The 57,671-nt window shown below is 70.9% G+C and carries 42 protein-coding genes and 4 pseudogenes (2 of these 46 running past the window's edge); 30 read left to right on the top strand and 16 right to left on the bottom strand.

Annotation, left to right across the window (positions count from 1 at the left end):
- Positions 1-261: the 3' portion of a cysteate racemase gene (cuyB, locus tag AC067M_RS26925; RefSeq protein WP_478699600.1), read on the top strand. The gene continues 453 nt to the left of window position 1, outside the view; 261 of the gene's 714 nt are visible here — the last part of the coding sequence; the start codon falls outside the window, past its left edge; it ends in the stop codon at positions 259-261.
- A 48-nt stretch (positions 262-309) separates the two neighbouring features.
- A complete protein-coding gene (locus AC067M_RS26920) occupies positions 310-996 on the top strand; it encodes a GntR family transcriptional regulator (protein ID WP_478699599.1) in 687 nt (228 codons plus the stop codon).
- Between the two features lie 293 nt (positions 997-1,289).
- On the opposite strand, the gene AC067M_RS26915 is transcribed toward AC067M_RS26920, so the two are convergent.
- Complete coding sequence (locus AC067M_RS26915) at positions 1,290-2,756, bottom strand: aldehyde dehydrogenase family protein (RefSeq protein ID WP_478699598.1); 1,467 nt, start codon at positions 2,754-2,756, stop codon at positions 1,290-1,292.
- 170 nt (positions 2,757-2,926) lie between these two features.
- Here AC067M_RS26915 and AC067M_RS26910 point away from each other — a divergent pair, with 170 nt between their 5' ends.
- Positions 2,927-5,353 carry a SpoIIE family protein phosphatase gene (locus AC067M_RS26910; RefSeq protein WP_478699597.1) on the top strand — a complete coding sequence of 809 codons (2,427 nt, stop codon included), beginning with the start codon at positions 2,927-2,929 and terminating at the stop codon, positions 5,351-5,353.
- A gap of 304 nt (positions 5,354-5,657) precedes the next feature.
- A complete protein-coding gene (locus tag AC067M_RS26905; RefSeq protein ID WP_478699596.1) occupies positions 5,658-8,090 on the top strand; it encodes a SpoIIE family protein phosphatase in 2,433 nt (810 codons plus the stop codon).
- 151 nt (positions 8,091-8,241) lie between these two features.
- On the opposite strand, the pseudogene AC067M_RS26900 reads toward AC067M_RS26905, so the two are convergent.
- The 4 genes and pseudogenes from AC067M_RS26900 to AC067M_RS26885 all read right to left on the bottom strand — a co-directional run.
- Positions 8,242-8,384, bottom strand: a pseudogene (locus AC067M_RS26900) (NAD-dependent dehydratase); the annotation flags it as partial.
- A gap of 43 nt (positions 8,385-8,427) precedes the next feature.
- Entirely contained in the window at positions 8,428-8,658 is a 231-nt protein-coding gene (locus AC067M_RS26895) for a hypothetical protein (protein WP_478699595.1), read from the bottom strand.
- A gap of 88 nt (positions 8,659-8,746) precedes the next feature.
- A pseudogene (locus tag AC067M_RS26890) lies at positions 8,747-9,195 on the bottom strand (NAD(P)-dependent oxidoreductase); the annotation flags it as partial.
- A complete protein-coding gene (locus tag AC067M_RS26885; protein ID WP_478699594.1) occupies positions 9,123-9,788 on the bottom strand; it encodes a hypothetical protein in 666 nt (221 codons plus the stop codon). The pseudogene AC067M_RS26890 and the gene AC067M_RS26885, both read right to left, overlap by 73 nt.
- Before the next feature lie 343 nt (positions 9,789-10,131).
- Between AC067M_RS26885 and hisC the strand changes: the two genes are divergently transcribed.
- Positions 10,132-11,178, top strand: a complete 1,047-nt coding sequence (gene hisC / locus AC067M_RS26880; RefSeq protein ID WP_478699593.1) for a histidinol-phosphate transaminase — start codon at positions 10,132-10,134, stop codon at positions 11,176-11,178.
- A 5-nt stretch (positions 11,179-11,183) separates the two neighbouring features.
- Positions 11,184-13,040 carry an aldehyde dehydrogenase family protein gene (locus tag AC067M_RS26875; RefSeq protein WP_478699592.1) on the top strand — a complete coding sequence of 619 codons (1,857 nt, stop codon included), beginning with the start codon at positions 11,184-11,186 and terminating at the stop codon, positions 13,038-13,040.
- 99 nt (positions 13,041-13,139) lie between these two features.
- Here the strand turns inward: AC067M_RS26875 and AC067M_RS26870 are convergent, their stop codons facing one another.
- The gene (locus AC067M_RS26870) at positions 13,140-13,640 is read right to left on the bottom strand and encodes an Lrp/AsnC family transcriptional regulator (RefSeq protein WP_478699591.1); all 501 of its coding nucleotides are present in this window, start codon (positions 13,638-13,640) and stop codon (positions 13,140-13,142) included.
- Between the two features lie 120 nt (positions 13,641-13,760).
- Here AC067M_RS26870 and pdhA point away from each other — a divergent pair, with 120 nt between their 5' ends.
- From pdhA to paaE, 13 genes are all read left to right on the top strand, one after another.
- Positions 13,761-14,897 carry a pyruvate dehydrogenase (acetyl-transferring) E1 component subunit alpha gene (gene pdhA, locus AC067M_RS26865; RefSeq protein ID WP_478699590.1) on the top strand — a complete coding sequence of 379 codons (1,137 nt, stop codon included), beginning with the start codon at positions 13,761-13,763 and terminating at the stop codon, positions 14,895-14,897.
- Between the two features lie 5 nt (positions 14,898-14,902).
- Entirely contained in the window at positions 14,903-15,922 is a 1,020-nt protein-coding gene (locus AC067M_RS26860) for an alpha-ketoacid dehydrogenase subunit beta (protein WP_478699589.1), read from the top strand.
- Positions 15,919-17,511, top strand: a complete 1,593-nt coding sequence (locus tag AC067M_RS26855; protein ID WP_478699588.1) for a dihydrolipoamide acetyltransferase family protein — start codon at positions 15,919-15,921, stop codon at positions 17,509-17,511. Before AC067M_RS26860 ends, AC067M_RS26855 begins: the two co-directional genes overlap by 4 nt.
- 78 nt (positions 17,512-17,589) lie before the next feature.
- Entirely contained in the window at positions 17,590-19,302 is a 1,713-nt protein-coding gene (paaN, locus tag AC067M_RS26850) for a phenylacetic acid degradation protein PaaN (protein WP_478699587.1), read from the top strand.
- Positions 19,295-20,476 (top strand): thiolase family protein, encoded by a 1,182-nt coding sequence (locus AC067M_RS26845; RefSeq protein WP_478699586.1) that lies wholly within the window; start codon positions 19,295-19,297, stop codon positions 20,474-20,476. Before paaN ends, AC067M_RS26845 begins: the two co-directional genes overlap by 8 nt.
- Positions 20,473-21,252 (top strand): enoyl-CoA hydratase/isomerase family protein, encoded by a 780-nt coding sequence (locus AC067M_RS26840; RefSeq protein WP_478699585.1) that lies wholly within the window; start codon positions 20,473-20,475, stop codon positions 21,250-21,252. Before AC067M_RS26845 ends, AC067M_RS26840 begins: the two co-directional genes overlap by 4 nt.
- A complete protein-coding gene (locus AC067M_RS26835; protein ID WP_478699584.1) occupies positions 21,249-22,118 on the top strand; it encodes a 3-hydroxyacyl-CoA dehydrogenase family protein in 870 nt (289 codons plus the stop codon). The genes AC067M_RS26840 and AC067M_RS26835 overlap by 4 nt, the downstream gene beginning before the upstream one ends.
- Positions 22,109-22,954 carry an enoyl-CoA hydratase/isomerase family protein gene (locus AC067M_RS26830; RefSeq protein ID WP_478699583.1) on the top strand — a complete coding sequence of 282 codons (846 nt, stop codon included), beginning with the start codon at positions 22,109-22,111 and terminating at the stop codon, positions 22,952-22,954. Before AC067M_RS26835 ends, AC067M_RS26830 begins: the two co-directional genes overlap by 10 nt.
- Positions 22,955-22,994: 40 nt before the next feature.
- Positions 22,995-23,969 (top strand): 1,2-phenylacetyl-CoA epoxidase subunit PaaA, encoded by a 975-nt coding sequence (paaA, locus tag AC067M_RS26825; RefSeq protein WP_478699582.1) that lies wholly within the window; start codon positions 22,995-22,997, stop codon positions 23,967-23,969.
- Positions 23,966-24,292 carry a 1,2-phenylacetyl-CoA epoxidase subunit PaaB gene (gene paaB, locus AC067M_RS26820; protein WP_478699581.1) on the top strand — a complete coding sequence of 109 codons (327 nt, stop codon included), beginning with the start codon at positions 23,966-23,968 and terminating at the stop codon, positions 24,290-24,292. The genes paaA and paaB overlap by 4 nt, the downstream gene beginning before the upstream one ends.
- 9 nt (positions 24,293-24,301) lie before the next feature.
- A complete protein-coding gene (gene paaC / locus AC067M_RS26815; RefSeq protein ID WP_478699580.1) occupies positions 24,302-25,168 on the top strand; it encodes a 1,2-phenylacetyl-CoA epoxidase subunit PaaC in 867 nt (288 codons plus the stop codon).
- Complete coding sequence (gene paaD, locus AC067M_RS26810; RefSeq protein WP_478699579.1) at positions 25,162-25,704, top strand: 1,2-phenylacetyl-CoA epoxidase subunit PaaD; 543 nt, start codon at positions 25,162-25,164, stop codon at positions 25,702-25,704. Before paaC ends, paaD begins: the two co-directional genes overlap by 7 nt.
- Positions 25,704-26,819 (top strand): 1,2-phenylacetyl-CoA epoxidase subunit PaaE, encoded by a 1,116-nt coding sequence (gene paaE, locus AC067M_RS26805; RefSeq protein WP_478699578.1) that lies wholly within the window; start codon positions 25,704-25,706, stop codon positions 26,817-26,819. Before paaD ends, paaE begins: the two co-directional genes overlap by 1 nt.
- A 119-nt stretch (positions 26,820-26,938) precedes the next feature.
- Here paaE and AC067M_RS26800 read toward each other — a convergent pair whose 3' ends face one another.
- The 5 genes from AC067M_RS26800 to AC067M_RS26780 are packed head-to-tail and all read right to left on the bottom strand — an operon-like array spanning position 26,939 to position 31,493.
- Positions 26,939-28,792, bottom strand: coding sequence for an ABC transporter ATP-binding protein (locus tag AC067M_RS26800; RefSeq protein ID WP_478699577.1), 1,854 nt, complete (start codon positions 28,790-28,792; stop codon positions 26,939-26,941).
- The gene (locus AC067M_RS26795) at positions 28,789-29,226 is read right to left on the bottom strand and encodes a lasso peptide biosynthesis B2 protein (RefSeq protein WP_478699576.1); all 438 of its coding nucleotides are present in this window, start codon (positions 29,224-29,226) and stop codon (positions 28,789-28,791) included. Before AC067M_RS26795 ends, AC067M_RS26800 begins: the two co-directional genes overlap by 4 nt.
- On the bottom strand, positions 29,223-29,477 hold the full coding sequence (locus tag AC067M_RS26790; RefSeq protein ID WP_478699575.1) for a lasso peptide biosynthesis PqqD family chaperone: 255 nt from the start codon (positions 29,475-29,477) through the stop codon (positions 29,223-29,225). The genes AC067M_RS26795 and AC067M_RS26790 overlap by 4 nt, the downstream gene beginning before the upstream one ends.
- 28 nt (positions 29,478-29,505) lie before the next feature.
- Positions 29,506-31,356, bottom strand: a complete 1,851-nt coding sequence (locus tag AC067M_RS26785; protein ID WP_478699574.1) for a lasso peptide isopeptide bond-forming cyclase — start codon at positions 31,354-31,356, stop codon at positions 29,506-29,508.
- A gap of 26 nt (positions 31,357-31,382) precedes the next feature.
- The gene (locus AC067M_RS26780) at positions 31,383-31,493 is read right to left on the bottom strand and encodes a keywimysin-related RiPP (RefSeq protein WP_107047813.1); all 111 of its coding nucleotides are present in this window, start codon (positions 31,491-31,493) and stop codon (positions 31,383-31,385) included.
- A gap of 853 nt (positions 31,494-32,346) precedes the next feature.
- Between AC067M_RS26780 and AC067M_RS26775 the strand changes: the two genes are divergently transcribed.
- Positions 32,347-34,410, top strand: a complete 2,064-nt coding sequence (locus AC067M_RS26775; RefSeq protein ID WP_478699573.1) for a SpoIIE family protein phosphatase — start codon at positions 32,347-32,349, stop codon at positions 34,408-34,410.
- Between the two features lie 41 nt (positions 34,411-34,451).
- Here AC067M_RS26775 and AC067M_RS26770 read toward each other — a convergent pair whose 3' ends face one another.
- Positions 34,452-35,417, bottom strand: coding sequence for a glycoside hydrolase family 6 protein (locus AC067M_RS26770; RefSeq protein WP_478699572.1), 966 nt, complete (start codon positions 35,415-35,417; stop codon positions 34,452-34,454).
- Between the two features lie 376 nt (positions 35,418-35,793).
- On the opposite strand from AC067M_RS26770, the gene AC067M_RS26765 reads away from it, so the two are divergent.
- Positions 35,794-38,295, top strand: coding sequence for a SpoIIE family protein phosphatase (locus AC067M_RS26765; protein WP_478699571.1), 2,502 nt, complete (start codon positions 35,794-35,796; stop codon positions 38,293-38,295).
- A 189-nt stretch (positions 38,296-38,484) separates the two neighbouring features.
- Here the strand turns inward: AC067M_RS26765 and AC067M_RS26760 are convergent, their stop codons facing one another.
- The 3 genes from AC067M_RS26760 to AC067M_RS26750 all read right to left on the bottom strand — a co-directional run bounded on the left by AC067M_RS26760 (position 38,485) and on the right by AC067M_RS26750 (position 42,935).
- Positions 38,485-39,756: a poly(ethylene terephthalate) hydrolase family protein gene (locus AC067M_RS26760; protein ID WP_478699570.1), complete on the bottom strand. Its 1,272-nt coding sequence runs from the start codon at positions 39,754-39,756 to the stop codon at positions 38,485-38,487.
- Positions 39,757-39,882: 126 nt separating this feature from the next.
- Positions 39,883-41,277: a prolyl oligopeptidase family serine peptidase gene (locus tag AC067M_RS26755; protein ID WP_478699569.1), complete on the bottom strand. Its 1,395-nt coding sequence runs from the start codon at positions 41,275-41,277 to the stop codon at positions 39,883-39,885.
- Positions 41,278-41,501: 224 nt separating this feature from the next.
- Positions 41,502-42,935 carry a CitMHS family transporter gene (locus tag AC067M_RS26750; RefSeq protein WP_478699568.1) on the bottom strand — a complete coding sequence of 478 codons (1,434 nt, stop codon included), beginning with the start codon at positions 42,933-42,935 and terminating at the stop codon, positions 41,502-41,504.
- 180 nt (positions 42,936-43,115) lie between these two features.
- Between AC067M_RS26750 and AC067M_RS26745 the strand changes: the two genes are divergently transcribed.
- The 4 genes from AC067M_RS26745 to AC067M_RS26730 all read left to right on the top strand — a co-directional run bounded on the left by AC067M_RS26745 (position 43,116) and on the right by AC067M_RS26730 (position 49,028).
- Entirely contained in the window at positions 43,116-44,042 is a 927-nt protein-coding gene (locus AC067M_RS26745) for a LysR family transcriptional regulator (RefSeq protein WP_478699567.1), read from the top strand.
- A gap of 239 nt (positions 44,043-44,281) precedes the next feature.
- A complete protein-coding gene (locus tag AC067M_RS26740; RefSeq protein ID WP_478699566.1) occupies positions 44,282-45,499 on the top strand; it encodes a CaiB/BaiF CoA transferase family protein in 1,218 nt (405 codons plus the stop codon).
- Positions 45,489-46,478, top strand: a complete 990-nt coding sequence (locus AC067M_RS26735; protein ID WP_478699565.1) for an HpcH/HpaI aldolase/citrate lyase family protein — start codon at positions 45,489-45,491, stop codon at positions 46,476-46,478. The genes AC067M_RS26740 and AC067M_RS26735 overlap by 11 nt, the downstream gene beginning before the upstream one ends.
- A 240-nt stretch (positions 46,479-46,718) precedes the next feature.
- Positions 46,719-49,028, top strand: a complete 2,310-nt coding sequence (locus tag AC067M_RS26730) for a glycosyl hydrolase (protein WP_478699564.1) — start codon at positions 46,719-46,721, stop codon at positions 49,026-49,028.
- A 215-nt stretch (positions 49,029-49,243) separates the two neighbouring features.
- On the opposite strand, the gene AC067M_RS26725 is transcribed toward AC067M_RS26730, so the two are convergent.
- Positions 49,244-50,266, bottom strand: coding sequence for a LacI family DNA-binding transcriptional regulator (locus AC067M_RS26725; RefSeq protein ID WP_478699563.1), 1,023 nt, complete (start codon positions 50,264-50,266; stop codon positions 49,244-49,246).
- Positions 50,267-51,464: 1,198 nt separating this feature from the next.
- Here AC067M_RS26725 and AC067M_RS26720 point away from each other — a divergent pair.
- The 5 genes and pseudogenes from AC067M_RS26720 to AC067M_RS26700 all read left to right on the top strand — a co-directional run.
- Positions 51,465-51,689: pseudogene (locus tag AC067M_RS26720) on the top strand (RICIN domain-containing protein); the annotation flags it as partial.
- A gap of 248 nt (positions 51,690-51,937) precedes the next feature.
- Positions 51,938-54,388 carry an RICIN domain-containing protein gene (locus AC067M_RS26715; RefSeq protein ID WP_478699562.1) on the top strand — a complete coding sequence of 817 codons (2,451 nt, stop codon included), beginning with the start codon at positions 51,938-51,940 and terminating at the stop codon, positions 54,386-54,388.
- A gap of 55 nt (positions 54,389-54,443) precedes the next feature.
- Complete coding sequence (locus tag AC067M_RS26710) at positions 54,444-55,580, top strand: ricin-type beta-trefoil lectin domain protein (protein WP_478699561.1); 1,137 nt, start codon at positions 54,444-54,446, stop codon at positions 55,578-55,580.
- A gap of 67 nt (positions 55,581-55,647) precedes the next feature.
- A pseudogene (locus AC067M_RS26705) lies at positions 55,648-57,114 on the top strand (glycoside hydrolase family 10 protein); the annotation flags it as partial.
- 394 nt (positions 57,115-57,508) lie between these two features.
- A protein-coding gene (locus AC067M_RS26700; protein ID WP_478699560.1) for an arabinofuranosidase catalytic domain-containing protein crosses the window boundary here: on the top strand, positions 57,509-57,671 show its 5' end (the start). 1,265 nt of this gene lie beyond the right edge of the window; 163 of the gene's 1,428 nt are visible here — the first part of the coding sequence; the start codon lies at positions 57,509-57,511; its stop codon lies off the right edge, out of view.

Here is a 57,671-nt window from a genome sequence, read left to right as displayed (position 1 = left end):
CTCGCGCTGCCCGACCCCGACAGCCAGGAACATGAGGTCATGGCCGCCATCCGCGCGGTGAAGGCCGGCGCGCGGGACGCCACGGCCGCCGAGCCGCTCGCGCGTGCCGCGCGCAGGCTCATCGCCCAGGGTGCGCAGGTGATCATCGCCGGCTGCACGGAGATCCCTCTCGGGCTGTCCGCCGAACCGGTCGATGTGCCCCTCGTCGATCCGGCCGTCCTCCTGGCCCAGGCCCTGGTGCGCCGGACGCTCACCGCATGAGGATGAGGCCGGCCCACGCGGGCGACCGACCGATGTACTGTACGCAATATGTCACTCGACAGCCCTGTCTCCCGCCGTCTCCTCAGCGACGAGGTCTTCCACCGCCTGCGCGACTCCATCGTGCGCGGAGAACTCGCCCCCGGGGAAAAGGTGAAGGACGGCGAACTCGCCGAGCGCCTGGGGCTCAGCCGCACCCCGGTTCGCGAAGCGCTCGCCAGGCTCGCCGACATCGGCCTGGTGGAGGCCAAGCCCGGCGTCTACACCCGCATCACCACCCTCAACCGCCGCGACGTCGAAAAGACCCTCGCCGTCCTGCGCTCCCTCGACCAGCTCGCCATCGAGACAGCCGTGCCGGTCATGAACGAGCAGGACCTGCGGCAGATGCGCGAAGCCAACCAGGACTTCGAACGGGCCGTCGCCGCCAACGACACCGACGCCGCGCTTGCCGCGGACGACCGCTTCCACGCCGTCCCCATCGCGGCAGCGGACAACCCCGTCCTCAGCCGGATCGTCGAGCAGCTCCACCCGCAGATCCACCGCATCCTCTACCGCAAGTTCTCCACCCTCCTCGGCGGCCGCAACACCATCGAGCACCACGACCAACTCATCGACGTCTGCGCCGGCGGGGACGCCCGCGCCGCCGCCGAACTCTCCGGACGGCACTGGTCCGAACTCGGCGGCCACATCAACCAGCTCTTCGACACCAACCAGTTCACGGAATCCGCGATCGCCTGACCGGGGCCGCTCCCCTCCCACGGTGTCAACGGCATGCAGCCATGGCCGACTGCTTGCCGGGGGGCCGCGGTCAGCCGAGCGAGACGCCTGTGCGGCTCTCCAGGTCGTGGATGAGATGAACCTGGAACTCTTCGTCCTGCGCTCATCTCCTGTCCGTGTGGTGACGGGTGATGCGCAGGGTGATCCGGCCGGCCACACAGCCGTACTCCAGCCCGGCCGCGTCCGTCTCCTCGGCCGAGGGGGAGAGGTCCTATGCATTGCGCCGCTGTTGAGGAGGTCCGACACCGGGCACGTCACACGCCTGTCGGTGTCGTCATCCAACGCCACTGGGTGAACTGCTCCAGGCTCGCCGTGCCGCCGATGCGGGAGCCGTTGCCGGAGACTCCCATGCCCCCGAAGGGAGCGTCAGGGGCGTCCTTGGCGCAGACGTCGTTGATGTGGACCATGCCGGTGCGCAGCCGCCCGGTGAGTGCGGTCGCCCTCGGCACGGAGCTGGAGTGCACGGCGGCGGTGAGGCCGTATGCGGTGTCGTTGGCGATCTCGACGGCCTGTGTCTCGCTGTGAAAGGGGATGACCGGGGCGACGGGGCCAAAAATCTCCTCGGTGAACACGGGCATGTCTCGTTCGACGTGGTCCATGACAGTGGGCGGGTAGAAGAGCCCGTGGCGTCGTCCGCCGGTGAGCACCCGTGCCCCGTCGACGACGCTCTCGTCGACGATGCGCTCGATCCTGGCGGCCTGCCGCTCGCTGATGACCGGGCCGATGGTGACGCCTTCCGTACAGGGGTCGCCGATGCGCATGGCCTTCGCGTGTCTGACCAGTGCCTCGGTGTACGACTCCACGAGATCCGCGTGCACCAGGTGGCGGCCGGCGGCGACGCAGGCCTGTCCCTGGTAACCGAAGGCGCTCACCGCTCCGGCCAGGGCGGCAGCCTCGACGTCCGCGTCGTCGAGCACGATGATCGAGTTCTTGCCGCCGAGCTCCAGGCAGACCTTCTTCAGTCCCTCGCCCGCCAGGCGGGCCACCGCACGTCCGGCGTCGGTGGAGCCGGTGAACGAGATCATGGCGACATGGGGATCGGCTACCACCGCCTGTCCTGTCTCCGCGTCCCCGGGCAGGATGTGCAGGAGCCCCTCGGGCAGCCCGGCCTCCTCGAAGAGCCGTGCGACGAGGACGCCCCCGGAGACCGGGGTGAGCGGGTCGGGCTTGAGCAGTACGGCGTTGCCCAGGGCGAGCGCGGGCGCCAGCGCGCGCATCGCGAACAGCAGGGGAGCGTTCCACGGATTGATGACGCCGACGACACCGAGCGGCACTCGCCAGGCCAGACCCCCTCCGCCTCCGCCGGAGGCCGGCGGTGCCAGGACCTCGCCCCGGGGGAGGGACGCGAGCCCGACCGCGTGCGCCAGCTGGCCGAGCGCCGCGGCGATCTCATAGTCCCCTTTGGCGGGGACGCCGGCAGACTCGCGGACGATCCAGTCGCGGACCGTATCGCCGTGCTCACGCAAGGCCGAGGAGGCGCGGAGCAGCACCTCGACGCGTTCGGAAGGCGCTGCTGCCGCCCAGTCGCCGACGGCCAGGGCAGCCCGTACACCCGCCTGTGAGACGTCCGTGGGGGCCGCTACGCCGACTTCGGCCAGCGGGCGACCCGTGGCCGGTTCGATCACCTTGTGCGTGCCGCCGTCGGACTCGCGCCAGCCCGCGCTGTAGAGCTTCCCGGTCCACTCGGCCTGGTCCGGCCACGTCTTGCCGATGTCAGCCATCGGTACCGCCCTCCCTCGGGATCGCTTGCGCCGTGCTGCATGAGGGCCGATTTGCTAAGGTCTGTCACTCTTGTGGTCTAGTGTCGTATTGAAGAGAGGTGCGCTGCACCTCGGGTCCAGGCCGCCCCCAGGCGCAGGATCCAAGGGTGGGAGTGAGGCGAAACGACTCCATGACCGGATCTGTGTCCGCCCCGGGTGACGGCCGGAGCGCTTGGCCCTACGAGTTCGTCGACGAGGGGGCCACGGCCAAAGTCGACGTGGACGGTCACGGCGTCGTGACCGCGTGGAACGAAGGGGCGTGGCGCCTTCTCGGCTATCGCGCAGCTGAGGTCGTCGGCCGCGACGCAGCCGGGCTGCTCCCGGACGGGGCCTCCCCGGGGCTGCCGAGTTCCTTGCCGGGTGCGCACAGATGGAGCGGGACGGTGACCGTGCTGCACCGTGACGGCCACCGCCTCACGGTCGACCTGCTGGCTCACCGCCTCAGCAACGACGGCGACGGATGGTCGCTGGTGTCGCCGGTGACCCGTCCGCCCCCGACACCCGAGGGCGACGCGTTCGTGCTGCGGGGCTTCACGCAGTCCCCCTGCACGATGGCTCTCTACGACACCGGACTGCGGCTGCGCTGGGCGAACGCGGACATGGAACGTGTGATGGGCCTGTCCCAGGAGGCCATGCGCGGGCTGCGGGTGACGGAGCTCGTCCTCGATCCGGAGAGCGAACGGACCGAGGAGGGCATGCGGGCCGTGCTGGAGACCGGCCGACAGCAGGAGCTCAGGGCCGCGCTGCACCTCGCCGGCCACGAACGCGAGAGCGTCTGGTCGGTGTCGCTCGCCCCCGTGTGGGAATCCGGCGGGCGGCTGGAGGGTGTCTTGTTGTCGGCGCACGACATGACGGAACAGCATGTGGCACGGCAGCGGCTGGTGCTGCTCAACGACGCCAGCGTGCGCATCGGCAGCACCCTGGACCTGGCGCGTACCGCTCAGGAACTCGCCGACGTGGCCGTCCCGCGGTTCGCGGACTTCGTCACAGTCGATCTGCTGCCGGCGATCGAAGGCGGTGACGATCCGCCGCAGGGCTCTCCGCACGGCCCCGTGAGGCTGCGCCGCGTCGCCTGCCAGTCGGTTCTGGAGGGCTCCCCCGAAGCCGTGGTGCCGCCCGGAACGGTGGCCGCCTACCCGGACGGTTCGACCGCGGCGAGGTGCCTGGCCGCGGGCCGACCACTCATCGAGCACGTCACACCCGCCGCCCTCGCCGAGGTGGAGCGGCAGACGCCCCAACGGGCGGAACGCATGCGAGAGTTCGGCTTTCACTCGGTGCTGGCGGTGCCGATGCGGGCCCGTGGTCTCACCCTGGGCGTGGCCACGTTCTCCCGCCACCGGCAGCCCAAGCTCTTCGAGCAGGACGACCTGCTGCTGGGGCAGGAGATCACCGCCCGCGCCGCCGTGTGCATCGACAACGCCCGCCGGTACACACGTGAGCGGTCCACGTCCCTCACATTGCAGAGCAGCCTGCTGCCGCAGCGACTCCCCGAGCAGTCGGCCCTGGACGTCGCCTCCCGCTACCTTCCTGCCGGCACCCGGGTCGGCGTCGGCGGCGACTGGTTCGACGTCATTCCGCTGTCCGGTGCCCGGGTGGCCCTCGTCGTCGGTGACGTCGTCGGCCACGGCATTCAGGCCTCGGCCACCATGGGCCGGCTGCGCACCGCGGTGCGTACGCTCGCCGATGTCGACCTTCCCCCCGACGAGCTGCTGACCCACCTGGACGACCTGGTCAACCGGCTGGACGGCGGAGCCGAACCGACGGTCGTGACCGCCGGTGACATCGGCGCCACCTGTTTGTACGCCGTCTACGACCCTGTCTCGCGGCACTGCACCGTCGCCCGCGCGGGCCACCACGTACCCGCACTCGTGACACCGGACGGCAACGTCGAGTTCCTCGACGTTCCGGCGGGCCCTCCCCTCGGCCTCGGCGGCCTGCCGTTCGAGACGACCGACCTGGAGCTGCCTGAGGGCAGCCTGCTTGTCCTCTACACCGACGGGCTCGTCGAGGGCCGAGGGCGTGACATCGACGAGGGGATCACCGCCCTGCGCGAGGCACTGCGCAGACCGGCCCACGACCTGGAGGACACCTGTGACGCCCTGCTGCGGACCCTGCTCACGGACGACCACCCCCCTGACGACGTGGCGCTGCTGGTGGCCCGTACCCGCGCTCTGGACGACTCGCACGTGGCGACCTGGCAGGTGCAGCCCGACCCCGCCACAGTCGCCGTGGCCCGCCGGAACGCCTGCCGACAGCTGTCGGAGTGGGGCCTGGAGGACGCGGAGTTCGTCACCGAGCTGGTCGTCAGCGAACTGGTCACCAACGCGATCCGGTACGCCCGGCCTCCCATCCAGCTCCGGCTGATCCACGACCGCAGCACCCTCATCTGCGAAGTCTCCGACGGCAGTACCACAGCCCCCCACCTGCGTCGGGCCCGCACCTTCGACGAAGGCGGCCGCGGGCTGCTCCTGGTCGCCCAGCTCACTCAGGGGTGGGGCACCCGCCAGACCACCACCGGCAAGACCATCTGGGCCGAGCAGTCACTGCCCGCGATCTGAGGCCGACGTCAGCGGGCTGCCTGAGAGCCGCCCGGAGCCCGGAGGCCGCTGTCGATCAGGCTGATTCCGGTCACTCACAGGATCGGGGCGGGCCCATTCCGCAGTGGCGAGGCGGCGTTCGCGACCGGGCACGTCTCCTTCGCGGTACCTAAGCTGATGGGTGCAGATGGACGAATCCATTCGACAAGTCGAGAACTCTGTGGCACGGACAGCACAGCAGGCGCCCGCTCTGCCCGGCGCACCTGGAGCGGAACGGGCCGAGGGCCTGCCCTTCCACGAACCTGCCCTGGCCGCTGCTCGCGCCATGGCTCAGGGCTCGGCCTCGGTGGCCGCGACGCTCGGCCTGGTGGGCCTGTCCGGCTGGATCCTCGGCAATGACGTCCTGAAGAGCGTGCTGCCAGGCGTTGCCGCGTCCATGAAACCGAACACCGCTGTGGCACTGCTGGCGCTGGGACTCTCCCTGTTCGTGGTGGCCCGCAGGCACGTACGCCCGTGGACGATGGCCGCGGCCCGTGCGGCAGCTGTTCTGGCTGCCCTGATCAGTGGACTCACCACGGTGGAGTACGTGACCGGGGCAAGCCTGGGCATCGATGAACTGCTGTTCAAGGACACCACGCTGCTGGCGACAGGGACGCCCGGACGGATGGCCCCCAACACTGCTGCGGCACTGGTGCTCGGGAGCGTGGCCTCACTGTGTGCGAGCGTGCGCCGGGTGCCCGCCTGGACGAGCCAGGTCGCGGGCCTCGCCATGCTCGGCCTCGGCATGCTCCGGCTCTACGGGTTCGCCTACGACGTGCCCGAGCTGGAGCGGTTCGGGGGCTACACGGGCATGGCACTGCACACCGCGCTGGCTCTGGTGCTGCTGGGCATCGCGACCTTCCTGGCCCGGCCGGACGAAGGACCCGCCGGCCTGCTGATGAACGCGGGCACCACCGGCGCGCTGGGGCGCCGGCTCTTCGCCACCATCCTGGTAGCGCCGCCGGTGCTGGGCTGGGCCGTCCTGGCCGGCCAGGACGCGGGGCTGTACGGCTCGCGTCTGGGCGCGGCGCTGCTGGTATGCGGCCACGTGGCCGTGTTCACCGCGGTCGTCTTCGCCGCCCTGTTCGTCGGCCGCCGTATCGAGGTGGCGCACGCCCGTGCCGAATGGCAGGTACGGCAGAACGAACTGCTGCAGGCGTTCATGGACCACACGCCCGCGGTGGTGTTCATCAAGGACCTGGACGGTCGCTTCCTGGCGGTCAACACGAGGTTCGAGAAGAGCGTGCGCCTGCCCCGCGCACGGATACTGGGCCGCCGCGACCGGGACATCATGCCGCGGCATCTCGCGCGTCAGGCGCGGGCCGCCGACCGTGACATGCTGGCACAGGGCGCCCCCGTGCAGCGGCAGGACTCTCTCGCCGTGCCGGGAGGCCCACGCGACTTTCTCACGACGTTGTTCCCCCTCAGCGATCCGACCGGCACGCCCTACGCCGTGTGCGGCGTCCTCACCGACATCACCGAACGAGTCGCGGCCCAGCGAGAGGTCCTGCGGGCCAACCGACGCTTCCTCGCACTGCTGGAGTCCGCACCCGACGCCACCCTCATCACGGACGGCCACGGCGGCATCGTCATGGCCAACGCACAGGTGGAACCAGTGTTCGGCTACCCGCCGGGCGACCTCGTCGGTACCAAGGTCGACGACCTGGTGCCCGGCCCGCGGCGTCCGGGACACAGTGCTTTGCTCCGTCGGTACCTGCGGCTGCGCGATCCGAAACCGATGATCCTGGACAGGGGCTTGTACGGGCTGCACAGCGACGGCCGTGAGTTCCCCGTCGAGGTCAGCGTCAGCACCTTCCAGGCCCAACAGGAAACGCTGGTGTTCCTGACCGTACGGGACATCACCGAACGAAGGCGGGCGGAGGCGGACCGCGCCGAGCGCTACGAGCAGCATCGACGCATCGCCTACACCCTGCAGCACAGCCTGATGGGCGAGTCGCCCAGCCTGCCGTACCTGCCCAGCGCTCACCGGTATCTGGCGTCCGTCCAGGATCCCGGAGTCGGCGGCGACTGGTTCGACATCATTGCCCTGGACAAGGACCGCACCGGCATTGTCATCGGTGACGTGATGGGCCGGGGGCTGGAGGCGGCGGCCGTCATGGGCCAAATGCGTGCCGCCTCCCACGCTCTGGCCCGCACGGGTGTACCGCCCAGCCTGCTGATGACCGGGCTGGACGCCTTCGTCGGCGACCTGGCGGAGCAGCTCGTCACCTGCTGCTACCTGGTGATCGACCAAAGCGCCCACGAGGTCACCCTGTGCTCGGCCGGACACCTGCCGGTGATCGCACTGCTCCCGGACGGGCCGGCCCGTCGGCTGGGGGCACCGGTCAGCGTGCCTCTGGGTGTCAACGAGTCGTGTGGCGTCGGGGCGCCGTACCAGCAGACGACCCAGCCGCTGCCGCCGGGCAGTACCCTCGCCCTCTACACCGACGGACTGGTCGAGAGGCCGGGCACCGACATCGATACCCAGATCGACATCCTCGCTCAAACCCTCGACGTCGCGCTGAAGAGCACCCCCGCAGATCCGGATGTCCTTGATCGGGCCGCAGCCCGCCTGGTCGGGACCCTCATCCCGGACACGGCCGCCCATGACGATGACGTGACGCTGCTTCTGGTCGGAATCCCTGATCCGGCCGAGCGCACCGCGGGCGCGACCACGAACGATGCTCGAAGCGCAGAGCTGGAAGGCCCCCGTGCCTGATCGCCTTCTCTTCCCGTCCGCCGAGTGGACCCGCGCTTCATGCCACTGCCGGTATGGTCATCCAGCGCCACAATGGGGCGTTCTGGGCGTCGTTGGCGGAGCCGTTCCTGTGAGCGGTCATCGCGCGTGGTCCCGCGGCGGAGCATTGGGGCCGCAATGACACCGCCGAACCGCCCGTGGACCGCGCCCACGCGGCGGCCAGGTGCTCCTGCGCGGGCTTGGTCGTCGCGTACACGTTCCGCGATTCGCCGCCGCGTCCTCGCCGGCCAACCCGGGAGACAGATCCGCCCCACATCGCATGTGTACCGCCCTTCCCCCCAGGGGCACGCGCACCACGTCATGAGTCGACAGCGTCCGGCAGTGGGGCATGCCGACCGGGCAGGCCCGGGGTGCCTGGAATCGGGGTGGGGGCGGGATGTCCGTCCAGCACTGCCTCGACGTTGCGGGCGGCGAGTTCGACCATGGCGGCACGGGTCGCCTCCGTCGCCGAGCCGACGTGTGGCAGTACCACCAGGTGCGGTTCGACGAACAGCGGGTCGGGCGGGTCCGTGCGTGGCTCGCCGGTCATCACGTCCAGCCCTGCCGAGTGCAGGTCCCCGTCGGCGCAGCGCCACCAACAGGGCGTCTTCGTCCACGACTCCGCCGCGTCCAGTGTTGACGAGGGTGGCGGTCGGTTTCATCAGGGCGATTCGGCGACGCCGATCATGCCCCTCGTCTCCGGCGTCAGCGGGGTGTGCACGGACACCACGTCGCTGGTCCGCAGCAGTTCGTCGAACGGCACCCAGCGGGACAGCTCGTTGCGGAACGACACACCTGTGAGTTCACGCAGGTCCAGCTGCGGGCGGCGGCAACCGACGCGGTTCAGCCCGCGTCGGTCCGGCTGTCGTCCTACAGCCCTGTCGACCGCCGGCTCATCCCGTGCGCCTACACGTCCGAAGCGCTGTGGAACCCGTACCGACGGGGCGGGCCGGCATCGTCGTGAGGTCGGCGAGCAGCCGCTTCTTCGGGCCGCTGTCTCGACGTACGCGCCGGTCACGGATGGTCGCTGGGCCACGGGAGCGGCGTGGCGAGAGGGGTGGTCGTGGGCTGCCGGTCCGCGTTGCATTGTTCCGGATCCGGTGGCGGAACCAGCCTGTACGCGCTGATCCGGTCGGTGCCGAACTCCACGTCCGTGGTCGCGGCGGAAGTCACGTGGTCGATGTCCTTGGGCAGTTCGGCCTCGGTCAGGCGCGCGCCCACGTACGCCGCCATGAGGACGCCGGTGCAGGCGCCGCGCTCTGCGGCGGACAGGCCCGGAGGGAAGCCGATGGCCCGGTCCTCGGTTCCGTCGGTGGCCAGCTGGTAGCGCAGCACGGACGTCATGTCCGTGCCCGCTGTCGTGGCGGTGAGCTCCCAGAACTCGACCTGCAGGGTGACCGGTTCGCACAGCGGTCCGCCGTCTTCGGTGTCGCGCGGGCGGATCACGACGGCCGGGTCCTCATCAGCGGCGCTCTCGTCAGCCTTCTCGGTGGCCGTGGCCTCAGGGAACGACGCGGTGGGGCGCAGCCACTGCGCCTGCTGCTTCGCCGACCAGCCGTCGTTCTCGCGGCAGCCGGCGGCTTCCGCGCCGTCGGCCGTTCCCGAGCAGCCGGCCGTCAGCAGTGCGAGAGCCACCACCAGTGACGACAACGACCCGTGTACGAGATGGGTCCTGGACATGGTCTCCCTCGATCGGAGTGGCGAGGCGCGGATACCCCGCGGAGCGTGCGGGGGAGCAGTCTTCGCGGACCGCGCCGACCGCTGGGGTACCGGAAAGGGCCATGTGGCCGACTTGTGATCAGCGGATGCCGCTGTTGTCCGGTGACGTCCGGGCAGTTCGTCTCGTGGCGAGGACCCGGAGACACGGGTGAGGAGACGGGCTGCCGATCAGGAGGCCGGTCTTCGGCGATCAGTCGCCGAATTCTCCGAACAGTTGAGCATTTGTCCTTCACTCCTCACGATTTGCCTGTCAAGTGCCCGGAGGCACGGCCCCGGGCTCCACGGCTTCAGAAGTGAGTCGAGCATGGTGCGCGTCCGTTCGTCCTTGACGCAGTTGCCCGCCTACGTCCCGGGCCGCAAGCTGCCCGGTGCGGCCGCCCTGGCCAGCAACGAATCCCCCTACGGGCTGCTGCCCGGGGTTGCCGCGAGGCTCACGGAGCTGGCCGGCGGTGTGTCGCGGTACCCCGATATGAGCGCCGCCTCGCTCGTCCGGGCCATAGCCGGCCACCACGGGGTCGAGCCGGAGCGGATCGCGGTGGGCGCAGGTTCCTCAGAGGTCTGCGGACAACTGCTGCACTCGGTCGTCGGTCCCGGCGACGAGGTCGTCTTCGGCTGGCGGTCTTTCGAGGCGTACCCGATTCTCACGGCGGTCGCGGGCGGTACGGCGGTGAAGGTCCCGCTGCGTGACCACGCGCTGGACCTCGAGGCCATGGCCGCGGCGATCACCGGCAGGACCCGGCTGGTCTTCGTCTGCAACCCCAACAACCCCACCTCCACCGCGGTCGGCGAGCGGGCGCTGCGCGACTTCGCGGACCGGGTTCCGGACGATGTACTGATCGTCGTCGACGAGGCCTACCGGGAGTACGCCGATCCGGTGCTGGTTCCGGATGCCCTCGGTCTGCTGGGTGACCGGCCGAACGTGGTGGTGCTGCGGACCTTCTCCAAGGCGTACGGCCTGGCGGGGCTGCGGGTCGGCTACTGCGTGGCGCCGCGGGAGATCGCCGCCCATGTACGCAAGACACAGGTGCCGTTCAGCGTCAGTGCTCTCGCCCAGGAGGCCGCCGTCGTCGCTCTCGGAGAGGGAGCGGAGGTCGCCCGGCGGGCCGCTCTCACGGTGGCCGAACGGGAGCGGGTCACCCTGCGGTTGCGTGCTCTCGGCTTCGAAGTTCCCGATTCCCGGGCCAACTTCGTCTGGCTGCCGCTGGCGGACGACAGCGCTGACTTCGCCGTGCACTGCCTCGACGGGAAGGCCGTGGTCCGCCCGTTCCTCGGTGAAGGCGTCCGGGTGACGATCGGTCTGCCTGAGGAGAACGACACCCTGCTCGCACTCGCGGCGAGCTGGAGAGGCTGAAGGCCATGCGCCCCAGTCCCTATGAGCGGCATCGCGAGCTGCTCCAAGAGGTGGTACGAGCCCTCGCGGCCGGTGAATGCCGCCGGCCCTTCACGGAGGCGACCGGGCAGGACGCCGCCGACGCGGGGATGAGATCGACGCGAACGGCGGGGAAGGTCTTCGGCTCCCTGCTGGGACGCCCCTTCGACCTCGACCAGCCCGGAGTGCTCGGCCGGGTGGCCACCGAGGTCTCCCCGTACGGCATAGGCACGTACGGCACACACACAGGCGCAGGCACACACACAGACACAGACACAGGCACAGGCGCAGGCGCAGGCACAGGCATGGGCATCGGCTACCCGCGCTGCGACCCCGCGGCGCTGCTGGGGGCGGCCGCGCGGGCGACGGCCGGATGGCGCGCCGCCGGGCCGTACGAGCGCGCCGGGGTGGCCGTGGAGATGGTGCGTCGGCTGAACACCCGCAGCCACGAGCTGGCCCTCGCGGTGCACCACACCACCGGCCAGCCGCCGGAGGCGGCGTTCCGGGCCGCCGGGCCGCGCGCCCAGGACCGTGCGCTGGAGGCCGTGGCCCATGCCTTCGCCGAGTCTGTGCGCGTTCCTGCGGACCTGCGCTGGGAGAGCACAGGTGGCAGGAGACAGCCACCGGCGATGCGGGGCACGTGCACCCTGGTGCCACGTGGGGTGTCGCTGCTCATCGGCTGCCCCGACTTTCCGCTCTGGAACGGCTACCCGGGCCTGTTCGCCAGCCTGGTCACCGGCAATCCCGTGATCGTGGCGCCGCATCCGCGCTCGGTGCTGCCGCTGGCGATCACTGTGCGTGTCGCTCGGCAGGTGCTCGCGGAGGCCGGCCACTCCCCGGACATCGTGGCCCTGGCGGTGGCGGAACCGGGAGAGCGGCTGCACCGGCGGCTGGCCACGGACCCGTCGGTGCGCATCGTCGACTTCACCGGCTCGGCGCGGTTCGCCGGCTGGCTGGAGCAACACGCCCGCCAGGCCGCCGTGTTCGCCAACCGGACCGGCCTGAACACCGTGATCGTCGACTCCACCGAGGACTACCGGAGTCTGGTGCGCGGCCTCGCCCGTTCCCTGTGCCTGTGCAGCGGAACGCTCCGCACCACACCGCAGAACATCCTGATGCCGACGACGGGCATCACGACCGACGAGGGACACAAGAGCCTCAGGGACTTCGGCGCCGACCTCGGCGAGGCCGTGGACCGGTTGCTCGGGCACCCGGCGCGTGTGGCGCGGCTGCTGGGCGCGATCGCGGGTGACGAGGTGCGGGCGGGACTGGCGCAGGCCGCGCGCCACGGCGCGGTGCTGCACGTGTCCCGGCCCCTGCGCCATCCGGACCATCCCGGCGCCGATCTGCGCAGTCCGCTGCTCGTGCGGCTGGGAGCTCGGGACGAACGGATCTACGCCCGGGAGTGGCCGGGGCCGGTCTCGTTCCTGGTGGGCACCGACTCGACGTCGCACAGCCTGGCGCTCTTCCGCGGCACCGTGGGCCGCCACGGCGCGCTGTACGCCGCCGTGCACTCGACCGACCCGCTGGTACTGGCGGTCGCCGAGGCGGCCGCTCTGGACGCCGGCGTGCATCTGGTGCAGAACCTCGCGGACGACTTCCCCGCCGACCCCTCCTCGGCCGGCGCGGACCTTCCCGCCGCGGGCGCCCACTTCGTCACGGGGCGGTTCCGGGTGGTCCGGTCCCGGCGGCAGGCGGTCACGGTGGCCCCGACTCCGGCTGCGGGGCCTGTCCCTGCCCCTGCCCCAGCCCCGGTGGCAGCCCCTGCCCCGGTTCCGACGGCGGAGCCGGCTCGCGTTCCGGTGCCGGACATCGCCTCCGCCACCGCACTGCTCGACGTCTGAGCGGGCCCGGCGACCACGCCCGAGCTACGCCCCTGCGCCGAGGGCAGCCCGCGCCGCGTCCCCGGCTCGGGGACGGGGCGCATCCCGGGCGCCGGCCGGTCAGGCGGTCCAGTCGGCCCCGCGCCCCCGCACCTCGTCGAAGACCAGCCAGGTGCGGGTCGAGCGCACCCCTGGCACCGACTGGATGCTCTCCAGCACGACCTGGCGCAGCGCGAGGTTGTCCGGTGCGCGGACCAGCACCAGGACGTCGAAGTCGCCCGTCACGAGGGCGACATGCTCGACGTACGGCATGTCGCGCAGCTCGCGCGAGATGTCGCGCCAGGCGTTCTGCTCGATGGTCAGCGTCACGTACGCACTCGTGCCCAGACCCGCCCGCTGCGGGTTCAGCTGCGCGGTGAATCCCGTGATGACCTCCTCGGCCACCAGCCGGCCGATGCGCGTGTACGCGTTGGCCCGCGAGATGTGCACGTCCTCCGCGAGTGCCCGGACCGACACCCGGCCGTCCTTGAGGAGTCGGCTCAGGATCTGCCGGTCGATGTCGTCGAGCGGAACGGCAGATCGTCCGGGCACCGACCCCGGCAGTGAGGTTTCCTCGGACACATTGCCCTCCCGGCGCACTCAGCTCGGCAGTTCATCGCCGGTTCAGCTGACCTATTGAACACATATTCCGTTATGGCGACCATTCTCCTGTCAAGTGTCCAGAGAAAGCGAGTGCCCTCCATGTCCGTGAAGAGCCTCCGACAGACGGTCCAGGGCCTCCTGCCGTCCCTCACGCCGGTGCGGTTCGTGGCCGAGGACGGCACCCCCATGGCCAAGCCGCCGGCCGGATACACCGAGCCCCCGGTCGAGGCCCTCCGCGACGCCTACCGGCGGATGGTCCTGGGACGCCGGTTCGACACCCAGGCGACCGCGCTCACCAAGCAGGGGCGGCTCGCGGTCTACCCGTCCAGTCGGGGCCAGGAGGCCTGCCAGGTCGGTGCCGTGCTCGCGCTGCGCCCGGACGACTGGCTGTTTCCGACCTACCGGGACTCCGTGGCCCTGGTCACCCGCGGCATCGATCCCCTTGAGGTACTGACGCTGCTGCGCGGCGACTGGCACTGCGGCTACGACCCGGCCGCCACCCGCGTTGCCCCCCAGTGCACCCCGCTGGCCACCCAGGTGCTGCACGCCACCGGCATGGCGGAAGCGCTGCGCCGCAACGGCGGAGACGGCGTGGCGATGGCCCTCGCCGGGGACGGGGCCACCAGCGAGGGCGACTTCCACGAGGCGCTGAACTTCGCGGCCGTCTTCCGGGCGCCGGTCGTCTTCTTCGTCCAGAACAACACGTACGCGATCTCCGTGCCGCTGGCCCGGCAGACCGCGGCGCCCGCCCTGGCGTACAAGGGCATCGGCTACGGCGTGCGCTCCGAACAGGTCGACGGCAACGACCTGGTCGCCGTCCTGGCGGTGCTGACCGCGGCCGTCGAGCACGCTCGCGCGGGCAACGGGCCCTTCCTGGTCGAGGCGCACACCTACCGCATGGACGCGCACACCAACGCCGACGACGCCACCCGCTACCGGGACGACGAGGAGGTCGAGCGGTGGAGCGCCGCCGACCCGCTCAGCCGGCTGGAGACGTACCTGCGGGCCCGCGGCGAACTCACCGACGAGGACGTCGCAGCCGTGCGGGAGGAGGCGGAGGCCGTGGCCACCGAGCTGCGCGCGGGCATGAACGCGGAGACCGCCTCCGACCCGCTGGAGCTGTTCGCGCACGTCTACGCCGAGCCGACTCCGCAACTGCGGGAACAGCGCGCCCTGTTGGCGGCCGAGCTGGCCGAGGCCGACGAACCCACCACACTGCAGACTCAGGAGGACTGACGGCCATGGCCAAGGTCACGATGGCGCAGGCGCTGAACACCGCACTGCGCGACGCACTGCGCGAGGACGAGCGCGTACTCGTCTTCGGCGAGGACGTCGGCCCCCTCGGCGGCGTCTTCCGGATCACCGACGGACTGACTCGCGACTTCGGCGAGCAGCGATGCTTCGACACCCCGCTGGCCGAGGCCGGAATCGTCGGACTGGCCGTCGGCATGGCGATGGGCGGTTTCCGGCCCGTGGTGGAGATGCAGTTCGACGCCTTCGCGTACCCGGCCTTCGAGCAGATCGCCTCGCACGTCGCCAAGCTCCGCAACCGCACCCGGGGGCGGCTCTCGCTGCCGATGGTGATCCGCATCCCGTACGCGGGCGGCATCGGCGGAGTCGAGCACCACTGCGACTCCAGCGAGGCGTACTACGCACACACCCCTGGACTGAAGGTCGTCACCCCGGCGACGGCCGAGGACGCGTACTGGCTGCTGCGGGACGCCGTGGCCGATCCCGACCCGGTCGTCTTCCTGGAGCCGAAGAAGCTGTACTGGTCGAGGGAGGACTCCGCCCTGGACCGGCGCGACGCGCTGCCGTTCGGGCGGGCGGCGATCCGGCGGGAGGGCCGCGACGCCACGGTCGTCGCGTACGGGCCGTCGGTTCCGGTGGCCCTGGCGGCCGCGGAAGCCGCAGCGGCCGAGGGAATCGACCTCGAAGTCGTGGATCTGCGGACCGTGGTGCCCTTCGACGACGAGACGGTGACGGCGTCCGTACGCCGGACCGGGCGCTGCCTGGTCGTCCAGGAGGCTCAGGGCTTCGCCGGCGTCGGGGCGGAGGTCGCCGCACGGGTGCAGGAACGCTGCTTCCACTCGCTGGCCGCACCCGTCCTGAGGGTCGCCGGCTTCGACATCCCGTACCCGCCACCGAAGTTGGAGCACGCGCACCTGCCCGGCGTCGACCGCATCCTCGACGCGGTCGACCGCCTCCAGCTCGCCGACGAGCCGGACACCCGGCACCTGGCGAAGGGAGCGGTCGCATGACCACCGCAACGCTCGGGGAGCAGTTGTTCCGGCTGCCCGACCTCGGCGAAGGACTGACCGACGCCGAGATCATCGAATGGAAGGTCGCGGTCGGCGACACGGTGACGATCGACCAGATCGTGGTCGAGGTCGAGACCGCCAAGGCCGCGGTCGAGGTACCCGTCCCGTACGCCGGCACGGTGCTGCGGCTGCATGCGGAGGCGGGCAGTGCCTTGGAGGTGGGGGAGCCGCTGATCACGGTAGGTGCGGACGCCTCCGGCGGTGCCGGCGCCTCCGAGGGGGCCGATGGCTCCGACGGCCCCGGTGGCGGATCCCGTCCCGCGGCCCCCGGGGCCGGTACGGCCGATGGCACCTCCGGTACGGCGCCGGGCGGGCGGGTGCAGGCCGACGCGGCCGCGGAGCGCTGTCGGGAGGAGGAACAGGCCGGTTCCGGCAACGTTCTGATCGGCTACGGCACCGGCCATGGCCCGGCGACTTCACGCCGCCGCCGCCGTCGGCGCGCCGCCGTGGTGGCCACGGGCGAGGCGGCTGAGGGCGCGAGCGCCTCAAGGGCCCGCGCCGCAGCTGCTGACACCGAGGCCCCGATCGGCGTCGGAAACCTGGCGCATGACAGCCGTCCCGCTCCGGTCGCGGCAGCATCGCGGGCCCCGGCTGTCGGCCACGCACCCCGGGTGATCTCCCCCCTCGTACGGCGGATGGCCCGGGACCACGGGGTGGACCTCGCCGCTCTCGCGCCGTCCGGTGCCGCCGGCGTCGTCCTGCGCCGGGACGTGGAGCGGGCCATTGCCCGTGCCGCCCCGCAGGCGCCGCCGACGGAACCCGCCTCCGCACCGGAAACCCCGACGCTGCGTGCCTCGGCGCCCGCTCTCGCACCGCATGAACGCCCCGCCTCCGACGGTCCCGAACGCATCCCGCTGCGCGGAGTCCGTCGCGCCGTCGCGGACAAGCTCTCCCGCAGTCGCACCGAGATCCCCGACGCCACCACCTGGGTCGACGTGGACGCGACCGGGCTGCTCCAGGCCAAGAAGGCCCTTGAGGCCGCCGAACCCGGCCGCCGCATCGGACTGTTGGCCCTGCTGGCCCGCATCTGCGTCGCGGGCCTCGCCCGCTACCCGGAGCTGAACTCCACGGTGGACACCGAGCGGAGGGAGATCGTCCGGTACGGCGAGGTGCACCTCGGCTTCGCCGCCCAGACCGAACGCGGGCTGGTGGTCCCCGTCGTCCGCGACGCTCACCGCATGACGACCGTGCAACTGGCCGCCGAACTGACCCGGTTGACCGGGCTGGCCCGTGACGGAGGCCTGCCGCCGGACCGTCTGACCGGCGGGACCTTCACCCTCAACAACTACGGGGTGTTCGGTGTGGACGGCTCCACACCCATCATCAACCACCCTGAGGCCGCGCTGCTCGGCGCGGGCCGCATCGTGGACAAACCGTGGGTCGTGGACGGCGCCCTCGCGGTGCGCAAGGTCATGCAGCTCTCTCTCAGCTTCGACCACCGGGTCTGCGACGGGGGAGTGGCCGGCGGCTTCCTGCGCCATGTGGCCGACTGCGTGGAGCGACCGGAGATCCTGCTCGCCGGCGTCTGATCCGACCCCGTTCTTCTCCGAATCCGCCCGGTGTCTTCCGCACCCATCCACCTACCGAACGTTCGGCCAGGAGCCCTCGTGTCCACTGACCACCACACCGACTTCTTCGCACACCATGCGGAGCTGCTCCACCATGCGGTGGAGCGTGCCGCCGCCCGCGACCACTGGTCGCCGTACCCGGAAACCCCCAGCACCTCCGTGTACGGAGCCGGGGCACCCGAGCTGGGCAAGGCCGCCTTCCGCGCCCTCCTCGGCCGGCCCTTCCCTCTCCAAGGGCACCCCACCACCGGCACCGTCCCCGCCGCCGAGATCTCCCCCTACGGTTTCCCACTCGGCGTCAGCTACCCCCACCTGGTGCCCGAGGCGGCCGTCGCGACGGCCAAGGCCGCCGCCGTGGCATGGCGCGCGGCGAGCCCGGACACCCGGGCCGGCGTCGCGGCCGAGATCCTGGCCCGGCTGAACGCGGCGAGCTTCGAGATCGCGCACGCCGTGCAGCACACGACCGGCCAGCCGTTCCTGATGGCGTTCCAGGCCGGCGGCCCGCACGCCCAGGACCGCGGTCTCGAAGCTGTGGCGTATGCCTGGCACGAGCAGAGACGCCACCCGGCCACCGCCCGCTGGAGCAAGCCGCAGCGCAGAGGCGGTCCGCTCGTCATGGACAAGACCTTCACCCCCGTCGGACGCGGGGTGGCGGTGCTGATCGCCTGCAACACCTTCCCCACCTGGAACGGCTATCCGGGCCTCTTCGCGAGCCTGGTCACCGGCAACCCGGTGATCGTCAAGCCGCACCGGCGGGCCGTACTGCCGTTGGCGATCACCGTGCGCATCGCCCGCGAGGTCCTGGCGGAGGCGGGATTCGACCCGGACGTGGTGCTGCTCGCCGCCCAGCGCGAGGACGAGCGCACCGCGCCCGCCCTGGCCACCCACCCCGACGTACGCATCGTGGACTTCACCGGCTCCAGCGAATTCGGCGACTGGCTGGAGACCCACGCCCGCCAGGCCGTCGTACACACCGAGAAGTCCGGGCTCAACACCGTCGTCGTCGACTCCACGGACGACTACGCGGGACTCCTGCGGAACCTGGCGTTCTCGCTCTCCCTCTACAGCGGTCAGATGTGCACCACACCGCAGAACATCCTCGTCCCCCGCGACGGCATCCCCACCGACCAAGGCCCGCGCACGGCCGACGAGTTCGCCGCCGACCTGGGCACCGCCCTGGACAAGCTGCTCGACGACCCGGCCCGGGCCGCCGCCACCCTCGGCGCGATCGTGAACGACGGGGTGCTGGAGCGCCTGGCGGAGGCGGCGGCCCTGGACCGCACCGCCCACCCCTCCCGCGAACTGACCCACCCCGACCACCCGGACGCGACAGTCCGCACCCCGCTGGTGGCCCGGCTCGACGCCGAGGCCGACGAGAAGACGTACACCAGTGAGTGGTTCGGGCCGGTCTCCTTCGTCATCGGCACCGACTCCACCGCGCACAGCCTGCGCCTTCTGCACGACACCGTACGGCGGCACGGCGCGCTGACCGCCTTGGTGTACACGACCGACGAGGGCGTACTGGACGCGGCACGGGCGGCCGCGCTGGAGGCGGGTGTGCACCTGTCGGAGAACCTGACCGGCGGCGTCTTCGTCAACCAGTCCGCCGCCTTCAGCGACTTCCACGGCACCGCCGCCAATCCCGCCGCCAACGCCGCCCTCACCGACCCGGCCTTCGTCACCGGCCGCTTCTCGGTGGTCCAGTCCCGCCGCCACGCGCCCGCTCCCACCGAGGAGAACACCGATGCCTGACGAGGTCTATCTGATCGACGGGGCGCGCACCCCGCAGGGCCGTTACGGCGGCGCCCTGGCGTCCGTACGCCCCGACGACCTGGCCACCCTCGTCGTCGGCGAGGCGGTACGGCGCTCCGGCATCCCGGCCGACGCCGTGGACGAGGTGATCCTCGGCGCCGCCAACCAGGCCGGCGAGGACAACCGGGACGTGGCCCGGATGGCGGTGCTGCTGGCCGGACTGCCGCACACCGTGCCCGGATACACCGTCAACCGGCTCTGCGCCTCCGGGCTGACAGCCGTCGCCTCCGCCGCCCACACGATACGGGCGGGGGAGGCAGACCTGGTCGTGGCGGGCGGAGTGGAGTCGATGACCCGCGCCCCCTGGGTGATGGCCAAACCCGGCACACCCTGGGCCCGGCCGGGCGAGGTGCACGACACCTCCATCGGCTGGCGCTTCACCAACCCCCGCTTCCCCGCCACGACCACCCTGTCGATGGGCGAGACGGCGGAGGAGGTCGCCGCTCTCGACGGGGTCACGCGCCTCGACGCGGACGCCTTCGCGCTGCGCAGTCACCGGCGGGCGCTCGCCGCCCAGCGGGCGGGCCGCTTCGCGAGGGAGATCGTCCCGGTGCCGGTGAAGGACGGCGAAGTGACCCAGGACGAGGGACCCCGGCCGTCCACCTCGTTGGAGAAGCTGGGCGCGCTGCGCACCTCCTTCCGCCAGAACGGGATCGTCACCGCGGGCAACTCCTCCCCGTTGTCCGACGGGGCCGCGGCCCTGGTGGTGGCGAGCGGTGCGGCGGTCGAACGGTACGGGCTCACTCCCCGGGCCCGTGTCGTCACCGCCGCCTCGGCCGGGGTCGAGCCCCGCCTGATGGGGCTCGGTCCCGTGCCGGCCACCGCCAAGGCGCTGGACCGGGCCGGCTGGACGGCCGGTGACCTGGACGCGGTCGAGCTGAACGAGGCGTTCGCCGCCCAGGCGTTGGCGGTCGTCCGCCGGCTGAAGCTCGACGAGGACCGCGTCAACGCCGACGGCGGCGCCATCGCCCTCGGCCACCCGCTGGGCTGCTCCGGCGCCCGCATCCTGCTCACCCTGCTCGGCCGCATGGAACGCGAGGACGCCCGCCGCGGACTGGCGACCCTGTGCGTCGGCGTCGGACAGGGCATGGCGATGCTCGTGGAGCGGCCATGAACACGCCCACGAGCACGTCGTACGACACCTTGCTGGTCGAGGAGCACCCGGACCGGGTCCTCGTCACCCTGCACCGGCCCCAGGCCCGCAACGCGATCAACGGCCGCATGGTCGCCGAACTGCACCGTGTGTGCGAGGACTTGGAGCGCGACCCCAAGCTGCTGCTGCTCACCGGCCACGGCGGTGTCTTCGCCGGTGGTGCCGACATCGCCGAACTGCGGCGGCGCGGCCGCGACGAGGCGCTTCAGGGCATCAACAGCCGCCTGTTCGAGCGGGTGCGCAAGCTGCCCATGCCCACCGTGGCCGCCGTGGACGGCTGGGCGCTCGGCGGGGGCGCCGAACTGTCGTACGCCTGCGACCTACGGATCGCCGGACCGTCCGCCGTCTTCGGCAACCCCGAGCCGGGCCTGGGAATCCTGGCCGCCGCCGGGGCCTGTTGGCGGCTCAGAGAGCTGGTCGGAGAGTCGGTGGCCAAGCAGGTCCTGATCGCCGGACGGAACCTCGACGCGTCTGCCGCGCTGGCCTGCGGCCTGGTCATGGACGTCGTACCGGCCGACCGGTTGATCGCCGAAGCGCACGCCCTGCTCGACCGCATGGCCCGGTCCTCAGCACTCGCCCTGCGCCTGACCAAGCTCGTCACCGACGCCCCGGGGGCCCATCCGGTCGCCGACGACCTCGCCCAGGCCGTGCTGTTCGAAGGCCGCGACAAGGAAGAGCGCATGACGCGCTTCCTGAAGAAGAACGAGAAGAGCCGGAAGAACGGAGGCCGGGAATGACCTCGGCATCAGCATCACCACCCGCCGTCGTGGGGGTGATCGGCGGCGGCCGGATGGGTGCCGGGATCGCCCAGTCCTTCGCGGCCGCCGGGTCGTCGGTCGTCGTCGTGGAACACGACGGCGCGGCCGGGGCCATCGCCCGGGACCGGATCGCCGCCGGGCTGCGGCGGGCCGCCGAGCGCGGGGGGCTCGGCGGATCCGCGGCCGGTGACGCATCGGACCGGCTCACCGTCCTGACCTCGATCGCCGGTCTGCCCCACGACGCCGACCTGGTCGTGGAGGCGGTACCGGAGGACGCCGCGCTCAAGGCACGGCTGCTCGCCGCCGCCGAACAGGCCGTGGGGGAGCGGTGCGTGCTCGCCACCAACACCAGCTCCCTTTCGGTCACCGAACTCGCGGCCGCCCTGAAACAGCCGGGACGCTTCCTCGGCATGCACTTCTTCAACCCCGTGCCCGTCTCCGCACTGGTCGAACTGGTCCTCGCCCCCGACACCACCGGGCAGACCCTGACGGCGGCGGTCGGCTGGACGCACGCCCTGGGTAAACAGGAGGTCGTCGTCCAGGACTCGCCGGGGTTCGCCAGCAGCCGCCTCGGTCTCGCCCTCGGCCTGGAGGCGATCCGCATGGTCGAGGAGGGCGTCGCCGACGCGGAGGCCATCGACACGGCCATGCGCCTGGGCTACCGGCACCCGATGGGACCGTTGCGCCTCACCGACGTGGTGGGACTCGACGTGCGGCTGGCCATCGCAGAGCACCTGCACGCGACGCTCGGGGAGCGGTTCGCCCCGCCGGCGTTGCTGCGGGAGAAGGTCGCCCGCGGCGAGCTGGGCCGCAAGACCGGTCAGGGGTTCCACTCATGGCCGTGACCGAGGGGACGATCACCGAGACCCGGGCGGACGGGTGCCCCGCACCGTACGGGGTCGCCTACGACGTCACCGACGCCGTGGCCGTCATCGAGCTGCGCGGACCCGCGAGCGGCAACGCGCTCGACGCCCACATGCGCAGCGCGCTCCTCATGGCGGCACGGCGCCTGACCACGGACGCCGCACGCGGTGTGCGAGCGGCCCTGATCACCGCCCGCGGCAGGCACTTCTGCGTCGGCCAGGATCTCAAGGAGCACGCCCGGCTGCTGAAGACCTCACCCGCCGCGGCCTTCGCGAACATCACCGACGACTACAACCCACTGGTCAAGGAGCTGCACGCACTGCCCATCCCGCTCGTCGTGGCCGTCGAGGGAGCCTGCGTCGGGGCCGGGCTGGGCATCGCCCTCTGCGCCGACGTGCGGGTCGCGGGTGAAGGAGCTCGCTTCGCGACCGCCTTCACGGGCATCGCACTGGCCTCCGACTCCGGCGTCGCCCGTGCCCTCGCCCGTCAGCTCGGCCCCTCGCGGACCGCGGGACTCATGCTCCTGGGCGACCGGTTCTCCGCGCGGGACGCCGAGCGCTGGGGCCTGGTCCACCGCGTCGTGCCGGACGGGTCGGCCACGGCCGAAGGGCTGGCCCTCGCCCGCTCTCTGGCCGACGGACCCACCGCCGCCCACCGGGAGATCAAGGCATTGCTGCGATCCGCGGCCACCACCCCCCTGCCGGCGGCGCTGGAGCGTGAGGCCGTCGTCCAGCGTCGGCTCGGCAGCACCGACGACCACCAGGAGGCGGTCGCTGCCTTCCTCGAACGCCGCAGCCCCGGATTCCGCGGCCACTGATCTCCCCACTCACCCACCACACGACGGGACACCGATCATCATGAGCACATCCACCGGCGCACCTCCCGGGCCCCGGGATCCCGCGTCGGCCTTCGAGGACACCATCGCCCGCGACCAGCGCGTCGAGCCCCGGGACTGGATGCCGGACGGCTACCGCAAGACGCTGATCCGGCAGATCGCCCAGCACGCCCACTCCGAGATCATCGGCATGCAGCCGGAAGGCGAGTGGATCACCCGCGCACCCTCGCTGCGCCGCAAGGCGATCCTCTTCGCCAAGGTGCAGGACGAGGCCGGGCACGGCCTGTATCTGTACTCGGCGGCCGAGACCCTGGGCGCGGACCGCTCGGACATGACCGAGCGGTTGATCGAGGGCCGACAGAAGTACTCGTCGATCTTCAACTACCCGACCCGTACCTTCGCCGACGTCGGTGTGATCGGCTGGTTCGTCGACGGCGCCGCGATCTGCAACCAGGTGCCGCTGTGCCGGAGTTCGTACGGGCCCTACGGACGCGCCATGGTGCGCGTCTGCAAGGAGGAGTCCTTCCACCAGCGGCAAGGGTACGAGCTGCTGCTGACCATGATGCGCGGCACCGACGACCAGCGGGCCATGGTCCAGGACGCGGTGGACCGCTGGTGGTGGCCGTCGCTGATGATGTTCGGCCCGCCCGACGACGACTCGCCCAACTCGGCCCGGTCCATGGCGTGGAAGATCAAGCGGCACACCAACGACCAGCTGCGGCAGCGGTTCGTGGACATGACCGTTCCACAGGCCGAGAAGCTGGGCGTCACCCTGCCCGACCCCGAGCTGCGCTGGAACGAGGAGCGCGGGCACCACGACTTCGGCACCCCCGACTGGGAGGAGCTGAAACGGGTGATCTCCGGCGACGGGCCGTGCAACGCCGAACGGATCGCGCGACGCCGGGCCGCGCACGAGGAGGGCGCCTGGATGCGGGAAGCGGCGGCCGGGCACGCCGCCAAGCAGGCCGCTCGCGTGCGGGAAGGAGCGGCGGCATGAGCGGCACCGGTCAAGTTCCCGCAGCGATCGCGGATCGTGGGCGCGGCCAGTGGCCGCTGTACGAGGTGTTCGTCCGCGGCAAGCGCGGCCTCAACCACGTCCACGTCGGCTCCCTGCGCGCGGCAGACGACCACATGGCCCTCACCCACGCCCGCGACCTGTACACCCGGCGCAACGAGGGCGTGAGCATCTGGGCCGTGCGCTCCGACACCATCGCCGCCTGCGCTCCCGACGAGAAGGACCCCTTCTTCGCGCCCAGCGCGGACAAGGTCTACCGGCACCCCACCTTCTACGACATCCCCGACGACGTCCCCCACATCTAGGAGCAGCGCATGAGCGACGAGGACCTGTACGTCGACCACGACAACGCCCGGTGGGCCTTCGGCACCGGCTTCACCGACCCGCTGCACGGCGCCGACCAGGCCGTCCCGGACGGCGTCGACGCCGGCGATCTGGCGGCCTGCTGTCTGGCGCTGGGCGACGACGCCCTGGTGTCCGCCCAGCGGCTGGCCGAGTGGTGCACCCGTGCCCCGGAGCTGGAAGAGGAGCTGGCGCTCGCCAACATCGGCCTGGACCTGCTCGGCCAGGCGCGTCTGCTGTACGCCAGGACCGGCCGGGCCGACGGCACGGGGCGCGGTGAGGACGCGTACGCCTACTTCCGCGATCCGGTCGACTTCCGCAACGTGCGGCTCGCCGAACTGCCGGGCGGCGACTTCGCGTTCACCGTCGTCCGCCTGCTCGTGCTCTCCACCTGGCGGCTCGCCCTGTTCGAGGAACTGACCGCCGCGCCCGACCCGGTGCTGGCCGGCATCGCCGCGAAAAGCGTCAAGGAGCTCGCCTATCACCGCCACTACGCCGCCGGGTGGACCGTACGGCTCGGCGACGGGACCGAAGAGTCCCGCGCCCGCCTGGAATCCGCCCTGCAGGGCATCGCCCCGTGGCTGAACGAGCTGCTGACCGACCGGACCGCGGAACGACTCGGCGCGGCCCCCGCCGCTGTCGCCGACCGGACTGTGCTGTCGCTCGCCGACGTGTTCGCGAGGAGCGGACTCGAACCGGCCGAGGGCGTGCATCTCCATCCCGCGTCCATGTCCTCGGTCCCCGGCTCCGGCCGGAACGCGGACCACACCGAGCACCTGGCGCCCCTCCTCGCCGAACTGCAGAGTGTCGCCCGCGCACACCCGGACGCGGCATGGTGACCGGGACGGAGGGCTCCGAGCGCCGCGCGGAACAGACGGAACGCGCCCGGCACATCGCCTCCTCGGTCCCCGACCCCGAACTGCCGATGCTGACGCTCTGCGACCTCGGAGTGCTGCGAGGCGTCGAGGTGGAACAGGACGGCACCGTCGTCGTGCGGCTCACCCCGACCTACTCGGGCTGCCCCGCCGTGGCCGAGATGCGCGCGGAGATCGCCACCCGGCTGCGGGCCGCCGGCTTTCCCGCCGTCCGGGTCGTCACGGTGCTCCACCCAGCGTGGACCACCGACCGGATCACCGACGAAGGCCGCCGCAAGCTCGCGGAACACGGCATCGCGCCACCCGGCACGCCGCGGATCCCGGACTCCGCGCCGGGGCGGATCTGGCTGAGTCTGCCCCCCGCCACGGGCGCCGTGCCATGTCCCCGCTGCGCCTCGGCCGACACCGAGGAGATCTCCCGCTTCGCCGCCACCGCCTGCACCGCACTGCGGCGGTGCCGCGCCTGTCTGGAGCCCTTCGCACACGTCAAGGACCTCTGATGACCTACTCCGCACCCCCCGCCGCCGTACGGGCCCGCCGCCGTCCCGTCTTCCACGCCCTGCGCGTCGCCGACGTCGAACCGCTGTGCGCCGACGCAGCCGCCCTCACCTTCGACATCCCCGACCGCCTGGCCGCGGAGTTCGCCTTCCTCCCCGGCCAGTGCCTCACCCTGCGCCGCGAGATCGACGGCCGCGACGAGCGGCGCTCGTACTCCATCTGCGCACCGGCCGGGACACCGCCCCGCATCGGCGTCCGCGTCGTACCCGGCGGGCTGTTCTCCTCCTGGCTCGTACACGGCGTACGCCCCGGGGACACCATCGAAGTCATGGGCCCGGCCGGCGCCTTCACCCCCGACCTCACCGAGGCCGGTCACCTCGGCCACCATGTGCTCGTCGCCGCCGGATCCGGCATCACGCCGATGCTGTCCATCGCCGCGTCCGTCCTCGGCGCGGACGACGCCTCGCGCGTCACCCTCCTGTACGGCAACCGGCGCACCGACACCGTGATGTTCGCCGACGAACTCGCCGACCTGAAGGACCAGTACCCGGCCCGGTTCCAGCTCGCCCACGTCCTGTCCCGCGAACCGCGCGAAGCCGAACTGCTCTCCGGCCGCCTCGCCGCCGACCGGCTCACCGCGCTGATCGACGCACTCGTCGACGTCCGGGACGTCGGCCATTGGTGGCTGTGCGGCCCGCACGGCATGGTCCGCGACGCCCGCGCGATCCTCTCCGGTCTCGGCGTCCCGGCCGACCGCGTCCACCAGGAACTCTTCCACGCGGACGACGAGCCACCCGCGCCGCCCGCGGCCGAACGCGACGACGTCACCTCCGCAGGCCCGACGAGCGAGATCACCGTGGTCCTCGACGGCCGGGCCACCACGTTCTCCGCCCCGCGTCACAGCACCGTCCTCGACGGCGCCCAACAGGCGCGCCCCGACCTGCCGTTCGCCTGCAAGGGCGGAGTCTGCGGCACCTGCCGCGCCCTCGTCACCCACGGCCGGGCCGACATGCGCCGCAACTACGCGCTGGAACCCGCCGAAGTCTCCGCGGGCTACGTCCTCACCTGCCAGACCTTCGCCGCCGCCGACACGCTCACTGTGGACTTCGACAGTTGACGGGAAAGCCGTGGCCGCTGAGGTGTCGGGGAACTTCGAGCACGAGACGCGCGACCACTGTGGCGCGTGGCTTCTGGTGATCCTGCGGATCTCGGTCGGCCGGGCCGGGGACGGCACGTTCAACCGGCCGTCCCCGCTCCGTTGCCGCTCCCGGGCTCCGCGCCCGGCCGGAGCATCTGGCTCGCGGCCAACTCGCGGTAGAGGGCGCTGCCGGCCAGCAACTCCTCGTGGCGTCCGGCGGCGGCGGTGCGGCCGTCGTGCAGGACGACGATGTGGTCGGCGTGCTGCACGGTGGACAGGCGGTGGGCGATGACCAGCAGGGCGCACTCCTGGGCGACGTCTTTCATGACGGTGGTGAGCGCAGATTCATTGATCGCGTCGAGGTGGGAGGTGGGCTCGTCCAGCAGGAGCAACGCGGGGCGGGCCAGCAACGCGCGGGCGAGAGCGATGCGTTGGCGTTCCCCGCCGGAGAGAGTGCTGCCGCGTTCACCGATGACGGCACCCAGGCCGCCGGGCAGCCGGTCGACGACTTCCTCGAGCCGGGCCAGTTCCGTGACGCGCCGGATCTCCGCTTCCGTTGCGTCCGGCACAGCGTAGGCGATGTTGTCGCGCAGGGTGCCGTGGACGACGTGAGTGTTCTGGTCGACGACGGCGATACGTCGGCGGCATGCGTCACGGGTGAGTTCGGCCGCAGGCCGTCCGTCGAAGAGCACGTCTCCCGCGTCCGGCTCATAGAACCTCGCCACCAGGGCGAACACCGTGCTTTTGCCAGCTCCGGACCGACCCACCAACGCGACGTGCTGCCGGTGCGCGACGGCGAACGAGACGCCGCGGAGGACCGGCCTGCCCGGGGCGTAGCCGAAGCGGACGTCGCGCAGGGCGAGGGCGGGCCGCGCGGGGGTTGCGGAGGGCACGGCCGGCCGGGGGGTGCGCGTGCGGGCTCCTGTGATCCGAGGCGCGGTGGGCTCGACAGGCAGCCGGAGCGCCTCGTCGATGCGCTGGTAGGCGCCCATCCCGCGTTGGATGAGGCCCACGGCACGGAAGACGGAGGACAGCGGCAGGACGAGGTACGAGGCGTACAGCAGGAAGGCGACGAGGTCGCCGAGGGAGCCGGCCTGGCCGTTGACGCGCAGGCCACCGACGACCAGGACGATGAGGAAGGAGCCCTGCACGGCGAGTTCGACAGCGGGGCTCATGACAGAAGCGAGCTTCGCGGTGCGTACCCCCGCGCCGTAGGCCGCCTCGACGCGTGCGCCGACGCCCGCCGCCTCGCGCTCCTCGGCGCGGTGCACGCGGACCATCGGCAGGGCACCGAGGGCGCGTTCCAGGTCGGCGGCGATGGCACCGACCGAGTTCTGCATGTGTTCGGACGCGCTTCTGATGCCCGCGAGCAGCGAGGCGACGACCAGGGCCGCCGCGGCCACGGTGACGGCGACCAGGAGCAGCAGCAGGGGGTCGAGCCACGCCATGAGGATGATCGCCCCGGCGGCGACAAGGCTTCCCGTCACCAGATCGACGAGGGCCTGCGACACGACCTCCCGGAGCAGGGTGGTGTCGGCCGTCACCCGGGAGATGAGGTCGCCGCCCCGGTGGCGTTCGTACTCCCTCATCTCCAGCCGGAGCAGCCGCCCCACCAGCCCGTGCCTGAGCTGTCGTACGACACCTTCGCCCATCCGTTCCAGCAGGAAGCGTCCCGCGGCTCCCGTGGCCGCTTCGGTGAGGAACAGCGCGCAGAGAAGTGCCAGCAGCGGCCAGATGACCTGCCCGTGGCCGCTCGCGTCCACGACGTGCTGGGCGACGAGCGGCTGGGCCAGTCCCAGGGCGGATCCCACGAGCGTCAGTACGGTGGCGACCGCGACGGCGCTTCGATGGCCGGCGGTGAGCCGGTACATCGTGGCCACCGCCGCCCGGGTGGACTTGTCACCCCCCGCTACCGCGGCCCGGCCGCCGTTCAGAACCGTCGTGCCGGTCATCGGGCCGTCGGCCGTGGCAGCGGGTCGACGGCCACGAGCCGGGCGAAGTAGCCGTCCGGCACACCCTCGCCGACGGGACGGCCCTCCGCCTCCACCCAGGCGTGCGCGGTGAAGGGCGGCACGACGCGTACGCCGGTGCACCAGGTCGGCCATGTTCCGCCGAGCCGGCACACCAGTGCCGCCCCCAGAGAGCGTGGCAGGCACCCCTTCGGTCCGGCGCAGCGCAGGCTGGCGGCGCACATGGCGTCGCGCGCGTTCTGGGCCTGCGCGGCGGTGGCGGGCGCGGCACCACGCCGCAGGATGCCGAGTACGGTGCGGATGTGGCGGGGCGGCAGAAGAGCGAGGACGACGGCGGGGAGCAGGACGAGGCGGGCGGCCAGGCGCCGGGCCAGGGGGACACCGGCGGGTCGTTCCAGCGCGCTGGGCGTCGTCATGAGGCGAGCCCCGAGCTCCGCAGCTCCCGTACGAGCGTCCTGACGTCCCGCACGGCCTGCGCCTGGTCGATGTCGAACTCCCGGACCAGGGCGGCGGCCGCGTCCGACTCGTCGCCGCCGTCGAGCAGGGTCCGCACGACCAGGGTGGCGGTCGGATTCAACTCCCAGTAGGCACCGGCCCGTTCGTCCAGCAGTACCGTGCCGTAGTCGGTCTCGGCCGTGGAGACGTTGTCACCGAACCGCAGGGGCATGTGAGGGCCTTTCTGACGTGGGACGTGGTCAGGGGTGTGGGACATGGGTGCGGGTGCGGGCGAGTCCCCGCAGCCACACCTCGGCGGCGATCGTCGAGTAGAGGATGGCGTCGGACAGCCCCGGAGAGGCGGGCCGCCGGGCGAGGCGGCGGAGTTCGGCGCCGTCCACCAGGCCCAGCGCCTCCAGCCGCGAGTCCTCCCAGAGGGCCAGCAGGTCGGCGCGGTGTTCCCGAAGTCCGTTGGAGGCGTCCATGGAGGCCGTGGCCTTGTTGGCCCGCCGCAGGCAGGGCTCAGGCACGATCCCGCGCATCGCCGCGCTCAGGACGGGCTTGTACGCCCAGGGCGTGACGCGGTCGCTCGGACGTACGGCGAGACACGCCTCGATGACGCGGTCGTCGAGGAAGGGAGAGGCCATCGGCAGGCCGGCACGGGCCGCCATCCGGTCCCACTGCCGGATGACGCGGGTGCACGAGCGGATCTGCTCCAGGTCGGTGTGCAGACCACGGTCCGGATGCAGCGGCGAGATCGTCGCCGAGGCCGCGAGCAGTGCCTGACGGGCCATCCGTTCGGCTTCGGGAGTCACCCAGTCGAACAGGCGCGGGGCCATGCCCCAGCCGAGACCCGTCGCGACCGACGGGGCCAACGGTTCACGCAGCTGGCCGGCGGCGTCGGCGAGCCACTTCCCGTACGGCCGGGAGTCGGCGAGAGCGCGGACCGTGCCGGTGAGCGGCCACTGCCACAGTGCCCGGAACCCGCGCAACTGCCGCAGGGCGAAGAGCGGACGGCTGCGCAGCAGCCGGTGGTAGTACGCCTCCGAGCACCATGCCACGTGGTCGCCGCCGATGCCGGTCAGGTGCAACCGGCTGCCGCGTGCGGCGAGGCCGGGCAGATGATGCAGGACCCGGGAGCGGTCCATGACGCCGATGGTGGGCTCGTCGAGGAGGTCGTCGATGGTGAGCAGGTCCTCATAGACCAGCGGCGACGCGTCGGCGTCCCAGACCACGTGCTCGACGTCCGGGAGGTGCCGCATCGCCTGTTCGGCCCAGTACAGGTCGGTGTCCGCCGGATCGCGTCCCGGCCACGTACTGGCCACCACGCGGGCGGGGGAGCGGTCGGCCAGGAAGCAGACGGAGGTGGAGTCCAGGCCGCCGGACAGGTCGCAGCTCACCACGCCGCCCTGCCGGGTACGCGCGCCGACAGCCTCCTCCAGCGCGGTCCGGATCAGGGGCGCCGCTTCGGCGAGCGGCCGGACCGGCTCCGGCGGTGTCCACCACCGGGTGTGCCGTACGGCGCGCCCGTCCGCGGCGAGGATCACCGCGTCCTGTGGGGGAACGGCGGTGACCGCGCGCCACAGGGACTTCTCGAACAGCGGATACGGGGCGGGCCACAGCAGCCGTACGGCCAGCTCTTCCACGTCGGGGTCGAGGCCCAGGACGGTGGCGAGCGTGTCGGCACGGGTGGCGGCCACCTGTACGCCGTCCATCTCCGCGTGGAAGACCAGTCGCAGGCCGGAGGCGGTGCCCTGAACCCTGATCTGTCCGTCGAGGGCGCCGACGAGGTGGAAACTGCCGGGGAGGGACCGGGCCAGTACGTCGAGTTCCGCGAGATCGCGCAATCGTGCGGCCCGGCGCCGCAGTTCGTCGGCGTCGACGGGGCAGCAGCCGACGACGGCGACGGCGGCGTCGCCGGCGCTCGCCGCGACCACCTCGTCGTCGTGCCACTGGCCGACCAGCCAGGGCCGGCCCGACGCATGCGCGAGGATCCGGCTTCCGGGGCGGGCGAAGGAGCGGGCCACGGCGGCCGCGTCCGCACGGTCGGTGAAGACCGCGAAGTGCGCGTCGCCGGGGCCCGTCCCCGCACTTTCGTGCAGTTCAGTCATGACGTCGGGTCAAGGACCGTCGGTCGTCAGTTCTTGCTCAGGATCAGCCGGTCGTTGCCGGAGCGCTGAAGGAGCCCCGTCTCCTTCCGGAAGGTGCCGAGCCGGACGAGCGTCGGTGCCTCGTATGCCTTCTTCATGACTACTCCTCACGTGCGGATTCCCGACCGCTTCCCTGACCGACAGCCCGGGGGCTGCCCGGTGTGCTGTCGGTCTGCCCAGGACTCATCGGGAACCCCGGGCCGGAAGCGGGCGCAGTACCTAGCTAGCTGCGGAACGTGAGCCGGCGACAAGGGGGTTCACAAAGGTCGCATCATATACAAAACACTGGTTTTTCAGAGTAGGTGTGCCTCGTCCGGTGTTGTTCGTGGCACCGCATGGTCGTGGGGCTCAGCGGTGCGCTTGGTGGAATAAGCGTCATGAGCTGTGTACTTGCCGCTCCTCCCAAACGCGCCTGACGACGGCTGTGGGCGGGCGCCGCCGGGCGCACTCGGCGCCCGTGGACGTGCGCCCGCTTCCTGGCGCTCCGCTCCGAAACGAACGCCAGATGTCTCACCCGGCGGCCGAGTGGCAGGCGAGACCGCCGGGCCGCGCGGGAACGGACACACGGCCCCGCCGGACGTGAACGGACGGGGTCGGTCGTGACGTGTCGGCCACGCCGTCGTATCCACGATCGGGGGTACGGACCGACTCCTCCAGTGTGGTCGGTACGCGGGGCCAGCGGGCTGAGTCCCTTCGCGCTGAGCTATGACGACATGGCCGAGGGTGACGCAGCATGTGTGGCGACAGCGTGCCCGTTTACCTCGCTGCCGCATCCCTCGCCCTGCTGTCCGCCCCGCGCTCGCGTTTCTCTTCGGCGAACTGAGCCGACTCGTGCGGCACCGGTGGCCAGGGTGTGCGGTGTCCGGTCGGTAGAGGTATGACTGACATAAGCCCGGCGGTGGGGAGGGGGGCCAGAGCGCACCGTGTGCTGCCGCAGAAATGGAGCCCGGTATGCGTGAGCAAAAGGCCCGGACCGGGGGCGGGCAGGAGCACGTCACTGCCGCGCCGGGTGGGCTGCTGGATGTGCTGCGAGTGGCGGCCCTCGTCCTGGGGAGCGATGGCCGGATCGTGTTGTGGAGTCCCGAAGCCGAGTCGTTGCTCGGTTTCTCCGCCGCGGAAGCACTGGGTCAGGACGCGGGCGCACTGCTGGTGGCCCCGGAGAACCGGTCACGGGCACACGAACTGTTCGACCGCGTGCGCACGGGCGCGCGCTGGGCGGGAGTCTTTCCGGTGCGGCACAAGGACGGCTCCACGCGCAGGGTGGAGTTCCGCACCATGCAGCTGCGCGATGCCCGTGGCGACGTCCATGCCCTCGGTCTGGGGGCCGACGCCGAGACCGTACAGAACGTGGAGCGGGACCTGGCCCTGTCCCACATCCTGGTCAGCCAGTCGCCGGTGGGCATCGCGGTCTTCGACACGGACCTGCGGTGGGTCCGTGTCAATCCGTCACTGGAACGCATCAACGGTGTCCCCGAGGAAGCGGTGCTGGGCCGGCGCGTCGGCGAGGTGCTGCCGGCTCTCGAGGTGGAGGCCATCGAGTCGCGGATGCGGCAGGTCCTCAGGACCGGTGAGCCACTGCTGGATCAGCAGACGGTCGGCCGGACGGCCGCTGACAGCGAAGAACACGCCTACTCGGAGTCGTACCACCGGATCGAGGATGCCAATGGGCGTGTGCTGGGCCTGGCGATGGCGATCCTCGACATCTCCGAGCGGCAGCGGGCAGCGGCCGAGATCGCGCAAGCACGCGAGCGCCTGGCGGTGATAGCTGACGCCGGCGTCCGCATCGGCACCACGCTCGACCTGCGCCGGACGGCACATGAACTCGTGGATGTGGCCGTTCCCGATCTCGCCGACTTCGCGGCCGTCGACGTACTCGACTCGGTGGTCAACCCTGGCGGCACGGCAGCACCACGGGCGGGCGGTTCCCTCGACTTCTGGGCGCTCGCCCTCAAAGCAAGCCATCCCACCGATGCGATCGAGGCCGCGGACCCGGTCGGCGAGCCTGCCCTGTACAGCGCGAATCGGATTGTCACCCAGTGCGTACGCGAGGCACGGCCGATCCTGCTGCAACACGTGGACGACACGGCGATACGGCGTATCGCCAGGGACGATGCAGCAGCCGAGACGCTGCGGCACGCCGGTGTCCACTCCTATCTGGCCGCTCCCCTGGTGGCCCGCGGCGAGGTACTGGGCACGCTCAGCCTGTGCCGCACGGTCAGCTCCCGGCCCTTCGACGACCAGGACCTCACCCTCGCCACCGAGCTGGCCGCGCGCGCCGCCATCTGCATCGACAACGCGCGGCTGTACGGACGCGAACGCGACACAGCCCTCACCCTCCAGCGCAGCCTCCTGTCCCAGGAGCCGCCACCGCATCACGGCGGCATGCAGGTCGCCTCCCGCTATCTGCCCGCCGTCAGCGAGGTGGGTGGGGACTGGTTCGACGTGCTCCCGCTCAAGGACGACAAGGTCGGACTCGTCGTCGGCGACGTGATGGGCAAGGGCGTGCACGCCGCGGCGATCATGGGCCAGCTCCGCACGGCCACTCGCGCCCTCGCCCGGCTCGACCTGCCTCCGGCCGTGCTGCTGCACCACCTCGACGGCCTCGCCACGTCCCTCGGCGACTCCGACATGCTGGCCACCTGCCTCTACGTCGTCTGCGACCCCCGGCACGACCGATGCGAACTCTCCCGCGCGGGCCACCTGCCGCCGGCCCTGGTCGACCCGGACGGGAAAGCCGAACTGCTCGACACCGCCGGCGGAGTGCCACTTGGAGTGGGCGGCGTGCCGTTCACCGTCGAGGAACGGGAATTCGCCGAAGGGGCACTGCTCGCGTTGTTCACGGACGGCCTGGTGGAAAGCCGTGCAACGCCCGTCGAAGCAGGACTGCAGCGCCTGCTCCGCCTGCTGGACGGCACCCGCCTCCCCCTGGAGGAGACGTGTGACATGCTCCTCGGCGCCCTGGACCGTGAGCCTGACGACGATGTGGCGCTGCTCCTCGCCCGGCGCGGGAGCTGATGCCCGTCCCGTCACTGCCCCGGACCGGCTGCCGTCATGGATCAGTAGCCGTAGATCATCTTGTAGGCGACCTCGGGGAGGAACTGCCCGGCCGAGGAGCCCGCTCCGGCGCCGCAGTTGCCGTCGGACTCGCCCGGGACTTTGATCCACAAGAGCATCTCGGCGCCACCGCCCAGTCGGGTGGGGGTGCCGATACGGCGGCCGGAGGGGTTGCACCACTGACCGTTGGAGCCGTTGCCGTTGCGGCTGGTGTCCACGACGAACGGCTTGGTGTAGCCGTAGCGGGCGCCCAGTTCACTGTTGACGGCGTTGCCGTACGCGGTGTTCTCGGCCGTGGTCAGGTAGTTGGAGACGTTGAGCGAGAAGCCGTGGGCCTGTCGGAGGCCGGCTTCGTGGAGGCGCCGGGCCATGGTCGCCGCGCTCGCCCAGGCCGGGTTGCCGGCGTCGAGATAGACCCAGGTGTTGGGAGCCTGGCGGCTGAACTCGGCGAGGGCGCCGGTGAGCATGCCCTCACGTTCGTCGATCTGGGCCTGGGTCATGCAACCGTAGTCCCCGAGGGAGTCCGGTTCGAGGACGACGACGGCCGGGCGGCCCGCGATCCCGCCCGCGAACTGCGCGATCCAGTTCCTGTAGGCGGACGGCGAGGAGGCCCCGCCCGCGGAGTGCCCGCCGCAGTAGTCGCGGTTGTAGATGTTGTAGGCGACAAGGACGGGCAGCTTGTCCCGGGCGTCCGCGGCGCCCACGTACGCGCCGGTGGCGGTGCCGATGGTGCCGCTCCAGGAGCCGAACCAGCGGGCCGTCGGGGTGTTGGCGATGGAGGCGTTGATCGCGGACGCCCGGCCGTCGCCGGGGTTGGCGGCGACCCACCGCTTCGCGCTGGCGTCGGGGTCCGCGTAGAACCCGTTGGTCATGGTCGTCGGGTCGGCCGCGTGGGCGGACGGAGCGACGGCGAGCGCCAGCGGCAGAGCGAAGAACGCTGCCACCAGGGCGCGGAGTCTGCGGCGCATGACTGTACCTCGATTTCCTGGCAGGGATGCGTCGCACGCTCGTGCCGAGCGCGCGACGCGCTGAGGAAGTGCGGTGGTACGACGTCCCCTTGTGCCGACGGCTCTCCAGCTGTGACCACGCCACACGAAGGGTCGGCAGGGCGGGGTGGGAGCGCTCCCATCGTAAGCGTTCCCCAAGGCACTGAAAACCTTCATGGCAGAAGATGCGCGCACCCCAGGAAGTCGTCGCTCGACGAGGTGGCACGGTCACCCCGGCCCGCCGGCCGGTGCGGCCGGTTGAGCGGGGTGCACCGCGGCGGGATGCTGGACGCAGCGCCCGTGACGGGTGACGCAGCGCCGTGTCGGGGCGCGGCAGGTACGAGGTCGTGATGCACCCATGGACAACGAGCCCGACACCACCACAGAAGCGGGGAGCACAGCGGCACCGGTGGACTTCGCGGTCGTCATCGACGCCCGCGGAGCCGTCCTGGTGTGGAGCGCGGGAGCCGGGCGCCTGCTTGGGTACGAGCCCGAGGACGTGGTCGGCCGGCCGGCCGCCGGCCTGCTTGCCGCGAAACTCCCCTACGCGCTGCGGCGTCACCTGGCCGCCAGGGAGCCGTGGACGAGCGATCTGACGCTGCGGAGCCGGCACGGAGACCATGTCACCGTGCAGCTCCGGGGCACGCCGCTGACGGACGTGGACGGCAGGACCCACTGGGTCGTCACCCCGGCGGAGGTGACATACGCCGCCGGGCCGACCGACGCGGGGGCGGGGGAGCTGTGGGATCTCACGCTTGCCCAGCTCCCGTTGCCCGTGGCCGTCTATGACAGTGAGGCACGGTTGGTGACCTGCAACCAGGTGATGAGCCGTGCCATGGGGCTGACGCCGGAGGAGATGAAGGGTCGTACGTTGTGGGAGATCTATCCCGCCCCGCCTCTGGACGAGATCGACCGCCTTCAGCATCAGGTGGTGCGCACCGGCGAGATGATCTTCCGCGAGGAGCAGCCTTTCCGGGCCTCGGGTGAGGTCCGCGATCACGCGTGGTCGCTCTTCCTCTCCCCGCTGAAGGATCGGGCGGGCGCGGTGCTGGGGCTGTCCGCGTTGGTGATCGACATCACCGAGCAGTACTGGGCCCGGCGTCGCCTGGCGGTCCTCAACGACGCCAGCGTGCGCATCGGCAAAACCTTGGACGTGACCCGGACGGCCGAGGAACTGGCCGAGGTGGCGGTGGCGGGGTTCGCCGACTTCGTCACCGTCGACCTGCTGGAGTCGGTCTTCCAGGGGCACGAGCCGCAACCGGTACCGCCCGCCACGCCGGTCGTCTTCCGCCGTACCGCCCAGCGGTCGGTGCTCCCGGGATGCCCGGAATCCGTGGTCCCGGCGGGCGACACCGACGTCTGCCCTCCCGGCTCCCCACCGGCTCAGGCACTGATCACCGGCCGGGGCGCCTCCTACCGCGTGGGCGACCCGCTGCTGCGGGAGTGGTCGACGGCCATCCCGGCCCGTGCCGAGAGCATCAGGCGATTCAAGATCCATTCCGTGATGATGGTGCCGCTGCGCGCCCGGGGCGTCACCCTGGGCGTGATGCACCTGCTGCGGCACCGCACCGCGGATCCTTTCGTCGAGGACGATCTGGTGCTCGCCGAGGAGATCGCCGCCCGGGCGGCGGTGAGCATCGACAATGCCCGCCGCTACACCCGCGAGCGCTGGACCGCGCTCACCCTCCAGCGCAGTCTGCTGCCCGAGCGGCTGCCGGAAGTGGAGGCGCTGGACCTCGCCTACCGGTACTTCCCCGCCGGTCCGGGGGACGAGATCGGCGGAGACTGGTTCGACGTCATCGCACTCTCCGGGGGACGGGTCGCGCTGGTCGTGGGCGACGTCGTGGGCCACGGCGTGCACGCCTCGGCCACGATGGGCCGGTTGCGCACCGCGGTACGGACCCTGGCCGACGCCGATTTCGCGCCCGACGAGTTGCTCACCCGGCTGGACGATCTGGTCATCCGCCTCGACCGGGAGGAAGGCCCGGATGCGCGACGGGAGGCGGAGGGGGCCTCGGGAGAGGTCGGGGCGACCTGTCTCTACGCCGTCTACGATCCCGTCGACGGCCGGTGCGACCTGGCACGGGCGGGGCACCCGCCACCCGTCCTGGTGTCATCCGACGGCACCGTCCAGGTCCTGGACCTGCCCGCCGGGCCACCGCTCGGCCTGGGCGGACTGCCCTTCGAGTCCGCCCGGATCGACATGGACGGAGGCAGCCTGCTCGCCCTCTACACCGACGGTCTGATCGAGGCCCCCGGTCTCGATGTCGATGTCGGACTCGACCTGCTGAGTGAAGCGCTGCGCCGTCCGGCCGCAGACCTCGAGGACACCTGCGAGGAAGTGCTGCGCAAGGTGCGGCCCGACCCCTCTGCCGACGACATCGTCCTGCTCCTGGCCCGGACCTCCATGCTCGGCGCGGACCGGGTGCGCACCTGGGAGCTGCCCATGGATCCCGCGGCCGTCGCCCGGGCCCGCAAGGTGGCGGCCGAGCAGCTGGACACCTGGGGGCTGGCCGAGCTCGAGTTCGCCACCGAGCTGATCGTCAGCGAGCTGGTCACCAACGCCATCCGGTACGGCCACGCCCCCATCCTGCTACGGCTCATCCGCGCCGACGCGCTCATCTGCGAAGTCTCCGACGGCAGCAGCACCTCCCCGCACCTGCGACGGGCCCGCATCTTCGACGAGGGCGGACGCGGACTGCTGCTCGTCGCGCAGGTCGCGGAACGCTGGGGCAGCCGCCAGACTTCCGCCGGCAAGACGATCTGGGCCGAACAGCCCCTGCCGGATGAACGTCCTCGCGAGCCCGACAGCCGGCACAGCACGAGAAGCGGGGCGAGCCGGCCGCCGGAGGGGCGATGAGATGGGCGCAGGACGCGTGAGCAGGACGGACTTGTGTTCCGTTGACTGCTGCGGGCGCGGTTGGTGGTGGGGTCTACGACGGACAGGAGTCGTGGGGCGTGGTGGTGGGTGCCGGGTCGTCGACCTCGGCGCGGGGAGCGGGCTCGGAGCGCCGCGGTGGCGGGCCGCGGAGCGCTCCGAGCGAGCCGGTCAGAACTGGCAGGTGTCCATCCAGCGGGTGACCAGGGAGGCGTTGTTCTTGTCGGCATCACGAGCGGGACCGCACAGGAACGGGCTGAAGCGGGTGTCGGCACGCAGCCAGAGGCTGAAGAACGACACGATCCACTTGCCCTGCTTGGCCTTGTTGCCGTAGCCCGTCATCGGGCACAGATGGTCGCCTGGAACTTCGATGTAGAGCTTCTCGGCCTGGGACATGGAGTTGTACCAGGGCACCGCGTAGCGGCTGCCGGGGGCGGCGGGGTCGCTTTGACAGGTCAGGAAGAAGGTGGGCTCGGTGACTCCGGAGAAGTTCGCGTTCGGGTAGTACGGGGCCGTCGGTACGCCCGCCTTGAAGCGCGGGTCGTCCCGGAGGGCCGCCATGACGCCACCGCCGCCCATCGAGTGACCGGCCGCGCCCAGGGTGCCGTTGAGCTTCCCCGACAGCGGGTTGCCTGGGGCGTTGCCGAGCGCGAGCAGCTGGGTGCCGGCGGCGGTGATCTGGCGACCGCGCGATGCGGGATCGTCGGTGAGCGTGTTCGTTCCGACGTTGATGACGACGAAGCCCCAGGAAGCGAGGCGGGGTGCGAGCCACTGCAGGTTCTGCTGTGTGCCCTGGTAGCCCGGCATCAGCACGATGCCCGGGTACGAGCCACTGGCCGTCGGATACGTGACCGTGCCTGAGCCGTACCCGCTCGGGTTGGGAACGGTGTAGGCGGCGGTGGTCAGCGGCCCGTCGGTGGCCTCCAGGGAAGCGGTCGTCGGGTCCGGGATGCCGTTGCCCGGAGGGGTGCCCTCAGCGGAGCCGTACACCTGGAACTCCCACAGCGAGTAGCCGTAGGCGGTGCCGCGCTGGGTGCCGTAGAGGCGGATGTACCGGCCGTTGCCGTTCACGTCGAGGGTCTGCGCGCCGCCGGTGCTCGTGGTGGTCGAGTGGACGGTGGTCCAGGCGGTGCCGTTGTCCGAGGTCTGGATCTGGAAGGAGCGGGCGTACGCGGCCTCCCAGCGCAGCACCACTTGCGTGACGGTGGCGGTGGTTCCCAGATCCACGGTCAGCCACTGCGGATCACTGAACGTGCTCGACCAGCGCGTCCCGGTGTTGCCGTCCACCGCCGCCGACGCGGGGGTGGAGGTGTTCTCGGTGGACGAGGAGGTCACGGGCTTGCCCTGGGACAGCAAGTCGGCGGCGGCTGCCGGCGCGGGGGCGGCTGTCAGCAGAGTCAGCGCCAGGCCGATGGTGGTTGCCAGTGCGATCAGTGCCGTCATGGTGCGGGATCGGGGCCGTAACGGTGCGGTGGTGTTGGTTGAACGATTGCGTGGACGCATTGCTTTACCTCCACCTCGGTTGTGTCCGCCACGGTGGCGGACGGGGTGACCGCCGCGAGCGGCCGGCTACCGGGACTGTGCGAAGAGCCAGTCGATGACCACGTCGTTCTCGTACGTCTGGGCCCATGCCAGGTGTGGGCTCACCGGTGTCGTTCCGGCCGTGTAGCTCGTGAACAGTACGTGGCTGCGCGTGGCCCGGGCCTGCCGTAGGAGAGCCCGTGACCGGGCCTCGAAGTCTGCCTTCGGCAGGTCGTTGGCCCACTCGCCACGGCTGACCCCTGCGCCGGCGGTCTCCAGCGCGTTCATCAGGGTCCAGGTGCCGGGTTTGCCGAACCGGCCCTCCCGGTAGGGGACGACCGGGTCGTCGACCGAGTGGTCGGCCCAGATCGGGATGTGCGTGATCCTGTCCATGGTGGCCGCGTCGCCCCAGCCGGCCGTGGGCAGGGCGGCCGCGAACACTTCGGGTCGCTTGGCCAGCAAGCTGTAGATGCCGCGACCGCCTGAGGACAGGCCGACCAGATAGAGCCGGGCGGTGTCCACGTTGCGCGCGTGCTCGCGCACGAAGGTGTCGATGAGTTCGATCAGCGCGGCCTGGACCTTCGCGTCGGTCCAGTCCGTGCCGTCGGGCCCGTCCATGGGACGGGGCAGGGGGATCTGCGGAGAGAGGACGAACGCGGGGTTGCGGCGCTGCCGTTCCGGTTTGGCGAACGTGACCGCGACCCGGTTGGAAGTGAGCTGGGTCATGTTGTTGTCCGCGACTTCGCCACCGCCGTGCAGGGTGACGACGAGCGGGTACCGCGTGCGGGTCTGCGGGTTCCGCATGAATCCCGCCGGCTGGTACAGCCGGAAGTCCAGTTCGAAACCTGCGGAGTCGGTGAAGGAACCGGCGGCGAAGTCGTCGACCACGGGAGTGATGACGTCGTCGTTCCGGTTCGCGAACGGACCGGCCTTGAGTACCGTTTCGCCGTCTGGGGTGCGCACGTCCGCCACCTGTTTGACGGAGTACGCACGGTCGAGCGGAAGGGGATCGGTGCCGGACGCTCGTGCGTTGGAGTCGTTCGGATCGAGTTCGACGATCAGGCGGTCCCCCGGTCGTCCGGGGTGAGAGCGGTCGTCCACTTCGGCGGAGGTGTTGGAGTAGACCCGGGTCACCGTGCGAGCCGCTGTCCGTCCGCCCGCGGTGGCCTGCACCTGGAAGGCGGTGGGCGGGGCCGTCCCGCCGCGTAGATCGATGGGATGCGCGTACTGGATGGCGACCGCTGTCACCAGCCAGTTGTTCCTCGGCGTCACCTGCGTGAGGAGGTCCGTCCGCAGGACCGGATTGAGTCCGGAGGCCGCTTGCCGTCCTTCGGACGGGGCTGTCGTGGCGTCGGCGGCCGCCGCGGTCGCCGTGCTCACCATTGGCGCCGCGACCGCACCTGCGGTGACGGCGAGCACCGTACGTCTGGGGATCGGTCTCATGCGTCCTCGTCTCGGTCGGTGGGGCACCCGGGCCGGGTGCCGTGGTGTGTGGATCCGGTCCTCCGGCTCCGAACTCCTGGGAACCGGCGGCCCATTGGGGGGCCATGACGCGGCATGTGCGGTTTCTGCCGGGAGTCCGCGGCCGGCGGGGACTCCGCTCGGGCCCGGGGTACCGGTCACACTTGGTTCCGGGACACCGGTCACGCTCGGGCCCGGGACACCGGTCACAGCGGGAAGGCGCCGGTCAGCAGGGCGCCGGCGGTCATGACGAGCGTGGTTGCGAAGGCCCAGCGGAAGATGAAGCGCTGGTGCTCTCCGAGCGACACACCACTCATGCCGACCAGGATGAACGTGGACGCGGTGAGCGGACTGAGCGGGAACCCCGTGGTCATCTGGCCGAGAATGGCCGCCCGGGCGACCTCGGCCGGCTCCGTGCCGAACCCGCTCGCGGTCTCTGCCAGTACGGGCAGTACGCCGAAGTAGTAGGCGTCCGGGGTGAAGACCAGGCTCAAGGGCATGCCGGTGACGGCCACCGCGACGGGCAGATGCGACCCGAAGGAGTCGGGGACGACGGAGACGAGCGCCTCGGCCATCTCGTCGATCATCTTGGTGCCACTGAGGATCCCGGTGAGGACGCCGGCCGCGAAGATCATCGTGGTGACCAGGACCACGCTCTTGGCGTGCTTGTCGAGCAGCGCCTGCTGTTGTTCCCAGGTGGGGTGGTTGACCAGCACCGCGATCGCGAACCCGAGGACGAACAGCACCGGAAGCGGCATCACTTCCTGGATCAGGCAGACCACGAGGGCGATGGTGAGCAGGAGATTGAAGATGCTCAGCCCGGTCCGCGGCAGCGGCGGGACCCGGACGGTGCCGGGCCCGTCGCCGGGGGATCGGAGGGCCGGACGCTCCTGCCCGTCGGCCGTCGGGGGAGTGGCCCGCAGGCTCGACTCGGCAGTCGCGGCAGCAGTCGATGCGGCAGGTTCGCGGTCGTCCCGCTCGTCCTCGCCCGTGCGCACGTCCGTGGCCGGGCCTCGCGGGGACAGCGCACCGAGACGGCTGCGCTCCCGGCGACCGAGCAGATACGAGGCCACCAGCACCCAGACCACGCCGAAGCCCATCGCGGGCAGTACGGGGTTGAAGACCTCGGAACTGTCCAGTTTCAGCGCCGCCATGGCGCGTACGGTCGGGCCACCCCAGGGAACCATGTTCATCACGCCCGCGCCCAGGCAGACCACTCCGGACAGCACCAGGGGGCTCATGCCGAGCCTCTTGTAGACCGGCAGCAGCGCGGAGACGGTGATGAGGAAGGTGGAGGCGCCGTCGCCGTCCAGGGCCACGCACAGCGTGAGGACGGCCGTGGCGACGGTGATCCGCAACGGGTCGCCCTGCGCCGCGCGCAACAGACCGCGGATCAGGGGGTCGAAGAGCCCGGCGTCCACCATCAGGCTGAAGTACAGGACCGCGAACGCGATCATGATGCCGGTGGGGGCCACCTTGGACAGCCCACCGAGAATGAACTCGCCCAGGTCGCCCGCGAATCCGCCGATGAGCGCCGCCAGCACCGGAAGCAGGATCAGAGCGACCAGCACCGAGGCGCGTTTGGTCATGGTGAGCAGCAGGAGGACGGCGATCGTGGCGAAGCCCAGGGCTGCCAGCATGCGGCGCTCGCTTTCTCGGGGACGGCCCTCGGCGGTGGTGGGCGGGAGCTGAGCGGGGGCAGGCCGAGGTATTACGCGAGAGTTTCGGAGCACTACCGGATCCCTGTCCAGCATCAAACCGAGATCTGTCCATGCGATAAGCGCATCAATTCACGGGGGCGCGCCCTATGCTCGGCGGCCATGGAGGCCCCCACCTTGCGTCAACTGGCGGCGTACACGGCCGTCGCACGGGCCGCGAGCTTCACCGCGGCCGCCGCGGAGATGCGCGTGTCCCAGTCCTCGCTCAGTCGCGCGGTCGCGGATCTGGAGCGACAACTCGGCGTCCAACTGCTCGAACGGGACCCCCGTAACGTGCAGTTGACCCCGGCGGGTGCCGAGGCCCTGCGCATCGCCGAGCAGATCGTCACCGCTCACCGGGCGGGCATGAAGGAGCTCAGGCGATTCCTGCTCGGCGAGTCGGGAACGGTCGCCGTGGCGACCCTTCCCTCGGTTGCCGCGGTGCTCCTGCCGCAGGTCATCTCCGACTTCCGCGAGCGGCGGCCGCAGGTGGCGGTACGCCTCCTCGACGGCCTGGAGCGGCTGGTACTGGACCGGGTCCTGTCCGGTGACGCCGACTTCGCGATCACCACCGTCGGGGACCCGCCCGAGCAGTTGGAGCACCGCCCCCTGGTCAGGGACCGCTTCGTCGCGGTGCTGCCGGAAGGCCACCCGCTCGCCGACCGACCCGAGATCGCCTGGGAGGACCTGGCTCGTCAGCCGTTCCTGGCCGTCGGGCGCGACTCCAGCGTGCGTCGCCTCACCGATGCGGCGTTCGCCCAGATCGACGTACATGCGGCACCGGCGGCCGAGGCGGGCAGCATCGCGACGGTGGGCGGACTGGTGACCGCCGGCCTCGGGGTGTCGGCGATGCCCGCCCTCGTGCTCCCGCTGATGGGCGCCGGGCCCGTCGTCTGCCGTCCTCTGGTGGACCCCGTGGTGGACCGGCGCCTGGACATCGCGCTGCGCGCTCGGCGAACGCTCCCGACCGTTACGGAGCGGTTCCTTCAGGCGCTCGAAGAGTTCCGTCTCCAGGGCCGCCCTCTTCCGCCCGGGGTGTCGTGGGCATGAAGCCGCGTGGGGGCGTGCTGGGGCCGAGGCTCGCATCACCCTCACGGCCCACCGCACCCGCGCACCGACCGCTTCAGCGATTCATGCGTTCTTCGCATTGATTCATGGTCTTCTGTTGCTCGACAGGCATTTCTCCGCTCCTGCACTCTGAAGACCCGGCCGGGGACGACGTGCCGCACCAACGCGGACGACGCGGTCCGGGGACCAACGCGAAACAGCAGGGGCGAGGGAGCGCATCGGTGTCGGACGACGAGCGGAACACCACCGGACGCGGGCAGTTGCAAGGGCTGAGAGTGGTCGAGTTCGCCCATGTGGTGGCCGGGCCGCTGGCAGGCTCGATGCTCGCGGACCAAGGAGCCGACGTCGTGCACGTGGAACCCCCCGGCGCCGGAGACGCGGCCCGCGCCATGGGGCCGCAACGTGACGGCGTCCCCCTGTGGTTCAAGGTCGCCGGCCGCAACAAGCGCTCGGTCACCCTTGATCTGCACCACGAGGCCGGCCGGAGTGTCGCTCGCCGACTCGTCGCCTGGGCGGACGTCGTCATCGTCACCCTGCGCGCCGGACGCCTGCGCAGCTGGGGACTCGACTGGGACTCCGTGCACCGGATCAACCCCCGGGCGGTACTGCTGCAGATCTCCGGCTTCGGTGCCACCTCGTCGCAGGCGGACGCCCCGGGCTTCGGCAAGATGGGTGAGGCGCGCAGCGGAGTCGTCCACCTGACCGGGTTTCCCGACGGCCCGCCCGTGCACACCGGCTTCTCGCACGGCGACGCCGTGACCGGCCTGATGGGCGCCTACGCCGTCCTCGCCGCCCTCCACCGCCGTGACCACGACCCCGGTTTCGACGGCGAGTGGATCGACCTCGCTCTCTTCGAGTCCCTGTTCCGTCTCGTCGAGTGGCAGGTGATCGTCCACGACCAGTTGGGACAAGTGCCCGAACGCTCCGGCAACCAGCTGGCGGTCGCCCCCGCGGCCGTGATCAACACCTACCGCTCCCGCGACGGCGAGTGGATCACGGTGACCTCCGCGACGCTGCGCTCGGTCCGCAACATCGCCGGCCTGCTGGGGCTCCCCGAGAAGGAGTTCGCCACGGCACCGCAACAGCACGCCCGGCGCGGAGAGTTGGACGAGGGCCTGCGGAACTGGGTGGCGGAGCGCGGCACCGGCCAGTGCCTGGAGGAGTTCGCCCGTGCCGAAGTCGTGGCCTCACGGGTGTTCGACGCCGCGGACATCGCCGCCGACCCCGTGTACGCCGAACGCGAGGACATCGTCACCGTCGACGACCCCGACCTCGGTCCGGTACGGATGCAGGCGGTGATCCCGCACTTCCGGCAGCGGCCCGGCCGGGTCTGGCGGACGGGGCCCGCCCTCGGCCAGGACAACCACCTCGTCTACGGGCAGTGGCTCGGACTCAGTGCGGAAGAGCTGGCCGACCTGGAGAAGAGCGATGTCATCTGAGGCGTCTTCCAACAGGCCTGCCGAGTCGCACACGAGGGCGGTCGACCGGCCCCCGCTGCGGTCCCTGCTCTTCGTTCCCGGCACCAGGACCGGCTGGCTGCCCAAGGCCCGGGCGGCGGGCGCCGACGCGGCCATCCTCGACCTGGAGGACGCGGTGCCCGCCGCGGACAAGCTCGCCGCCCGCGCGCAGGTGGCCGACGCCGTCGCGCGTGCCGCCACCGAACCGGCCGATCAGGCGGGACGGATGGCGCTGTTCGTCCGTGTCAACCCGCTGGACGGCTGGGCGGGGGCCGAGGAACTACGCGCGGTCGTACGGCCAGGCCTCGCCGGCATCGTGCTCCCCAAGGTCCGCACAGCCCAGGACGTGAAGCTTGCCGACCGGCTGCTGGGCTGGTGCGAAGGGGAACAGGGCCTGCCGCCCGGACGGGTCGCCCTGGTGCCCCTGCTCGAGACGGCCCGTGGCCTGCGTGAGGCGTACGACATCGCCCGAGCCGCCTCACGCATCGCCTACTTGGGCGCACTGACCGCCCCCGGCGGCGACGTGGAACGCGCCGTCGGCTACCGCTGGAGCCCGGAGGGAACCGAAACGGTGGCACTGCGCTCCCGCGTCCTGCTGGACGCCAGGGCAGCCGGAGTGCCGTGCCCGGTCAGCGGATTGTGGACGCGCGTCACCGACGTGCCGGGGCTACGCGCCTTCGCCGAACAGAACCGTTCCCTCGGCTACGAGGGGATGATGGCGATCCATCCTTCCCATGTCCCCGTGATCAACGAGGTGTTCTCTCCCGGCCCCGACGAACTCGCCCGCTCCGCAAGGCTGATCGCGGCCGTCGAGGCGGCACAGGGCGAGGGGACGGGCGCTGTGGCATTCGAAGGCGAGATGGTCGACGAGGCCATGGCCCGTACGGCACGCCTCGCTCTCGAACGACACGGGTGGGGGACGGAGGGGGCCGCACGCCGCGCGGGCGCTGGAGAGGAGTGACCGGCGCGGGCTCCGCAACGGAGACGGCACACTGACGGTCGGACCGATTCCTGAACGCCTGGGCGCATGGGGGAATGCTCGCCCTCAGTGGCCTCGTCCTCCGTCCTGAGCTCTTTCCTTTTTCCTCAACCTCTAGTCAAATAGCGTCACTTGAGTCACACGCGTGTCGTGCGTCGCGGATGTCCCCGACCAGGACCCCCATTCCGCAGTCGACCGCGTCGCTGGAAGGACCCCCCACAAGTGACCGACAGACCCTGGATGCTCAGGGCAGTGGCGACCAACCCTGTTGTGGTGGCAGCCACGTTCTCGGCCTTCGCGATGGCGCGGGCCGGCGAAGGTGCACCGACGGCGGCCGTGGACCGGCACGACCCCACGGACCACGCCGAGCACGACCACGAGAAGGCCCCGCTGAGCAGGACGCAGCAAGCACAGCGCGAGGAGGCCCTGAAGCGGGACACATCCGGCGACGCCACGATCAAGAACCGTGAGGGCTCGCAGGCCGTGCGAGAGATCGCCACGTCAAAGGAGACGTACATGCCCAGCTTCCCCCTGAACCGTCGCACCTTCATCCTCCTCGGTGCCACGGTCGCCGCGGCAGCCGGCGCCCGAACACCGGTGGCCGCCGCGGCCGCCTCCCCCTCGGCGCCCACCGGCGCGCCGACGCCGGTCCGGATCGTCGACGACAAGGCAACCCCCGCCACCCGCGCGCTGTTCGCCTACCTGAAGCGGCAGCAGGGCAAAGGCATCCTGTTCGGCCACCAGCACGACCTCACCTACGGCTTCACCTTCACCACTCCCGACGGCAAGGCGTCCGACACCAGGGCAGCGGTGGGCGACTACCCCGCGGTCTTCGGCTGGGACACCCTCATCCTCGACGGCGACGAACGCCCCGGCGCCCAGGACGGAACCGAAGCCGAGAACATCGCCGCACTCAGCCGGTGCATCCGGCAGGGGGACGCACGCGGCGGGATCAACACCCTCACCGCCCACATGCCGAACTTCGTCACCGGCAAGGACTTCTACGACACCACGGGCCGAGTGGTCGGCCAGATCCTTCCGGGAGGCGCGAAGCACGCGGACTTCAACGCCTTCCTCGACCGCATCGCGAAGGCGGTCAAGGGCGCGCGGCGGCCGGACGGCACCGCGATCCCGGTCATCTTCCGCCCCTTCCACGAGAACAACGGAGGCTGGTTCTGGTGGGGCGCGGGCCACACCACCTCGGGCGAGTTCATCGAGCTGTTCCGCTACACCGTCGAGTACCTGCGTGACACCAGGGGCGTCCACAACCTGCTCTACTCCTACTCACCCAACTCGAGTTTCGGCGCCGACCCGACCGGCTACCTGAAGACCTACCCGGGCGACCGTTTCGTCGACATCCTGGGCTACGACTCCTACGACGAAGACGCCGGACCGACCGCCTGGCTGGACGGTCTGGTGAGGGACCTGGCGATGGTGGTCCGGCTGGCGAACGAGCGAGGCAAGGTGCCGGCCTTCACCGAGTTCGGGGAGAGCGGTACAGAGGCCCGCAACCCGCAGTGGTTCACCCAGCTGTTGCAGGCCGTCAAGGCGGACCCGCTGGCCCGTCAGATGACGTACATGCTCACCTGGGCCAACTTCGGAGGCACCAAGCGCGCTTATGTGCCGTACCCGGGCCACGTCCTGCTGCCGGACTTCGTCAAGTACCACCAGGACCCCTACACCCTGTTCGCCGCCGATCTGCGGGGGGTGTACTCCGCTCGCACCACCGCTGTCAGGAACGCCCCGTTCATGCATCTCGTGACTCCCACGGACCGACAGCGCGTGACGGCCTCCAAGACCACCGTCCGGGCACGTGTCACGCCCGCGAGGGCGAGCCGGGTCACCTACTCCGTGAACGGTGGACGCGCCAGACCGCTGTGCCTCGACGCCGACGGCTTCTACTCGGGCGACTGGTCGATCGACCCGGCCTCGCCGGCCAACCGCTCGGTGACCCTCACCGTGAGCGCGCGGGTGGACGGCAAGACGCTCACGGACTCGGCCGTGGTCCTCCTCGGTGAGGTCGCACCGCTGCCTGCCGGTTGGGTCGACGACTTCGAGGGATACGCCGGAGACGACGCCGCCCTGAGCGAGGCGTACACCCACATCAACTCCCACACCATCACCCTGGCGCCCGACCACAAGTCCTCGGGCTCCTACGGACTGGCCTACGCGTACGACTTCACCGGCTCCGAGTACACCGGCATAGGCAAGTCGGTCGTCGCGGACTGGTCCGCTTTCACGTCCCTGGCGTTGTGGCTGCGGGGCGACGGTTCCGAAAACGCCGGGGCGTTCGAGATCGTCGCTGACGGAGTCCCATTCCAGTACCGGTTTCCGCTGGCCGACACGAACGGGCAGGACATCAGAACACCATTCAGCGAGTTCCGGCCCGCTCCCTGGGACACCGCACACGCCGAAGCCGTGCTCGACGCGGCTCGTCTGGCCAAGGTGACGGCGTTCAGTCTGTACCTCGGCCGTGGAAGCGGCACGGCGACCAAGGGCGTCGTGTACGTGGACAACATCAGGGCCGAATGACACACCCGGCACAGGGGCACCGCCGCCCGAGCCCGCTTGCGCCGGGACCACACTCGGGCGGAGGTTGCCCTCCGGCGGACCCGGGTGGCGGAGCTTCGGGCAGGTCCGGCCCAGCGTCTGCTTGATCATCCGCAAGGCGTGCTCCAGACCCACGGAACAGGGCGCGACGCTGCTCGTGCGCCGTACCCGCCGGCTCAGCGCGCCGCGCGGTTGACTCACACCTGCCGGTCGCTGCGTGCGGCGGCTGTGCTGGAGCGCAGCGAGACCGGAGGGGTCAACAGGATGTGCCGAGGCGGGGTGTCCGGCGCTGCAATGCGTTCCACCAGCAGGGAAACGGCTTTCTCGCCCATTTCCGCGGCCGGTACGTCCGCTGCCGTGAGCGGCGGGCGGAAGTCCTCGGCCCAGGTCTTGGCCGCCACTCCGGTGATGGAGAAGTCGTACGGCACTTGGAGGCCAGTGTCCGCCAGCGCGCGCTGGATGCCGGGCAGGGCGGCCTCGTTGATGGTGGTGACAGCGGTGAGGTCCGGATGGCTGCGCAGCAGCACCTCGACGCATTCCTGACCTGAGCGGGCGTCGTCCCCGCAAGGCACTTCGATGCCGTCAAGGCCGCGTTCCGCCACGGCGGCCTCGAAACCCTCTCTGGCCCTGCGCGCCGGACCGTAACCGGCCGAGACGAGTTCCGGGGAACGAGTGATCAGAGCCACTCGGCGGTGCCCCAGATCGGCGAGGTGCCGCACGCAGTGCTGGACCAAGCCGGCGTAATCGACGTCGATCCAGGACATCTGCTGGTCGCCGGCCGTGTGCCCGATGCCGACGAAGGGCAGCCCGGCATCCTGCAGGCGGCCCACACGAGGGTCCTCCAGGCGGATCTCCATCAGGATGACACCGTCCACGCGGCTCTCCGAGACCAACCGCTCGAAGGAGCGGTCGTGATCCGCGCCGGAAGGGGACAGCAGCACATCCAGGTCGACCCGGGCGGCGGCGTCGACCACGCTGGCAACGAAGTCCAGTTGCATGTGTGTGAGCCTGTTGCCGGCCGGCGGGATGACGAGACCGATCGTCCGGGTCCGGCCCTCCTTCAGGGCCCTCGCGGTCGCGTTGGGGTGATATCCCAATTCGTTGATCACATCTTGGATGCGTTTCCGGGTGCTGCTCGCGACCGGCCGTTTGCCGCTGAGAGCGTAGGACACCGTGCTGCGTGACACGCTGGCGCGCCGAGCGATCTCCCCGATGTTCATGCAGCTCCCCGAGAACCTACCCGCGGGTCGAAAGAATACCTCGCGCGAATCAACTCGCCACTGGGCGCGGGGTGTCGGCGGGGCGGTACGGCCTGCGGTGTCGACGGGTGGGAGCTGGAGTGGTGACCTGTCGGAGCGGTTGCCGTGGCCACGCGGGCAGTTGGGGCGTCAGGGCCGCGCGCCCTTGTGCGCCGGCGATCACCCGGTGCGGCGCGCGACGGAGCGGCCGGGACGGGTGCCGGGGTCGAGCAGGACCTCGTCGACGTCCGTCCGGCGTCATCCCTCGAGATCGGCGCCACTTGACTACGGCCGTGCGCCGCAGGGGAGTTCAGTCCGTCCGCGGCGGTGGGCCGCGCGTACGGCGTCGCAGTCGCCCCCGGGGAACCTGTCACGGATGGTGCTGGTCGAGCGCCCCGGTGCCCGGCGGTGCGTGCAGCCGGCCTGCGCGCCCTGGCGGCCCCGGCCGACGAAAGATGCCCGAGTGTCATGAGTCGCGCGGAACGGCGTCGGGCTGCCGGGTACCGTCACGCGTTCCGCGTCTCACGTATCACCGGAAGGCGTGGGGCGAATCGATTCCACGCAAGCGCTTCGACGCGAAGGTACGAGTGGTGGAGTGTGGGGTGAATGGCGTGCCGCGCGGCGAAGGCGGCGCCGACGCGGCGGACCGAGGCTCCGCTGCTTCGGTCAGTGTCTTGCGGACCGGCCCTCCGCCCCATGGGTTTGGCGGCTGCGTCCCTGCTCACCGGCATGACGGGCAGGCACCTGGTGAGCCGGGCCCGGCCGCCGGACACACCCGCGCGGCCCATCGCGCCCCGCACGGCGGGAGGTCACGCCGCCATCCGCATACCTCCACCCCGGAGCTGTTCGAGCGTGCCGATCGGTCCCCAACCGCAGGAATCAGCCGTCGAATCGATTCCGCGACAAGGTTCGCAGCAGGAGCCTCCGCACCCTTGACAGCCCACGAAGTCGGGAGCACCGTCTCCCCCCGAAACCTCTCTGCAATCTCGCTGCACATACGGCACCTCCAAGCGCTTCCGGATTGGCAGCGCCACCAACACGACCCGATCGGGTTGTGCCGGCACGGTATGGAGATCAGATGGGAACCCTCCGGACAAGACGCCACCTGCTCTCCGGCCGCGGTGGTGTGCAACGGTTACTCGCGGCGGTACGGCCCGTGGCAGGCCGGACCACGTGCCTCCTGGACGTGCCGAACTCGTCCACCACGGCCGGTACGCAGCTGCAGATCTGGGACTGCGGCGGCGGCATCAACCAGACCTGGACCCGCACGTCCTCGGGCCGGCTGACCGTCTACAGCGGCAGCAGCCAGATGTGCCTGGACGCGTACAACAAGCAGACGTCCGCCGGCACCAAGGTGGTGACCTGGCCGTGCAACGGTGGATCCAACCAGCAATGGAGTCTCAACTGACCTGAACCAGTCCAGCCCTTGACCGGCTCCCCTCGGTCACGGGCCATTCGCCACCGGAAGCAGGAATCCGCCTGCGCGGCGCCCGGCTCCCGGCGGCACCTCCCGGGATCTTCCGACCCCGCCCGGCCGAATCGCCCGGTCCCGTCGCCCCGACCGGAGGGGGCACGCCATGCGGGCGGCTTCGGCGGCGAACAACGCCACTCCGCCCCACACCGGGCTCCACGCACCACCACTGGAGGATGACGATGTCCGGAGCCAGAGTGCTCCGCGGCCTCTGGGCCGCCCCCGTAGCTCTGCTCGCCTTACTGGCCGGGAGCCTGGCCCCGGCCGGGTCCGCGTTCGCCGTACCGGCCGAGCGCCAGGCGTCGGCCGCCGCCCTGTACGTGGCGCCGGGTGCGGCTCCTGGCGGGGACGGCACCGCCGAGCGGCCGTTCGCAACGATCGACCAGGCGCAGCAGCCCGCGCACCGGCTCTCGGCCGATGCGGACGTCATGGTCCACCTGGCCGGGGGGACCTACAGGTTGTCCAAGCCGCTGACCTTCGGCTCCGGCGACGGTGGCCAGAACGGCCACACCATCACCTACCAGGCCGTGTCAGGGCAGCAGCCGGTGGTGAGCGGCGCCCAGCAGATATCGGGTTGGCAGGTACATGATCAAAACAGCAACATCTGGAGGGTCCACGTCGGCACCGGCGTGAACACGCGTCAGTTGTACGTGAACGGCAGGGAGGCACCGCGGGCGGCGATCCAGGTGCCCCGCTCCGCCTTCACCTTCACCCAGACCGGCCTGACCATCACCGACTCGTCCCTCGACTACCTGGCCGGTCTCTCGGACAAGAACCACATGGAAGTCGAGAGCGTCAACTCCTTCACCGACCGCTACGCGCCGGTCCAGTCGATCAGCGGCAGGACCATCACCATGCAGCAGCCCGCGTGGAACAACAATTCCTGGGGCTACGACACCATCAACGCGCCGTTCGCCGGCGGAACGATGTACCTCGAGAACAACTACGCGTTCCTGAAGCAGGCCGGACAGTGGTATCTCGACTCGTCCACCGGCGACCTGTACTACCGGGCCCAGCCGGGGCAGAACCCGAACAGCCTCGACGTCGAACTGCCCCGGCTGCAGAGCCTGCTCGGCATCAGCGGCAGCTACGGCTCACCTGCCGCCGGTCTGGCATTCACCGGCATCCGGTTCACGGGAACCTCCTGGCTCGGCCCGAGCGGACCCAACGGCTACGCGGACCAGCAGAGCGGCGCGCACATCACCGGTGCCTACACGATGCCCGCCAACTGGCTGAGCACCTGCAAGTCGGGATGCACGCAGTTCGAAGCCACCCGTAACCACTGGGTGCAGATGCCCGCGGCCGTCCAGGTCTCCGCCGCCACCGGCATCACGTTCTCCGGCAACACGTTCTCCGAACTCGGGCAGGCCGGACTGGGCGTGGGCAACGACGGTGTCGCCACGGCCTCCGGCACCGGACTCGGCGCCAACGGCGTCACCATCACCGGCAACACGTTCACCGACATCGCCGGCAGCGGCATCCAGGTCGGCGGCATCCAGCCGGACGCGCACCACCCGAGCAACCCGCAGATGACCAACCAGAACATCGTCATCAGCGACAACCGGGTCAGTGGGGTGGGCACCGACTACAAGGAGACCGCGGGCATCCTGTCCACCTACGTCACCAACGCGACGATCACCCACAACCAGTGCGACCACCTTCCCTACGACGGGATCGACGTCGGCTGGGGCTGGGGGATGAACGACCCCGGCGGCAGCCAGGACTACGTCAACCGGGGCACGTACAACTACCAGCCCATCTACAGCACTCCCACGACGCTGAAGAACAACACCGTCTCCCACAACCTGGTCTTCGACACCAAGAACGCGATGTTCGACGGCGGCAGCATCTACAGCCTGTCCGCGATGCCCGGCTCGGTGATCTCCGACAACTACATGTACGACAACAACCGCACCACCGCGCTGTACCTCGACGAGGGCTCCCGCTACCTGAAGGTCTCCAACAACGTGGTGCAGGACGCCGGTAACTGGGCGCTGACCAACGCCAACGCGAACAACCACACCGACGACAGCACCTTCTCCGGCAACTGGTACAACGGCGGCAACACGTACGTGGCCACCGGTCCTCCGCACAACAACGTCCTCACCGGCAACGTCCAGGTCAGCGGCACCAACTGGCCTCAGGGCGCGCGACAGGTCATCCAGCAGGCAGGCGTCCGGTCGTCGGGCGGCGGTGGCGGCTTTCCCACCGGCTACCACCAGCTGGTGATCGGCAGCAACAACCTGTGCATGGACGTGTACGGAAACTCCGGCAGCGCGGGCGCCGCGATCGACCAGTGGACCTGCAACGGGCAGAGCAACCAGCAGTTCGAGTTCGTGCCGGTCTCGGGCGGTTACGGGCAGCTGCGGGCGCAGAACTCCGGGCAGGTCGTGGCGGTGGCGGGCGGCTCCACGACCGCCGGTACGCCCAACATCGTGCAACAGGCCCCGGACGGAGCGGCCGGCAGTCTGTGGCTGCCGGTACGGCAGTCCGACGGCTCGTACTCCTTCCAGAACAAGAACAGCGGCCTGTGCCTCGACGTCTACGGCGGCGGCAGCAACCTCGGCCAGCAGCTCGACCAATGGCCCTGCAAGAACACGGCCGGCAGCAACCAGGACTTCATCCCCCGCTGACCGGCTCACGGGCTCGTTCACCCCACCCACTGTCCCGCACCAGTGAGGAACGCTGATGAACAAGTACTCGGCACCCTTGGCCGCGGCGCTGACGGCCGCGCTCGGCGTGGGCGCCGCCCTGCCCGCGGCGGCAGCCACGAGCACCGAGCCGCCGCTCTCCGCCGTGCGGGCCGCCGCGCCCGCCCCCCTGCGGCTGATGCCGTTGGGTGACTCGATCACCTGGGGCGTCGGCAGCCCGTCCGGGAACGGCTACCGGGGCTTCCTGCGGAACCAGCTGGCGGCCGAGGGGCACGCCGTGGACTTCGTCGGCTCGGGCCGCAACGGCACCATGTCGGACCCGGACAACGAAGGTCACTCCGGCTGGCGGATCGACCAGATCACCGGCATCGCGGACTCCGTGCTGGCCCGTTACCGGCCGAACGTGGTCACTCTGGAGATCGGCACCAACGATCTGAACGGCAACTATCAGATCCCGACAGCCCCCGACCGGCTCCGCGCGCTCATCGACCGGATCACCCGCGACGCCCCCGACGCGACCGTCCTCGTCGGCACCGTGATCGTCTCCACCAGCGGCACCGAGGAGGCCAACCGGCCCGCGTTCAACGCCAAGCTCCCCGGAATCGTCCAGGCCGCGCAGGCTGCAGGCAAGCACGTACGCCTGGTGGACATGAGTGCTCTGACCGCCGCGGACCTGGCCGACTCCCTGCATCCCAACGACAACGGCTTCAGGAAGATGGCGGACGCCTTCAACGCCGGGGTCCAGGCCGCGGACGCGGCAGGCTGGATCAAGCCGCCGGTTTCCGTGGGCGGGCAGGTGCGCTCCGGGATCGCGGGGAAGTGCCTGGACGTCAACGGCGGCAACAGCGCCAACGGGACCGCGGCGGACATCCGGTCCTGCAACGGCTCCGACGCTCAAACCTGGTCCGCGCGCTCCGACGGCACCCTGCGGGCGCTCGGGAAGTGCCTCGACGCCACCGGCCGCGGTACCGCCAACGGCACGAAGATCCAGATCTGGGACTGCAGCGGCGGCACCAACCAGCAATGGCAGGCGTACAACGGCGGTTACCGCAACCCGGTCTCCGGCCGCTGCCTCGACGACCCCGGCGCGTCCGCCACCGACGGTACGCAACTGGTCCTGTGGGACTGCAATGGCGGCGCCAACCAGCAGTGGACCGCTCTGCCGGTCTCCTGATCCCGTGACCCGACACCGCAGCACCGTCTCGCGGTCGGTGTCCCCCCCACAAGGAGAATGACCCTTCATGTCCTGGCTCAACGAGGCGCCCCGCCTCCGCAAGGCCCTGACCTCGGCAACCGGTTTGGCCGCCGGCACGTTACTGGCTCTGGCCGGCACGGCGACGCCCGCCGCCCATGCGGCTTCCGGCACGCTGGGCGCGGCCGCGGCCGACAGTGGCCGCTATTTCGGCACGGCCGTGGCCGCCGGGAGGCTCGGCGATTCGACGTATTCCACGCTTCTCGACCGGGAATTCAACATGATCACCCCGGAGAACGAGATGAAGTGGGACGCCACCGAACCGTCCCGCGGCAACTTCAACTTCGGTCCGGCCGACCGGATCGTCGGCCACGCCACGGCGCACGGGCAGCGGATGCGTGGCCACACCCTGGTGTGGCACTCGCAGCTGCCCGCCTGGGTCAGCGGCATCAGGGACGCGAACACCCTGCGCGGCGTGATGAACAACCACATCACCACGGTGATGAACCACTTCAAGGGCAAGATCTACGCCTGGGACGTGGTCAACGAAGCCTTCGCCGACGGCTCCACCCAGCACCGCAGGTCGGTGTTCCAAAACCTGCTCGGCAACGGCTTCATCGAGGAGGCGTTCCGCACCGCGCGGGGCGTCGACCCCTCGGCCAAGCTCTGCTACAACGACTACAACATCGAGAACTGGACCGACGCGAAGACCCAGGGCGTCTACACCATGGTGCGCGACTTCAAGGCGCGCGGCGTGCCCATCGACTGCGTCGGTCTCCAGAGCCACTTCGGCGCCGGCGGCCCGCCGTCGAGCTTCCGGACCACCCTGGCCAACTTCGCCGCCCTCGGTGTCGACGTCCAGCTCACCGAACTCGACATCGCCCAGGCGCAGCCGACCGCCTACGCCAACACGGTACAGGCGTGCATGAACGTCCCCCGCTGCACCGGCATCACCACGTGGGGGATCAGGGACAGCGACTCGTGGCGGGCGAGCGAGAACCCGCTGCTGTTCGACCGCAACGGCAACAAGAAGCCGGCCTACGACGCGGCCCTGTCCGCGCTGGGCGGCGGCGGTACGGGCGACCCGGGGGGCATCGTCTCGGGCGAGGTGTACGCACTGAGCGATGTCGCCGCGGGGCGGGTGCTGGACGTGCCGGGCGGGCAGACGGCGAACGGCACGCCCCTGCAGGTCTGGGATTCCCATGGTGGTGCGAATCAGCAGTGGCGGGCGAGCCAGAACGGTGATGATTCCTACACGCTGACGAATGTCGGCAGTGGGCGGGTTCTGGACGAGCCGGGTGGTCAGACGGGCAACGGCACGCGGATGGCGATCTGGGATGCCAATGGTGGGGCGAACCAGCACTGGCGAGCGAGCCGGAACGGCGACGGTTCGTACACCTTGACCAACGTCGCTTCCGGCCGGGCGCTGGAGGTTCCCGCCGGGCAGAGCGCCAACGGGGCCCCCGTCCAGATCTGGGACTCCAACGGCGGCGCCAACCAGCACTGGACCTTCAAGTGAGGTGATCGGCGCCCAGCGCGCGCTCCTGCCACTGGATCGCTTCGGCGGACCGGAACGAACACCCGCGCCCGGCACGGCGGCCGTCGCCGGACGCGGGTTTCGCCATGCCGCCACAGCGGCCTGACCAGCGGAAAACATGGGATGGATCGCGTTCCGGTCGAGTGAGACGTGTCTATTGACAGGGGGAGAGGCGTATGAAATCACTATCGACATGGGATGTCTGAGGGTTTCCTGTGGGTGCTCTCGGGTGTCCTGGCCCCCCGGACAGGCACGGCACTCTCTGTCCCCTTCCCCCACATACTCAAGGAACAGAATGCAGCCTTCATCCGTTTCGACCTGGAGCCCCGCGGCTCTTGGACGACGCTTACCGGCGGTCGCCGCCGCATGTGTGATGGCACTGCTGACCATGTTGCTGGCCACCGCGCCGACATGGTCGGCGCCGGCGTCGGCGGCACCCCTGGTGAGTTCGGCGTCGGGGCGGTGTCTGGACGTCAAGGGCAACGTCGACACGCCGGGAACGGCGTTGGACATCTGGGACTGCAACGGCCAGGTCA

The organism is Streptomyces sp. NPDC043427 (genome assembly GCF_056436655.1).
This window is presented reverse-complemented; position numbering and strand designations above follow the sequence as displayed.

What these genes read in the sequence shown, in the direction of transcription:
- AC067M_RS26920 (WP_478699599.1), top strand. Translation starts at nt 310, where the DNA reads ATGTCACTCGACAGCCCTGTCTCCCGCCGTCTCCTCAGCGACGAGGTC.
- AC067M_RS26915 (WP_478699598.1), bottom strand. Translation starts at nt 2,756, where the DNA reads ATGGCTGACATCGGCAAGACGTGGCCGGACCAGGCCGAGTGGACCGGG.
- AC067M_RS26910 (WP_478699597.1), top strand. Translation starts at nt 2,927, where the DNA reads ATGACCGGATCTGTGTCCGCCCCGGGTGACGGCCGGAGCGCTTGGCCC.
- AC067M_RS26905 (WP_478699596.1), top strand. Translation starts at nt 5,658, where the DNA reads ATGGCTCAGGGCTCGGCCTCGGTGGCCGCGACGCTCGGCCTGGTGGGC.
- AC067M_RS26895 (WP_478699595.1), bottom strand. Translation starts at nt 8,658, where the DNA reads ATGACCGGCGAGCCACGCACGGACCCGCCCGACCCGCTGTTCGTCGAA.
- AC067M_RS26885 (WP_478699594.1), bottom strand. Translation starts at nt 9,788, where the DNA reads ATGTCCAGGACCCATCTCGTACACGGGTCGTTGTCGTCACTGGTGGTG.
- hisC (WP_478699593.1), top strand. Translation starts at nt 10,132, where the DNA reads ATGGTGCGCGTCCGTTCGTCCTTGACGCAGTTGCCCGCCTACGTCCCG.
- AC067M_RS26875 (WP_478699592.1), top strand. Translation starts at nt 11,184, where the DNA reads ATGCGCCCCAGTCCCTATGAGCGGCATCGCGAGCTGCTCCAAGAGGTG.
- pdhA (WP_478699590.1), top strand. Translation starts at nt 13,761, where the DNA reads ATGTCCGTGAAGAGCCTCCGACAGACGGTCCAGGGCCTCCTGCCGTCC.
- AC067M_RS26860 (WP_478699589.1), top strand. Translation starts at nt 14,903, where the DNA reads ATGGCCAAGGTCACGATGGCGCAGGCGCTGAACACCGCACTGCGCGAC.
- AC067M_RS26855 (WP_478699588.1), top strand. Translation starts at nt 15,919, where the DNA reads ATGACCACCGCAACGCTCGGGGAGCAGTTGTTCCGGCTGCCCGACCTC.
- AC067M_RS26845 (WP_478699586.1), top strand. Translation starts at nt 19,295, where the DNA reads ATGCCTGACGAGGTCTATCTGATCGACGGGGCGCGCACCCCGCAGGGC.
- AC067M_RS26840 (WP_478699585.1), top strand. Translation starts at nt 20,473, where the DNA reads ATGAACACGCCCACGAGCACGTCGTACGACACCTTGCTGGTCGAGGAG.
- AC067M_RS26835 (WP_478699584.1), top strand. Translation starts at nt 21,249, where the DNA reads ATGACCTCGGCATCAGCATCACCACCCGCCGTCGTGGGGGTGATCGGC.
- AC067M_RS26830 (WP_478699583.1), top strand. Translation starts at nt 22,109, where the DNA reads ATGGCCGTGACCGAGGGGACGATCACCGAGACCCGGGCGGACGGGTGC.
- paaA (WP_478699582.1), top strand. Translation starts at nt 22,995, where the DNA reads ATGAGCACATCCACCGGCGCACCTCCCGGGCCCCGGGATCCCGCGTCG.
- paaB (WP_478699581.1), top strand. Translation starts at nt 23,966, where the DNA reads ATGAGCGGCACCGGTCAAGTTCCCGCAGCGATCGCGGATCGTGGGCGC.
- paaC (WP_478699580.1), top strand. Translation starts at nt 24,302, where the DNA reads ATGAGCGACGAGGACCTGTACGTCGACCACGACAACGCCCGGTGGGCC.
- paaD (WP_478699579.1), top strand. Translation starts at nt 25,162, where the DNA reads ATGGTGACCGGGACGGAGGGCTCCGAGCGCCGCGCGGAACAGACGGAA.
- paaE (WP_478699578.1), top strand. Translation starts at nt 25,704, where the DNA reads ATGACCTACTCCGCACCCCCCGCCGCCGTACGGGCCCGCCGCCGTCCC.
- AC067M_RS26800 (WP_478699577.1), bottom strand. Translation starts at nt 28,792, where the DNA reads ATGACCGGCACGACGGTTCTGAACGGCGGCCGGGCCGCGGTAGCGGGG.
- AC067M_RS26795 (WP_478699576.1), bottom strand. Translation starts at nt 29,226, where the DNA reads ATGACGACGCCCAGCGCGCTGGAACGACCCGCCGGTGTCCCCCTGGCC.
- AC067M_RS26790 (WP_478699575.1), bottom strand. Translation starts at nt 29,477, where the DNA reads ATGCCCCTGCGGTTCGGTGACAACGTCTCCACGGCCGAGACCGACTAC.
- AC067M_RS26785 (WP_478699574.1), bottom strand. Translation starts at nt 31,356, where the DNA reads ATGACTGAACTGCACGAAAGTGCGGGGACGGGCCCCGGCGACGCGCAC.
- AC067M_RS26780 (WP_107047813.1), bottom strand. Translation starts at nt 31,493, where the DNA reads ATGAAGAAGGCATACGAGGCACCGACGCTCGTCCGGCTCGGCACCTTC.
- AC067M_RS26775 (WP_478699573.1), top strand. Translation starts at nt 32,347, where the DNA reads ATGCGTGAGCAAAAGGCCCGGACCGGGGGCGGGCAGGAGCACGTCACT.
- AC067M_RS26770 (WP_478699572.1), bottom strand. Translation starts at nt 35,417, where the DNA reads ATGCGCCGCAGACTCCGCGCCCTGGTGGCAGCGTTCTTCGCTCTGCCG.
- AC067M_RS26765 (WP_478699571.1), top strand. Translation starts at nt 35,794, where the DNA reads ATGGACAACGAGCCCGACACCACCACAGAAGCGGGGAGCACAGCGGCA.
- AC067M_RS26760 (WP_478699570.1), bottom strand. Translation starts at nt 39,756, where the DNA reads ATGACGGCACTGATCGCACTGGCAACCACCATCGGCCTGGCGCTGACT.
- AC067M_RS26755 (WP_478699569.1), bottom strand. Translation starts at nt 41,277, where the DNA reads ATGAGACCGATCCCCAGACGTACGGTGCTCGCCGTCACCGCAGGTGCG.
- AC067M_RS26750 (WP_478699568.1), bottom strand. Translation starts at nt 42,935, where the DNA reads ATGCTGGCAGCCCTGGGCTTCGCCACGATCGCCGTCCTCCTGCTGCTC.
- AC067M_RS26745 (WP_478699567.1), top strand. Translation starts at nt 43,116, where the DNA reads ATGGAGGCCCCCACCTTGCGTCAACTGGCGGCGTACACGGCCGTCGCA.
- AC067M_RS26735 (WP_478699565.1), top strand. Translation starts at nt 45,489, where the DNA reads ATGTCATCTGAGGCGTCTTCCAACAGGCCTGCCGAGTCGCACACGAGG.
- AC067M_RS26725 (WP_478699563.1), bottom strand. Translation starts at nt 50,266, where the DNA reads ATGAACATCGGGGAGATCGCTCGGCGCGCCAGCGTGTCACGCAGCACG.
- AC067M_RS26715 (WP_478699562.1), top strand. Translation starts at nt 51,938, where the DNA reads ATGTCCGGAGCCAGAGTGCTCCGCGGCCTCTGGGCCGCCCCCGTAGCT.
- AC067M_RS26710 (WP_478699561.1), top strand. Translation starts at nt 54,444, where the DNA reads ATGAACAAGTACTCGGCACCCTTGGCCGCGGCGCTGACGGCCGCGCTC.